50 protein-coding genes (1 of these 50 running past the window's edge) are annotated in these 57,163 nt (G+C 68.9%); 28 read left to right on the top strand and 22 right to left on the bottom strand.

The features are described from left to right. The 8 genes from ACK4SG_RS04150 to ACK4SG_RS04115 all read right to left on the bottom strand — a co-directional run. A protein-coding gene (locus ACK4SG_RS04150) for a TraB/GumN family protein (RefSeq protein WP_409600026.1) crosses the window boundary here: on the bottom strand, positions 1-808 show its 5' portion. Its footprint begins 107 nt before the window's first position; only the first 808 of its 915 coding nucleotides appear in the window; its start codon is at positions 806-808; its stop codon lies beyond the left edge, outside the window. Beyond that, positions 808-1,758 carry a DUF1684 domain-containing protein gene (locus ACK4SG_RS04145; RefSeq protein WP_409600024.1) on the bottom strand — a complete coding sequence of 317 codons (951 nt, stop codon included), beginning with the start codon at positions 1,756-1,758 and terminating at the stop codon, positions 808-810. The genes ACK4SG_RS04150 and ACK4SG_RS04145 overlap by 1 nt, the downstream gene beginning before the upstream one ends. After that, positions 1,737-3,524, bottom strand: coding sequence for a DNA mismatch repair endonuclease MutL (gene mutL / locus ACK4SG_RS04140; RefSeq protein WP_409600022.1), 1,788 nt, complete (start codon positions 3,522-3,524; stop codon positions 1,737-1,739). Before mutL ends, ACK4SG_RS04145 begins: the two co-directional genes overlap by 22 nt. After that, positions 3,521-3,709 (bottom strand): hypothetical protein, encoded by a 189-nt coding sequence (locus ACK4SG_RS04135; RefSeq protein WP_409600020.1) that lies wholly within the window; start codon positions 3,707-3,709, stop codon positions 3,521-3,523. Before ACK4SG_RS04135 ends, mutL begins: the two co-directional genes overlap by 4 nt. After that, complete coding sequence (locus tag ACK4SG_RS04130; protein WP_409600018.1) at positions 3,706-3,894, bottom strand: hypothetical protein; 189 nt, start codon at positions 3,892-3,894, stop codon at positions 3,706-3,708. Before ACK4SG_RS04130 ends, ACK4SG_RS04135 begins: the two co-directional genes overlap by 4 nt. A gap of 76 nt (positions 3,895-3,970) precedes the next feature. Next, on the bottom strand, positions 3,971-5,419 hold the full coding sequence (locus ACK4SG_RS04125; protein ID WP_409600695.1) for an N-acetylmuramoyl-L-alanine amidase: 1,449 nt from the start codon (positions 5,417-5,419) through the stop codon (positions 3,971-3,973). 138 nt (positions 5,420-5,557) lie between these two features. Continuing rightward, positions 5,558-6,013 (bottom strand): tRNA (adenosine(37)-N6)-threonylcarbamoyltransferase complex ATPase subunit type 1 TsaE, encoded by a 456-nt coding sequence (tsaE, locus tag ACK4SG_RS04120; RefSeq protein ID WP_409600016.1) that lies wholly within the window; start codon positions 6,011-6,013, stop codon positions 5,558-5,560. A 4-nt stretch (positions 6,014-6,017) separates the two neighbouring features. After that, positions 6,018-7,490 (bottom strand): NAD(P)H-hydrate dehydratase, encoded by a 1,473-nt coding sequence (locus tag ACK4SG_RS04115; protein WP_409600014.1) that lies wholly within the window; start codon positions 7,488-7,490, stop codon positions 6,018-6,020. A gap of 59 nt (positions 7,491-7,549) precedes the next feature. Here ACK4SG_RS04115 and queG point away from each other — a divergent pair, with 59 nt between their 5' ends. From queG to ACK4SG_RS04075, 8 genes are all read left to right on the top strand, one after another. Further along, positions 7,550-8,614: a tRNA epoxyqueuosine(34) reductase QueG gene (queG, locus tag ACK4SG_RS04110; protein WP_409600012.1), complete on the top strand. Its 1,065-nt coding sequence runs from the start codon at positions 7,550-7,552 to the stop codon at positions 8,612-8,614. A 9-nt stretch (positions 8,615-8,623) separates the two neighbouring features. Next, on the top strand, positions 8,624-10,873 hold the full coding sequence (gene parC, locus ACK4SG_RS04105; protein ID WP_409600010.1) for a DNA topoisomerase IV subunit A: 2,250 nt from the start codon (positions 8,624-8,626) through the stop codon (positions 10,871-10,873). A gap of 100 nt (positions 10,874-10,973) precedes the next feature. Beyond that, positions 10,974-11,627, top strand: coding sequence for a thiopurine S-methyltransferase (locus tag ACK4SG_RS04100; RefSeq protein WP_409600008.1), 654 nt, complete (start codon positions 10,974-10,976; stop codon positions 11,625-11,627). 64 nt (positions 11,628-11,691) lie between these two features. Further along, positions 11,692-13,092: an oxygen-independent coproporphyrinogen III oxidase gene (hemN, locus tag ACK4SG_RS04095; protein WP_409600006.1), complete on the top strand. Its 1,401-nt coding sequence runs from the start codon at positions 11,692-11,694 to the stop codon at positions 13,090-13,092. 64 nt (positions 13,093-13,156) lie between these two features. Next, positions 13,157-13,909 (top strand): helix-turn-helix domain-containing protein, encoded by a 753-nt coding sequence (locus ACK4SG_RS04090; RefSeq protein WP_409600004.1) that lies wholly within the window; start codon positions 13,157-13,159, stop codon positions 13,907-13,909. Between the two features lie 138 nt (positions 13,910-14,047). After that, positions 14,048-16,297 (top strand): nitric-oxide reductase large subunit, encoded by a 2,250-nt coding sequence (locus tag ACK4SG_RS04085; protein ID WP_409600002.1) that lies wholly within the window; start codon positions 14,048-14,050, stop codon positions 16,295-16,297. 124 nt (positions 16,298-16,421) lie between these two features. Beyond that, positions 16,422-17,672 (top strand): NnrS family protein, encoded by a 1,251-nt coding sequence (locus tag ACK4SG_RS04080; protein WP_409600000.1) that lies wholly within the window; start codon positions 16,422-16,424, stop codon positions 17,670-17,672. A 10-nt stretch (positions 17,673-17,682) separates the two neighbouring features. Continuing rightward, a complete protein-coding gene (locus tag ACK4SG_RS04075; RefSeq protein ID WP_409599998.1) occupies positions 17,683-18,093 on the top strand; it encodes a SirB2 family protein in 411 nt (136 codons plus the stop codon). A 19-nt stretch (positions 18,094-18,112) separates the two neighbouring features. Here the strand turns inward: ACK4SG_RS04075 and ACK4SG_RS04070 are convergent, their stop codons facing one another. After that, the gene (locus tag ACK4SG_RS04070; protein ID WP_409599996.1) at positions 18,113-20,338 is read right to left on the bottom strand and encodes a TonB-dependent hemoglobin/transferrin/lactoferrin family receptor; all 2,226 of its coding nucleotides are present in this window, start codon (positions 20,336-20,338) and stop codon (positions 18,113-18,115) included. Between the two features lie 188 nt (positions 20,339-20,526). On the opposite strand from ACK4SG_RS04070, the gene ACK4SG_RS04065 reads away from it, so the two are divergent. The 4 genes from ACK4SG_RS04065 to ACK4SG_RS04050 all read left to right on the top strand — a co-directional run bounded on the left by ACK4SG_RS04065 (position 20,527) and on the right by ACK4SG_RS04050 (position 27,293). Further along, positions 20,527-22,611, top strand: coding sequence for a cytochrome D1 domain-containing protein (locus ACK4SG_RS04065; RefSeq protein WP_409599994.1), 2,085 nt, complete (start codon positions 20,527-20,529; stop codon positions 22,609-22,611). Between the two features lie 118 nt (positions 22,612-22,729). Continuing rightward, positions 22,730-24,706, top strand: coding sequence for a pyridoxal phosphate-dependent decarboxylase family protein (locus ACK4SG_RS04060; RefSeq protein WP_409599992.1), 1,977 nt, complete (start codon positions 22,730-22,732; stop codon positions 24,704-24,706). Continuing rightward, on the top strand, positions 24,703-25,806 hold the full coding sequence (locus ACK4SG_RS04055) for a PLP-dependent cysteine synthase family protein (protein ID WP_409599990.1): 1,104 nt from the start codon (positions 24,703-24,705) through the stop codon (positions 25,804-25,806). Before ACK4SG_RS04060 ends, ACK4SG_RS04055 begins: the two co-directional genes overlap by 4 nt. Continuing rightward, entirely contained in the window at positions 25,803-27,293 is a 1,491-nt protein-coding gene (locus ACK4SG_RS04050; protein WP_409599988.1) for a UbiD family decarboxylase, read from the top strand. Before ACK4SG_RS04055 ends, ACK4SG_RS04050 begins: the two co-directional genes overlap by 4 nt. A gap of 45 nt (positions 27,294-27,338) precedes the next feature. Here ACK4SG_RS04050 and ACK4SG_RS04045 read toward each other — a convergent pair whose 3' ends face one another. Next, positions 27,339-27,818, bottom strand: a complete 480-nt coding sequence (locus ACK4SG_RS04045; protein WP_409599986.1) for a DnrO protein — start codon at positions 27,816-27,818, stop codon at positions 27,339-27,341. 183 nt (positions 27,819-28,001) lie between these two features. Here ACK4SG_RS04045 and ACK4SG_RS04040 point away from each other — a divergent pair, with 183 nt between their 5' ends. Together ACK4SG_RS04040 and ACK4SG_RS04035 are read left to right on the top strand one after the other, a co-directional pair. Next, positions 28,002-29,000, top strand: a complete 999-nt coding sequence (locus tag ACK4SG_RS04040; RefSeq protein ID WP_409599984.1) for a peptidase U32 family protein — start codon at positions 28,002-28,004, stop codon at positions 28,998-29,000. Positions 29,001-29,010: 10 nt separating this feature from the next. Beyond that, positions 29,011-29,886: a U32 family peptidase gene (locus tag ACK4SG_RS04035; protein ID WP_409599982.1), complete on the top strand. Its 876-nt coding sequence runs from the start codon at positions 29,011-29,013 to the stop codon at positions 29,884-29,886. 142 nt (positions 29,887-30,028) lie between these two features. Here ACK4SG_RS04035 and nadB read toward each other — a convergent pair whose 3' ends face one another. From nadB to ACK4SG_RS04005, 6 genes are all read right to left on the bottom strand, one after another. Beyond that, a complete protein-coding gene (gene nadB, locus ACK4SG_RS04030) occupies positions 30,029-31,507 on the bottom strand; it encodes an L-aspartate oxidase (protein ID WP_409599980.1) in 1,479 nt (492 codons plus the stop codon). Then, a complete protein-coding gene (gene nadA, locus ACK4SG_RS04025; protein WP_409599978.1) occupies positions 31,504-32,532 on the bottom strand; it encodes a quinolinate synthase NadA in 1,029 nt (342 codons plus the stop codon). The genes nadB and nadA overlap by 4 nt, the downstream gene beginning before the upstream one ends. 68 nt (positions 32,533-32,600) lie before the next feature. Further along, positions 32,601-33,413, bottom strand: coding sequence for an SCP2 domain-containing protein (locus ACK4SG_RS04020; RefSeq protein ID WP_409599976.1), 813 nt, complete (start codon positions 33,411-33,413; stop codon positions 32,601-32,603). Positions 33,414-33,502: 89 nt separating this feature from the next. After that, complete coding sequence (locus ACK4SG_RS04015) at positions 33,503-34,756, bottom strand: hypothetical protein (RefSeq protein WP_409599974.1); 1,254 nt, start codon at positions 34,754-34,756, stop codon at positions 33,503-33,505. A 10-nt stretch (positions 34,757-34,766) separates the two neighbouring features. Further along, positions 34,767-34,985: a DUF2249 domain-containing protein gene (locus ACK4SG_RS04010; RefSeq protein ID WP_409599972.1), complete on the bottom strand. Its 219-nt coding sequence runs from the start codon at positions 34,983-34,985 to the stop codon at positions 34,767-34,769. Beyond that, the gene (locus ACK4SG_RS04005; protein ID WP_409599970.1) at positions 34,982-36,166 is read right to left on the bottom strand and encodes an alginate export family protein; all 1,185 of its coding nucleotides are present in this window, start codon (positions 36,164-36,166) and stop codon (positions 34,982-34,984) included. Before ACK4SG_RS04005 ends, ACK4SG_RS04010 begins: the two co-directional genes overlap by 4 nt. Positions 36,167-36,401: 235 nt before the next feature. Between ACK4SG_RS04005 and nirK the strand changes: the two genes are divergently transcribed. From nirK to ACK4SG_RS03990, 3 genes are read left to right on the top strand one after another with little or no spacing between them, the layout of a single operon-like run. Beyond that, entirely contained in the window at positions 36,402-37,928 is a 1,527-nt protein-coding gene (gene nirK / locus ACK4SG_RS04000; RefSeq protein ID WP_409599968.1) for a copper-containing nitrite reductase, read from the top strand. Between the two features lie 3 nt (positions 37,929-37,931). Continuing rightward, the gene (locus tag ACK4SG_RS03995) at positions 37,932-38,714 is read left to right on the top strand and encodes a formylglycine-generating enzyme family protein (protein ID WP_409599966.1); all 783 of its coding nucleotides are present in this window, start codon (positions 37,932-37,934) and stop codon (positions 38,712-38,714) included. Continuing rightward, the gene (locus ACK4SG_RS03990; protein WP_409599964.1) at positions 38,711-39,310 is read left to right on the top strand and encodes an SCO family protein; all 600 of its coding nucleotides are present in this window, start codon (positions 38,711-38,713) and stop codon (positions 39,308-39,310) included. Before ACK4SG_RS03995 ends, ACK4SG_RS03990 begins: the two co-directional genes overlap by 4 nt. 61 nt (positions 39,311-39,371) lie before the next feature. On the opposite strand, the gene ACK4SG_RS03985 is transcribed toward ACK4SG_RS03990, so the two are convergent. Together ACK4SG_RS03985 and ACK4SG_RS03980 are read right to left on the bottom strand one after the other, a co-directional pair. Beyond that, entirely contained in the window at positions 39,372-40,607 is a 1,236-nt protein-coding gene (locus tag ACK4SG_RS03985) for an MgtC/SapB family protein (protein ID WP_409599962.1), read from the bottom strand. A gap of 58 nt (positions 40,608-40,665) precedes the next feature. Beyond that, positions 40,666-41,433 carry a helix-turn-helix domain-containing protein gene (locus tag ACK4SG_RS03980; RefSeq protein ID WP_409599960.1) on the bottom strand — a complete coding sequence of 256 codons (768 nt, stop codon included), beginning with the start codon at positions 41,431-41,433 and terminating at the stop codon, positions 40,666-40,668. A 182-nt stretch (positions 41,434-41,615) separates the two neighbouring features. Here ACK4SG_RS03980 and ccoN point away from each other — a divergent pair, with 182 nt between their 5' ends. The 11 genes from ccoN (at position 41,616) to ACK4SG_RS03925 (ending at position 51,819) form a co-directional block, all read left to right on the top strand. Further along, positions 41,616-43,055: a cytochrome-c oxidase, cbb3-type subunit I gene (ccoN, locus tag ACK4SG_RS03975; RefSeq protein WP_409599958.1), complete on the top strand. Its 1,440-nt coding sequence runs from the start codon at positions 41,616-41,618 to the stop codon at positions 43,053-43,055. Positions 43,056-43,062: 7 nt separating this feature from the next. Further along, on the top strand, positions 43,063-43,689 hold the full coding sequence (gene ccoO / locus ACK4SG_RS03970; protein WP_409599956.1) for a cytochrome-c oxidase, cbb3-type subunit II: 627 nt from the start codon (positions 43,063-43,065) through the stop codon (positions 43,687-43,689). Further along, positions 43,689-43,829 carry a cbb3-type cytochrome oxidase subunit 3 gene (locus ACK4SG_RS03965; RefSeq protein WP_409599954.1) on the top strand — a complete coding sequence of 47 codons (141 nt, stop codon included), beginning with the start codon at positions 43,689-43,691 and terminating at the stop codon, positions 43,827-43,829. Before ccoO ends, ACK4SG_RS03965 begins: the two co-directional genes overlap by 1 nt. Further along, a complete protein-coding gene (gene ccoP, locus ACK4SG_RS03960; protein ID WP_409599952.1) occupies positions 43,826-44,764 on the top strand; it encodes a cytochrome-c oxidase, cbb3-type subunit III in 939 nt (312 codons plus the stop codon). Before ACK4SG_RS03965 ends, ccoP begins: the two co-directional genes overlap by 4 nt. Beyond that, a complete protein-coding gene (locus tag ACK4SG_RS03955) occupies positions 44,761-45,054 on the top strand; it encodes a hypothetical protein (RefSeq protein ID WP_409599950.1) in 294 nt (97 codons plus the stop codon). Before ccoP ends, ACK4SG_RS03955 begins: the two co-directional genes overlap by 4 nt. Before the next feature lie 4 nt (positions 45,055-45,058). Further along, positions 45,059-46,618, top strand: coding sequence for a 4Fe-4S dicluster domain-containing protein (locus ACK4SG_RS03950; RefSeq protein WP_409599948.1), 1,560 nt, complete (start codon positions 45,059-45,061; stop codon positions 46,616-46,618). A 13-nt stretch (positions 46,619-46,631) separates the two neighbouring features. Then, positions 46,632-47,147 (top strand): FixH family protein, encoded by a 516-nt coding sequence (locus tag ACK4SG_RS03945; RefSeq protein ID WP_409599946.1) that lies wholly within the window; start codon positions 46,632-46,634, stop codon positions 47,145-47,147. Between the two features lie 14 nt (positions 47,148-47,161). Further along, positions 47,162-49,525 (top strand): heavy metal translocating P-type ATPase, encoded by a 2,364-nt coding sequence (locus ACK4SG_RS03940; RefSeq protein WP_409599944.1) that lies wholly within the window; start codon positions 47,162-47,164, stop codon positions 49,523-49,525. Next, on the top strand, positions 49,522-49,719 hold the full coding sequence (ccoS, locus tag ACK4SG_RS03935) for a cbb3-type cytochrome oxidase assembly protein CcoS (protein WP_409599942.1): 198 nt from the start codon (positions 49,522-49,524) through the stop codon (positions 49,717-49,719). The genes ACK4SG_RS03940 and ccoS overlap by 4 nt, the downstream gene beginning before the upstream one ends. Further along, positions 49,709-50,431 carry a sulfite exporter TauE/SafE family protein gene (locus ACK4SG_RS03930; protein ID WP_409599940.1) on the top strand — a complete coding sequence of 241 codons (723 nt, stop codon included), beginning with the start codon at positions 49,709-49,711 and terminating at the stop codon, positions 50,429-50,431. Before ccoS ends, ACK4SG_RS03930 begins: the two co-directional genes overlap by 11 nt. 83 nt (positions 50,432-50,514) lie before the next feature. Beyond that, positions 50,515-51,819: a diguanylate cyclase gene (locus ACK4SG_RS03925; RefSeq protein ID WP_409599938.1), complete on the top strand. Its 1,305-nt coding sequence runs from the start codon at positions 50,515-50,517 to the stop codon at positions 51,817-51,819. Here ACK4SG_RS03925 and asnB read toward each other — a convergent pair whose 3' ends face one another. From asnB to ACK4SG_RS03905, 4 genes are all read right to left on the bottom strand, one after another. After that, a complete protein-coding gene (asnB, locus tag ACK4SG_RS03920; RefSeq protein ID WP_409599936.1) occupies positions 51,820-53,517 on the bottom strand; it encodes an asparagine synthase B in 1,698 nt (565 codons plus the stop codon). Positions 53,518-53,742: 225 nt separating this feature from the next. Further along, positions 53,743-54,873: a succinyl-diaminopimelate desuccinylase gene (dapE, locus tag ACK4SG_RS03915; RefSeq protein ID WP_409599934.1), complete on the bottom strand. Its 1,131-nt coding sequence runs from the start codon at positions 54,871-54,873 to the stop codon at positions 53,743-53,745. A 1-nt stretch (position 54,874) separates the two neighbouring features. Continuing rightward, positions 54,875-55,234, bottom strand: a complete 360-nt coding sequence (locus ACK4SG_RS03910) for a Spx/MgsR family RNA polymerase-binding regulatory protein (RefSeq protein WP_409599932.1) — start codon at positions 55,232-55,234, stop codon at positions 54,875-54,877. 1 nt (position 55,235) lies between these two features. Then, positions 55,236-57,125: a CocE/NonD family hydrolase gene (locus ACK4SG_RS03905; RefSeq protein ID WP_409599930.1), complete on the bottom strand. Its 1,890-nt coding sequence runs from the start codon at positions 57,123-57,125 to the stop codon at positions 55,236-55,238. Positions 57,126-57,163: the final 38 nt, after the last annotated feature.

The raw sequence follows: 57,163 nt of genomic DNA, 5'->3' as shown, positions 1-57,163 counted from the left end.
CCAGCGTGTTGTCCTTCCTGGAATCGGTCAGGCGCTTCTCCACCTGCGGCAGCCAGGCCTGGTTGCGGGCCACGTCCAGCAGGCGGTAGCTCTCGGGCGTCTTGCGCGCCATCTCCGCCCGCATCCGGCTATCCAGCCTGGCGACATCGCCTGCGCGCCACCAGGCATGCATGTCGCTCATCTCGCGCACGGCCTTCTGCGGATCGGCCAGGAACTCCTCCAGCTCCTGCGCCTGCTCGGTGTGGGGCACGGTATCCATCGCCTTCATCTGGTCGTCCACGGTCTCGAGGCCGGCGGTCGGCTTGCCGGCGGCAGCGGCGCGCGCCATCAGGGTGCGGTCCAGCCCCAGTTCCGGCCGGAACCCCATCGCCCGGGTGACGCCCAGCACCAGCCCCAGATTCACCGCCCACGGCTCGCTGTGCTCCAGCGCCTGCACGCTGCCGCCGCCGGCCGAGACCAGCGTGGACAGCCGCGCCAGCGTCGCCTTGGGCAGCACCGTACTCAGGGTTTCCCCATTGTCGTAGGCCATGTACTTCTGCATCACCGCCACCGACTCCGGCGCCGTCATCGCGGCAGGATCGATCTCGAACAGCAGCGATGCACTGTCATCGAAGGCCCGGTCCACTTCCGCAGGCAGCGGATAGTCCTCCTCCCTGAGCAGGTGGAACGACCCCAGCAGATACACGGCGTTGTCGGCGTCGGACACCTTCCACAGCAGCGGCCGCTTGGCGTCCGTAGCGGGCTGGTCGGCATGGGCGGCGGGCAGCAGCAGCGCGCACAGCGCGAGGGCGAACAGGCGGGATTTCATCAGGCGTCCTTGGTGGAAGCGGCGGGTTTGCGGTACGCCTTCTCGCCCGCTTCGACGCGCAGGTCCAGCCGGTTCTCCGGCGGCGGCAGCGGGCAGGTGGCGAACGGGGTGAACGCGCACGGCGGGTTGTAGGCGCGGTTGAAGTCGAGCACCAGCCGGCCTTGGGCGTCCGGCATCGGCGCATCGAGGAACCGCCCGGCGCCGTAGCTGCCGTGGCCACTGGTGCGGTCTGCGAACACCAGGAACAGCGTGCCCTCTCCTTCGTCCAGCGCTTCCAGCCGGTACGGCGTGCCGTTGCGGCTGAATTCGACCACGCCCGGATTCGGTATCTCGTCGGTGGTGCCGATGATGTTGGTGATCGGCAGCGTCTTGCCAGGCGGATGCGGCAGGAAGCGCGCCTGCACCCGCCACTGCGGACCACCGGGCCAGTACTCCAGCCCGCCGAAGTGCGTGCGGCTGTCGGCGTCGGCGTGCTTGACCCGCAGCGCCAGCCGGCCACCGCGCGCGATCACCGTTGCCAGGCCTTTGCCGTCGTCGAAGGCGATGACGCTGGGGCCACCGGCGTCGGCGTCGCTGCGCAGCGTGCCGCCCTTGCTGGGCGCGCCATCGACGGTCACCGCCGCGTCCGCGACGAAGCGCGCCTTGCCATCGCGCACGCTGAATACGCCCAGGTGTGCCGGGCCCAGCAGCAGCCGGATGCCGTTGTCGGCGGCGCTGCCGACGCGGTGCGTGCCGGGGTCCAGCCAGTGCAGGCCGACCAGGCTGGTCCAGCCATCGGGCCGGGTCAGCTCGGCCCGGCGCTGGTCGCGCCAGGCCTGCTCGCTGGCGGCAAACTCGGCCGCGGCCTTCGCCTTGGCGGCCAGCTGTGCCGCACTGGGCTCGGCGGATCGATTGCAGGCGGCCAGTAGCAGCGCCGCGACCAGGAGCGTCAGCGTCCGCGCAGGAACCATTTGTCCATCTCCGCCAGCGTGAAGCGCGTCCAGGTGGGACGGCCGTGGTTGCATTGCCCAGAGCGCTCTGTGGCTTCCATCTCGCGTAGCAGGGCATTCATTTCGGGAATCGTGAGCCTGCGGTTGGCGCGCACCGCACCGTGGCAGGCCATGGTGGCCAACAGTGCGTCGCGGGTCTCGGCGATGCGGCGCGTCGCGCCGTGTTCGCGCAGATCGGCAAGTACGTCGCGCAGCAGCGCTTCCACGTCGCCGTGCGCCAGCAGCGCCGGCACGCTGCGCAGCAGCAGCGACTGCGGGCCGCTGCGTTGCACCTCGAAACCCAGCTGCGCCAGCGTGTCGGCCTCGCGTTCGGCCACGTCGGCTTCGCGCTCGGACACGGCAAGGCTGCTGGGCACCAGCAGCGGCTGCGTGCGCAGGCCGGCGCCGTCGTGCGCGGCCTTCAGCTTTTCGTAGCCGATGCGCTCGTGCGCGGCGTGCATGTCGACCACGATCAGGCCATCGGCGTTCTCGGCCAGGATGTAGATGCCGTGCAGCTGGGCCACGGCAAAGCCGAGCGGCGGCATGCCGCCCGGCGCGTTGTCCGGCATCGGCATCGCGGGTGCCATCGGCATCGGCGATGCGTCGTTGCGGGGCGCATACAGCGCGGCGTAGGCCGCGGGCGCATCGGCCACGCGCAGGCCCATCGCCTGCTGCTGCGGCGCCTGCGGCATCGCCCAGCGCGGGGCATCGACGGAACCTTGAGCCGGCGACGTGGGTGCCACGGTACTGCCGGCGCGGGTGTCGGCCAGCGCGGCGTGCAGGGTGCGGTAGACGAAATCGTGCACGAGGCGCGATTCGCGGAAGCGCACCTCGTGCTTGGCCGGATGCACGTTGACGTCCACCCCACGCGGGTCGAGCTCGAGGAACAGCACATAGGCCGGGTGGCGGCCATGGAAAAGCACGTCGCTGTAGGCCTGCCGCACCGCGTGGGCGACATTGCGGTCGCGCACGCTTCGGCCATTGACATAGAGGTACTGCTGGTCGGCGCTGGCGCGGTTGTAGGCCGGCTGCGCAATCCAGCCGTGCAGGCGCATGCCGGCGCCGGTGTGGTCCACGCGCAGCGCGTTGCGGGCGAACTCCTCGCCCAGCGCCTCGTGCAGGCGCACGTCGCTGAGCAGATGCCCCTCGCCCTTCCAGCGCCGCGACGGCTTGCCGTTGTGGCTGACCCGGATCTCCACGTCGGGCCGCGCCAGCGCCAGCGTGCGCAGCCAGTCCTCGATGTGCGACAGCTCGGTGCGCTCGGCGCGCAGGAACTTGCGCCGCGCCGGCACGTTGAAGAACAGGTCGCGCACTTCCACCGTGGTGCCGGGCGGATGCGCCTGCGGCACCACGTCGCCGAGGCGGCCGCCGTCGATGCGCAGCTCGGCGCCGTGGTCGGCGTCCGGCCGGCGGGACACCAGCCGGAAGCGGCTGACCGAGGCGACCGACGGCAGCGCCTCGCCGCGGAAGCCCAGCGTGGCCACCGCTTCCAGGTCGTCGATGGAAGCGATCTTGCTGGTGGCGTGGCGGCTCACCGCCAGCGGCAGCTCCTCGGGCGCGATGCCGCCGCCATCGTCGCGGATGCGGATCAGGCGGATGCCGCCTTCCTCCAGGTCGATATCGATGCGCTTGGCGCCCGCGTCGAGCGCGTTCTCGACCAGCTCCTTGACGACGGACGCGGGGCGTTCGACCACTTCGCCGGCGGCGATCTGGTTGATGAGGGTGTCAGGGAGTTGGCGGATCGTCATTGCAACTCCCCCAGGTTTCCAGACTCGATCATCCTGATCTCGCCAGGAAACACGGCCCTGCGCATCCTGCTTCGGGCGTTCGCCAACGCGCGAAGTGACGTTAAGTCACTTCGCAAGCGCGTCGGCTCACCTTCGCCGGCGGCGATCTGGTTGATGAGGGTGTCAGGGAGTTGGCGGATCGTCATTGCAACTCCCCCAGGTTTCCAGGCTCGATCATCCTGATCTCGCCAGGAAACACGGCCCTGCGCATCCTGCTTCGGGCGTTCGCCAACGCGCGAAGTGACGTCAAGTCACTTCGCAAGCGCGTCGGCTCACCTTCGCCGGCGGCGATCTGGTTGATGAGGGTGTCAGGGAGTTGGTGGATGCTCACCCGGGGATTCTAGCCGGCCGCGGCTGTCGGATCGGAGACGCGACGCAAGGCGGCGGAGCCACCCACCCGTCCGGTGTCAGGGGCTGCCGCCCGCACCGGCCGCGGCGAATTCCATCGCCCGCTCGGGCACCGAGGCTTGCGCCGACTGCTTGGCCTGCGCGCGCGCCGCGTAAAGCGTGCCCGGCGGCGGCTGGCGGGAGAAGTAGCGGTCGATGCCATCCAGGATGGCGCTGGCCAGGGTGCGCTGGAACGCAGGATCGGCCAACCGCTTTTCTTCGTCGGGATTGGAGATGAAGGCGGTTTCCACCAGCATCGCCGGCATCTTGTCGGAGGTGCGCAGCACCGCGAAGTTGGCGCGTTCGACGTCCGGCTTGTGGTTGTTACCTACCCGCTTGAGGCCACCCAGCACGTGTTCGGCAGCATCCTCGGAGGCCTTCATGTTGCCGCTCTGGGTGAGATCCAGCAGCACCGAAGTGAGGGTGTTGTCGGCCACGCGCACGCGCTCGCCGCCGATGATGTCGGCCGCGTTTTCCTTGTCGGCCAGCCAGCGCGCGCGCTGCGAGGACGCGCCGCGGGTGGACAGCACGTACACCGACGACCCGCGCGCGCCGCGGTTCTCGGCGGCGTCGGCGTGGATCGACAGGAAGATATCGGCCTGGTTGGCGCTGGCGCGGCGGGCCCGCAGGTTCAGCGGGATGTAGACGTCGCTGTCACGGGTCAGGAACGCCTTCAACCCGGGCGTGGCATTGACCTGCCGCGCCAGCTCGCGGGCGATGGCCAGGGTGACGTCCTTCTCGCGGGTGCCGTTGGGCCCGTGGGCGCCGGGGTCCTGGCCGCCGTGGCCGGCGTCGATGGCAACCACCAGCGGGCGCATCCCGGGGCGCAGCGCCGGCCGAACCGGCGCGGGCGTTTCATCGTCCGAGGATGGCGTCTGGGCGGCTGCCGTAGCCGGCGACGGGGCGACGCTGGCGGATGCCGGCGCGGCTGCGGACGGCGACGGCGTGACCGTCGACGAGGCCGGCGGGGTGGTGATGGGCCGGCCGGCAAACGCGGCGATCGGATCCGCGGGTGCAGCCGCTGGACCGGCCGGAGCCGGCCCCGGCGGCGTGCCAGTGGCAGCAGGTGGCGCGGCGGCCGTGGCGGCAACCGACGCACCATCGCCCGGCCATTCCAGCACCAGCATGGCGCCGGTCGCGGCGGTATCAAGCGTGGTCGGGATGGCCTTGACCTTGCCGGCCAGGTCGAACACCACCCGCACCGTGCCGGGCACGGGCTGGCCGGTGCGGACGGCCTTCACCATCCCGGCGGCCGGCGGCAGAACCAGCCCGCGGGCCAGATGGCTGCCGGGAAAATCCACCGCCAGCCGCTCCGGGTTGGACAGCGGGATCAGGCGGTATTCACCGGCCTTGTCGAGATGCAGCTCGGCGCGCGTGCCGGTGGCCCCGACCTCAATGCGCAACTGCTTGATTTCAGAGGCATTCGCTGAGCCACAGGCGAACGCGGCCAGCAGCACGGCGGCCGGCACGACGCGATCGCGAAGGTTCCCCAACAGGCGCATGACCGGGAGTTAAGCACCGGTTAGGCCGTGACGCAAGCATTTTTCCCTGAATAATCCGCAACCTGCGCTACTTTTCTCGATGGGCGCGCAGATTGGCGACGCAAGTCAGTCCAGATCGAGCCGGTCCAGCCACGCCGCGCCCACCGCAGTCCGCGACAGCAGCTGGCAGCGACGCCCGGCGCCGTCCACCGCCAGCCGTATCTCGAGGTCCACCGGCGGCAGCGCCCCTTCGCCCCGCGCTGGCCACTCCACCAGCCACAGCCGCGCCTCGACCGGATCCAGGCCGAGGAACTCCAGCTCGCCGGGGTCGCCGATGCGGTACAGATCCAGGTGCAGCGCGGTGCCGCCGGCCGGCAGCAGGTACTGCTCGACCAGGGTGTAGGTGGGGCTGCGGATGGTGCCGGTGACGCCCAGCGCACGCAGCAGCGCCCGCGCCAGCGAGGACTTGCCGGCGCCCAGGTCGCCGTGGAGGTGGACCACGGCCCGCGCGGGCAACGCCTGCGCCAGCCGGGCGCCGAGGGCGTCGGTGGCCGCGGCGTCGGGAAGGAAGAGCTCGGACATCTGCCTATCGTCGCATCGGATTGGCCAGCCGGCGCAGCCACGGCAGCAGGTCGGAGGGCAGCAGCCCGCGCTCGCCGTCCTCGCGTGCGGCCGCATCGCCGGCTGCCGCATGCAGCAGGGTGCCGGCCACCGCCGCATCGCCAGCCGCCATTCCCTGCCCGCGCAGGGCGGCCACCACCCCGGTCAGCAGATCGCCCATGCCGCCGGTGGCCATGCCTGGATTGCCGGCGCAGATCACCGCAGGCGGCGCCTGGAAGCGTTGCACCAGGGTGCCGGCACCCTTGAGCACGACCGCGCAGCCCAGCCGGGCCTGCAGCGCTGCCGCGGCGGCGAAGCGGTCGCGCTGGACCTCGGCGGCGGTAGTGCCCAGCAGCCGGGCCGCCTCGCCGGAATGCGGCGTGACCACGTCAACAGGCCGCAGCTTCGCGCCCGCTGCCGCCAGCAGCGACAGCGCCTCGGCATCGAACACGCGCGGCTTGTCACAGGCCAACACGCGCTCGAACAATGCCCGCCCCCACGCGCCCTGCCCCAGCCCGGGGCCGATGGCCACGACATCGGCGCGCGCCAGCAGGGCATCCAGCTGGGCGACCTCCTCGACCGCGTGGGCCATCGCTTCCGGGCAGCGCGCCAGCAGCGCCGGCACGTGCTGCGTGCGGGTGGCCACACTGACCAGGCCGGCGCCACTGCGCAATGCGGCCTGGGCCGCCAGCAGGATCGCGCCGCCGCTGCCGGCCTCGCCGCCGATGCACAGCACGTGGCCGTTGCGGCCCTTGTGGGTATCCCGCGGTCGCAGCGGGAAAAAGCCCGCCAGCGCATCGGTGCGGTAGCCCAGCGCAGCGGGGGCGAGGCCCTCGAACACATCCGCCGGCAGGTCCAGCGTCGCCAGTTCCAGTTCGCCGCAGTGGTCCAGCGCCACGCCGGTGCGCAGGCCGCGGTGGCGGGCGAGGAACTGCAGCGTGCAGTCGGCCTGGACCGCCGCGCCCGGTGCGCTGCCGGTCGCCGCGTCGATGCCACTGGGCACATCCAGCGCCAGCACCGGCGCGCAGTGCGCGTTGACGGCCTCGATCAGCGTCGCCGTCGCCGCGTCCGGCGCGCGCGACAGGCCGATGCCGAACAGCGCGTCTACGATCAGATCGGCCTCACCCAGTGCATCCGCGATTGCGCCGCCTGCCGCCCGATACTCAGCACAGGCGCGCTGCGCGAGCGGGCTGGCCGGTTCGGCGACACGCAGCACGTGCACCTCGCGCCCGGCCTCGCGGGCATGGCGCGCCAGCACGTAGCCGTCGCCGCCGTTGTTGCCCGGCCCACAGGCCACTAGGATCCGCTGTGCCTGCGGCCAGTGCTTCAGCACGCAGCGCCAGGCCGCCTGGCCGGCGCGCGCCATCAGCGCGAAGGCGTCGCCGTCCAGACGCGCGGTGCCGCGCGCCTCGAGTGCGCGCAGGGCGTCGGGGGCGAACAGCGGCAACGGTGCGGGCATGCGGCGCTCCGGTGGGCAAGGGACGGGGCATCGTACCCCCGCGCCTATACTGCGCGCCGATGGACACGCCCCCCCCCGCCGCCCTGGCCGATCGCATCCGCACACTGGCGCGGGCCGCCGGCTTCCAGCGGGTGGGGATTTCCGGCATCGAGTTGGGCGATGACGAGGCCCACCTGCGCGACTGGCTGGCGCAGGGGCTGTACGGCTCGATGGACTGGATGGCCCGCCACGGCACCCTGCGGGCGCGGCCGGCCGAGCTGGTGCCGGGCACGATCCGGGTGATTTCGGTGGGGCTGGACTACGGCCAGGACCAGGACGCGGCCTGGCAGACCTTGAACGACGGCGAGCGCGCCTACGTGGCCCGCTACGCCCTTGGGCGCGATTACCACAAGCTGCTGCGCAACCGGCTGCAGAAACTGGCAGAACAGGTGCAGGCGGAAATCGGCCCGTTCGGCTACCGCGCCTTCACCGACTCGGCACCGGTGCTGGAGCGCGCGCTGGCGCGCAATGCCGGGCTGGGTTGGATCGGCAAGCACACCTGCCTCATCGACCGCGACGGCGGCAGCTGGTTCTTCCTCGGCGAGCTGTTCGTGGACATTCCGCTGCCCATCGACCCGCCTGCCAGTGCCCACTGCGGCACCTGCACGCGCTGCATCGACATCTGCCCGACGCGCGCCATCACCGCCCCGTACCGGCTGGACGCACGCCGCTGCATTTCCTACCTGACCATCGAGCATGATGGCAGCATCGACGAGGCACTCCGCCCGCTGATCGGCAACCGCATCTTCGGCTGCGACGACTGCCAGCTGGTCTGCCCGTGGAACAAATTCGCCCGCCGCACCGACGAGCCCGACTTCCGCGCCCGCAACGGGCTGGACCGGGCCACGCTGGCGGAGCTGTTCGCCTGGGACGAAGACGAGTTCCTGCGCCGCACCGAGGGCAGCGCAATCCGCCGCAGCGGGCACGAGCGCTGGCTGCGCAACATCGCCGTCGCGCTGGGCAACGCACCGACCACGCCCGAGGTCCTGGCCGCGCTGGCCAGCCGCCGCGACCACCCCTCGCCGATGGTGCGCGAACACGTGGCGTGGGCGCTGGCGCGGCACGGGGCACGGCAGTCCCCGTAAAATGCGGGGATGACCGACGACCTGCCCCGCCCCAGTTTCCACGGCTTCGAACAGATCCCCCTGCGGGAATACGCCGAGCGCGCCTATCTCGATTACTCGATGTACGTGGTGCTCGACCGCGCCCTGCCCTTCCTTGGCGACGGGCTGAAGCCGGTCCAGCGCCGCATCATCTACGCCATGAGCGAGCTGGGCCTGGCCGCCTCGGCCAAGCCCAAGAAATCCGCGCGCACCGTGGGCGACGTGATCGGCAAGTTCCACCCGCATGGCGACTCGGCCTGCTACGAGGCGCTGGTGCTGATGGCGCAGCCGTTCTCGTACCGCTACCCGCTGATCGAAGGCCAGGGCAACTTCGGCTCCAGCGACGACCCGAAGTCGTTCGCGGCGATGCGCTACACCGAGTCCAAGCTCTCGCCGATCGCCGAAGTGCTGCTGGGCGAGCTGGGCCAGGGCACCGCCGACTGGACGCCGAACTTCGACGGCACGCTGGAGGAACCCACCTGGCTGCCGGCGCGGCTGCCGCACCTGCTGCTGAACGGCACCACGGGGATCGCGGTCGGCATGGCCACCGACGTGCCGCCGCACAACCTCAACGAGATCGTCAGCGCCTGCGTGCGCCTGCTGGACGATCCCGACGCCAGCGTCCGCGACCTGTGCGAGCACGTGCGCGGCCCCGACTACCCCACTGCGGCGGAGATCATCACCCCGGCCGCCGATCTGCAGGCGCTATACGAGACCGGCAGCGGCTCGCTGCGCGCGCGCAGCGTGTATGTGCGCGAGCAGGGCAACATCGTCATCACCGAACTGCCCTACCAGGTCAGCCCCAGCAAGGTGATCGAGCAGATCGCCCAGCAGATGCGGGCCAAGAAGCTGCCGTGGCTGGAGGACATCCGCGACGAGTCCGACCACGCCAACCCCACCCGCATCGTGCTGGTGCCGCGCAGCAACCGCGTGGACGCCGAGCAATTGATGGGGCACCTGTTCGCCACCACCGACCTGGAAAAGAGCTACCGGGTCAACATGAACGTGATCGGGCTGGACGGGCGGCCGCAGGTGAAGAACCTGAAGATGCTGCTGACGGAGTGGCTGGCGTTCCGCCAGGACACCGTGACCCGCCGCCTCAAGCACCGCCTGGACAAGGTCGAGCGCCGTTTGCACCTGCTGGAAGGCCTGCTGGTGGCGTTCCTCAACCTCGACGAGGTGATCCGCATCATCCGCACCGAGGACGAGCCCAAGGCGGTGCTGATGGCGCGCTTCGGGCTGTCCGAAGACCAGGCCGACTACATCCTCGACACCAAACTCAAGCAGCTGGCGCGGCTGGAGGAAATGAAGATCCGCGGCGAGCAGGACGAGCTGGCCGCCGAGCGCGTCAAGCTGCAGGCCCTCCTTGAGAGCAAGGCCAAGCTGAAGAAGCTGATCAAGGACGAGCTGCTGGCCGATGCCAGGAAATTCGGCGACGCACGCCGCAGCCCGCTGGTGGCGCGCCAGGCCGCGCAGGCGCTGGATGAGACCGAGCTGGTGGCCAGCGAGCCGATGACCGTGGTGCTGAGCGAAAAGGGCTGGGTGCGCGCCGCCAAGGGCCACGATATCGATGCCGCCGCGCTGTCCTATCGCGAAGGCGATGGCCTGCTGGCGGCGGTGCGCACGCGCAGCAACCAGCAGGTGGCCTTCCTCGATTCCGCCGGGCGCAGCTACTCCACGGCGGTGCACACCCTGCCGTCGGCGCGCGGCAACGGCGAGCCGCTGACCGGCCGCTTCACCCCGGCACCGGGCGCGGTCTTCCAGGCGTTGGCCAGCGGCGGCAACGATGACCGCCTGGTCATCGCCTCCAGCCACGGCTACGGCTTCGTGACCCGCTTCGAGAACCTGACCAGCCGCAACAAGGCGGGCAAGGCGCTGCTGTCGCTGTCCGAGGGCGGGCAGGTGCTGCAGCCGGCGCCGGTGGCGGACCCCGCGACCGACCGCATCGTCGCGGTGACCAGCGCCGGCCACGTGCTGGCGTTCCCGGTGGCGGAGCTGCCCGAGCTGGACAAGGGCAAGGGTAACAAGCTGATCGAGATTCCAAAGGCCAAGCGCGGCACCGAGCAGGTGGTCGCGGTCGCCGTGGTGCCGCCCACCGGCAAGCTGCAGGTGAAGTCCGGCGCACGCACGATGACGCTCTCGTTCAAGGAGCTGGACACCTACCTCGGCGCGCGCGGCGCGCGCGGCGGGCTGCTGCCGCGCGGCTGGCAGAAGGTGGACGGGCTGGTGGTGGAACCGTGATTCATCGCTCGACGACGCCTACCGCCGGGCGTTTCGCTCCGCGGCTGGAAATGCCGCTGCGCGAATCACTCGACGGTCTCGCCGTCGATGGGAGTGCATCGTGAACCCTGAGTTCTGGCAACAGCGCTGGGCCGAACAGCAGATCGGCTTCCACCAGGCCACACCGACGCCGCTGCTGCTCAAGCACTGGCCGGCGCTGCGTGTGCCTGCGGGCGCCACCGTGTTCGTGCCGCTGGCCGGCAAGTCGCTGGACATGGCGTGGCTGGCCGGCCAGGGCTACCGCGTGTTGGGCGTGGAGCTGTCGCAGATCGCGGTGGACGCCTTCTTCGCCGAGCACGGGCTGGTGCCCGAGATCGAGGACACCCGCTACGGCCGGCACCACCGCGCCGGCGGCATCGAGCTGATCCGTGGGGATGCCTTCGGGCTGGATGCCGACCTGCTGGCGCCGTGCGCGGCGGTGTTCGACCGCGCCGCGCTGATTGCGCTGCCGCCGGACCTGCGCCGCCGCTACGCGGGCGAGCTGTACGCGCACCTGCCAGCCGGCTGCCGCGGCCTGCTGGTGACGCTGGAGTATCCCCAGGCCGAGCGCGACGGCCCGCCGTTCTCGGTGCCGGAGGCGGAGGTCCACGCTCTGTACGGGGCCGGCTGGACGATCGACCTGCTGGAGCGCCGCCCCATCCCGCCCGGCCATCCGGGCCACCTCGCCAGCGTGTCGCGGCTGGATACGGCGGTGTTCGCCCTCCAGCGCCACTGAACGGCGTGGCGACGGGTTGACCAGGATCAAGTCGCCACCGCCCGTCTCTGCCTAAGCTGCGCCCATGCACTCCCAGACCATCGCCTTCGATGCCGGCCTGCTGCGCCGCTACGACCGGCCCGGCCCCCGGTACACCTCGTACCCGACCGCGCCGCAGTTCACCGCGGACTTCGGCGAGGCCCAGCTGCGCGAGGTCGTGCAGGCCAGCAACGACGAGCCGATCCCGCGCCGGCTGTCGCTGTACGTGCACGTGCCGTTCTGCTTCAGTCCCTGCTTCTACTGCGGCTGCAACCGCATCATCACCCGCGACCTGGCGCGCGGCGATGCGTATCTGGCGCGACTGCACCGCGAGATCGCGCTGGTCGCGCCGCTGTTCGACCGCGACCGCGAGGTGATCCAGCTGCACTTCGGTGGCGGCACCCCGAATTTCCTCTCGCCCGCACAGCTGGGCGACGTGGTGGACGCGCTGCGCCGGCAGTTCCATTTCGCCGACAGTGGCGACCGCGACATCTCCATCGAGATCGACCCGCGCTTCTGCCAGCCCGACTGGCTGCCGGCGCTGGCGAAGATCGGCTTCAACCGCATCAGCCTGGGCGTGCAGGATTTCGACCCCAAGGTGCAGGAAGCGGTCAACCGCGTGCAGAGCATCGAGGAGACCCGCGCGGTGGTGGAGGCCAGCCGCAACGCCGGCCTGCGTTCGGTCAACATCGACCTGATCTACGGCCTGCCCGGGCAGAACCTGGAAGGCTTCGGCAAGACGCTCGACATCGTCACCGAGATCCGCCCGGATCGCATCGCGGTGTACAGCTACGCGCACATGCCGCACCTGTTCAAGCCGCAGAAGCAGATCGACGAAACCCTGCTGCTGGACGGCGAGGCCAAGCTGGCGCTGCTGCAGCTGGCGGTGGAGAAGCTGACCGCGGCGGGCTACATCTACATCGGCATGGACCATTTCGCCCTGCCCGACGACGACCTGGCCCGCGCCCAGCAGCGCGGCGGCCTGCACCGCAATTTCATGGGCTATACCACCCATGCCGACAGCGACCTGGTGGGCCTGGGCGTGTCGTCGATCAGCCACATCGGCAACAGCTACAGCCAGAACCCGCGCGACCTGCCCTCGTGGGAGGCCGCGATCGATGCCGGCCGCCTGCCGGTCTTCCGCGGCATGCGCATGAGCGAGGATGACGAACTGCGCGCCGATCTGATCCAGTCGCTGATGTGCCAGGGCGAAATCCCGGTGGCGGCGCTGGAACGCCGCTACGGCATCGACTTCCAGGCCTACTTCGCCGACGCGCTGGAGCGCCTCCGGCCGCTGGCGGAGGACGGGCTGGTGCGGATGCTGCCGGGCCGCATCGAAGCCACCTCGCAAGGCCGCCTGCTATTGCGTAACATCGCGATGTGCTTCGACCGCTACCTCGCCCCGCCCGATCCCGACGCCCGGCCGCGCTTCTCGCGCGCGATCTGAGCCGTCGCAGCGCCGTGCGCGTCCTGCGGGCAACAAATCCGCACGTATCCCTCTAGTGTCCGCGATGACCTCGATACCGTTTCCGCGGCTGACACCCGAAATCCTGGCCGACGACGGCAACGAGCTGCGCTTCTGCAGCACCTGCGCGTTCTCGCACGCCTGCCTGTCGCAGGGCATGGACAAGAGCGCGCTGATGGACCTGCACGTGCTGGTGGAGCACGTCGGCCCGTTCCACGCCGGTGACATCCTGTTCCGCGAGGGCGATCCGTTCGAGGCGATCGCCGCGGTGCGCGCCGGCTGCGTGAAGACCTGCGTCACCGACCGCGACGGCCACGAGCACGTGCTGGGCTTCCACTTCCCGGGCGAGGTGATCGGCCTCAACGCCATCGACGGCCACCGCTATCCGTGCGACGCCGTCGCGCTGGACACGGTGATGCTGTGCCGGTTCTCGTTCCCCAAGATCTCCGTGCTGGCCACACGCGTGCCGGGCATCCAGCGCGAGCTGTTCCGCCTGCTCAGCCGCGACATCGGCCGCGCCGCCCTGCTGGCCGGCGACTGGAGCGCCGACCAGCGCGTCGCCGCATTCCTGGTCGGCATGTCGCGCCGGCTGTCCGCGCGCGGGTTCTCCGCGACCCGCTTCCAGCTGACCATGGCGCGCACCGACATCGCCAACTACCTGCGGCTGGCTCCGGAAACAGTCAGCCGCGTGCTGCGCCGCATGCAGGACGACGGCGTGCTGGCCGTGGACCGCCGCGAGATCGAGCTGCTTGATCCCGCGCGGCTGGAAGCCTTGGCTGCGCCAATCCTGCGCGAGTAGCGGCAGCGCCGGCGCGCATCCCGAACCGCTCCGTCGGCACCATCCTCGATCCAGTTGACGCAAGTCATGGAGCGGCACGCACCGACGGCCGACGATGCCGGCGAGTTCAATCCGTGCGTTCAATTCGGGAGAGACGCAATGTCCATCACCAAACGGCTATGGCTGGGCCTCGGTGCCCTGCTGGCCATCAGTTTCGCCGTCATGTTGTGGCTGGGCGTGGAGCTCGTCCACACCGCCCCCCCAATCCCGCAGCGCGTGGTCGCCGCCAACGGCCAGGTGCTTTACACCAAAGCCGATATCGAGCGCGGCCGCCAGGTCTGGCAGAGCATCGGTGGCCAGCAGCTGGGCTCGATCTGGGGCCACGGCGCGCTGGTCGCACCCGACTGGTCGGCCGACTGGCTGCACCGCGAAACCGAAGCCATGCTGGAGCTGCAGGCACGCGCCGACACCGGCCAGTCCTACGCCAGCATGGACGCGGGCGAGAAGGCGAAGGTGCAGGCCAGCGTGAAGCCGCTGATGCGCGCCAACACCTATGACCCGGTGAAAGACGAACTGGTGGTGAGCCCCATGCGGGCGCAGGCCATCAGCATGGTCGCCGCCCACTACGAGAGCGTGTTCTCGAACGACCCGGCCACCCACGCGCTGCGCGAAGCCTATGCGATGCGCGAGGACACGGTGCCGGACGCCGACCACCGCCGCGCGATGACCGCGTTCTTCTTCTGGACCGCGTGGGCCGCGGGCACCGACCGCCCCGGCGAGTCCAGCCGCACCTACACCAACAACTGGCCGTACGAGCCGCTCATCGGCAACCAGCCGACTGCAGGCACCTTCATCTGGTCGGTGTTCTCGCTGCTGTTCCTGATCGGCGGCATCGGCCTGCTGGCCTGGCACTACGCGGCCTACCACGGCAAGGAGGCGTTGCCGACGCCGCCGGCACAGGACCCGTTGCGGGGCCTGACCATCACGCCGTCGATGAAGGCCACCGCCAAGTACTTCTGGGTGGTGGTGGCGCTGTTCCTGGTGCAGATCCTGCTGGGGGCCACCACCGCGCACTATCAGGTGGAAGGCCAGGAAGCCTACGGCTTCAAGATCGCGGAGATCCTGCCCTATTCGCTGACCCGCAGCTGGCACACGCAGCTGGCGGTGCTGTGGATCGCCACCGCATGGCTGGCCACCGGCCTGTACATCGGCCCGGCGATTTCCGGGCATGAGCCGAAATACCAGCGCGCCGGCGTCAACTTCCTGTTCGTCTGCCTGCTGGTCATCGTGGTGGGCGCTTTTGCCGGCCAGTGGTTCGCGGTGATGCAGAAGATGGGCCTGCAGTACAACTTCTGGTTCGGCCACCAGGGCTGGGAGTACGTGGATATCGGCCGCTTCTGGCAGGCGTTTTTGTTCATCGGTCTGCTGCTGTGGCTGATCCTGGTGGGCCGCGCGCTGTGGCCGGCACTGAAGCGCAAGGACGAAATGTCCTCCATCGTCGGCCTGCTGTTCCTGTCCACCATCGCCATCGGCCTGTTCTACGGCGCCGGCCTGATGTGGGGCGAGCACAGCCATATCTCGGTGGTCGAGTACTGGCGCTGGTGGGTTGTGCACCTGTGGGTGGAGGGTTTCTTCGAAGTGTTCGCCGTGGCGGTGATCAGCTTCCTGTTCGTGAAGCTGGGCCTGCTGCGCGGCAAGTCGGCCACCATCAACGTGCTGTTCGCCACCATCGTCTATCTGACCGGCGGCGTGCTGGGCATGTTCCACCACCTGTACTTCGCCGGCACCACCACCGCGGCGGTCGCGCTGGGCGCCTGCTTCTCGGCGCTGGAAGTGGTGCCGCTGGCGCTGATCGGCCTGGAGGCCCATGAAACCTGGAGCCACAGCCGCGCCACGCCATGGATGGAGCGTTACCGCTGGCCGATCATGTTCTTCCTGGCCGTGAGCTTCTGGAACCTGGTGGGCGCCGGCCTGTTCGGCTTCCTGATCAACACGCCGATCGCGCTGTACTACATGCAGGGGCTCAACCTGACTCCGCTGCATGGCCATACCGCGCTGTTCGGCGTGTACGGGATGCTTGGCATCGGCCTGATGCTGTTCTGCCTGCGCGGCTTGCGCCCGCAGGTGGAGTGGCCAACCGGACTGCTGCGCGGGGCATTCTGGAGCATGAACATCGGCCTGGGGCTGATGGCGCTGCTGACCCTGCTGCCGATGGGCGTGCTGCAGCTCAACGCGGCGCTGGAGCACGGCTACTGGTTCGCCCGCTCGGCCGAGTTCATGAACCGCCCGATCATCGACATGCTGGTGTGGATGCGCATGCCGGGCGACCTGGTGTTCTCCGCGGGTGCGCTGCTGCTGGCCCTGTTCGTGCTGCGTAACTGGTTGAAACCGAAGCTCGAAGCACGCTGATCCACAGCGAAAGCCGCAGTGTCACGGGGACGGCCCAACGCCGTCCCCGTTTTTTTGATGACTGCCCTTTCGCGACTGACTTGCATCAAGGCGGCCGCTGCCGGCAAGCGCGACACTCGCGGCCATGGACAGACACCTGCATTCCGGGCCCGGCACGGGCCTGTCACCCGCATTGCTGGCGGAAGCCCCGCACCGGCTGCTGTTTTTCGTAGGCGCGGTCAACGTGCTGCTGGCGATGAGCTGGTGGCTGCTGTGGCTGGTGGACGCACGTTGGGGCGCCATCGGCCTGCCCGCCGGGACGCCGTTCGGAGGCTGGATGCACGCCTTTGTCATGCAGTACCAGCTGCTGCCACCGTTCATGTTCGGCTTCCTGATGACCACCTTCCCACGCTGGACGGGCACGGCCGACCTGTCGCGCTGGCACTACGTGCCGGTGGGGCTGGGCCTGCTGGGCGGCCAGCTGGCGGTGGTGGGCGGCATGCTGCTGGGCCAGCCGGCCATGGTGCACATCGGCGTGGTGATGGCGCTGGTCGGCTGGGCGTATGGGCTGTCGCAGCTGCTGCGCGTGCTGCTGGCCGAGCGCCACGCCGGCAAGGGCCCGACCTGGCACGCCTGGTCGTGCTTCGCGGCGTTGGCGATCGGCCTGCTCGGCCTGGTGCTGATGGCCGCCTACCTGCACGGCGCGGGATCGTGGGCGGTGACGGTGTCGATCAAGCTGGGCACATTCGGCCTGCTGCTGCCGGTGTACGCCACGGTGGCGCACCGGATGTTTCCGTTCTTCGCCGGGAACGTGGTGCCGGGCTACCGCGCCTGGCGGCCGCTGGGCCTGCTGGTTGCGCTGTGGGCGCTGCTGCTGGCCCATCTGGCGCTGGAGCTGGCGCACGCGACTGCGTGGCTGTGGCCGATCGACACGGCGCTGGCACTCGGCGGCGCATGGACGCTGTGGCGCTGGTGGCCGCGCGGCAAGGCGCCCGGCATCCTGTGGGTGCTGTTCCTCGGGTTCGCGTGGCTGCCGGTCGCGTTCGCACTGTACGCCGCGCAGAGCGCGATCCTGGCCGCGGGCGGTGAGTTCATGCTCGGCCGCGGCCCGGCCCACGCGCTGTTCATCGGCTTCTTCGGCAGCCTGCTGGTGGCGATGGTGACGCGGGTGACGCAGGGCCACTCCGGGCGGCCGATGGCGATGCCGGCGGTCGGCTGGTTCGCGTTCGCCCTGCTGCAGCTGGTGGCGCTGACCCGGATCGCCGCCGAACTCGTGCCCGACGGTTATCTCTGGCAGGTCGTGGCCGCCGCGGGCTGGCTGCTGGCCTTCCTGCCATGGGTGCTGCGCTCGCTGTCGATCTACCTGCATCCGCGCGCCGACGGGCGGCCGGGCTGAGGATCTGCACATGTCCCCGATGATGGAGTTCTACCCGCAGGTCAAGTGGACCCACGTCCACGCGGTGATGTGCAGCGGCGCGTTCTTCGCGCTGCGTGGCGGCGCCTCCCTGCTGGGCGCGCGCTGGCCGCGCCACTGGCTACCGAGGTACGCCAGCTACACCATCGACACCGTCCTGCTCACCTCGGCCACCATGCTGTTCTCGATGTTGCCCGGCGCGATGTTCGCCAACGGCTGGCTGGCCATGAAACTGGTGTTGCTGCTGGCCTATATCGGGCTTGGCATCCTGGCCATGCGCCCGACTCGCCCGCTGCGTCAACGCAGCGGCTTTTACCTTGCCGCCCTCGCCGTGTTCGGGTGCATCTACGGCATCGCCCGCAATCACCACCCGCTGGGTTGGCTTGCAGGTTGGATGGGCTGAAAACCGGTTACGCCGGCGATCACCAGTCGAATACCAGGGTGGCCGCAACGCTGCGGCCGGGGCTGGTGTAGAAATCCAGCGGCGGGCTGGCATTGGCGGGATTCACGTTGCGGGTTGCGTTCCAATCCCAGTAGCGACGATTGGCCAGATTGCGCGCCGCCAACTGCAGGCGCAGGCCGGGTGCCAGTCGCCACCAGGCATAGGCATCCAGCACCGCATGGCCCGGCGCATGAAACAAGGGGCCGGCTGACTCATCCAGCGCGCCCTGGCGGGCGACCACTGTTGCCATCACTTCCAGCCCGACGCTATCCGACACGGGCTCCCAGGATGCGCCAAACACCACCTTGCCAGGCGCCACCGAATTCAACGGGCGGTCGCGCGCCTCGTCGCGCCCGCGCGCCCAAGCCGCTGAAGCACTGAGACGCCATTCCCCCCGCATATCCGGCACCCAGTCCAGTTGCGTTTCGATGCCGCGGATGCTGGCGCGCGCGCGGTTCACCGACTGGAACACCAAGGCGCCGCTTGCGGGATCGACACCCTGATTCGCGCGCGACTCGATCAGGTCGCGGTAGTCGTTGCGATAAGCCGAGATGCTGGCCTGCAGGCGTTCACTCTGCCAGCGCCAGCCCGCCTCCAGGCCATGGCTGGTCTCCGGCTTCAGACCGGGGTTGGGGCGGACCTCATAGTTGAGCAATTGCAACGAAAGCCCGATGTTGACATCGCCGAACGGCGGCGCACGGAACCCGCGCGCATATTGTATGAACCATGTCGCATGATCACCCGGCGTCCAGCGCAACCCAAACTTCGGCGTCCATGCCGCCTGTGTGATGTCGTAGACCTGCACCGTCGGGTAATCCTCACGGAACAGCACGTCGGCGGCATCGGCATTCAACTGGTAGCGTTCCCAGCGTACGCCGGGAACGACGGCGAAGGTATCGCCGATCCTGATCTCGTCCTGCCAGAACAGGCCAAGCGTACTGCTGCGGCTGGGCGGGAAATCGCGGACCGGGAAATGCTCGCCAAGCACGACATTGCTGGAGGCGCCGGTGGTGAGGTTGATTTCACGACCGTCGCGGAGGCCTGTATAGCGTTGCACCGCATATTCAACGCCAAACACATGCCAATGGCGAAGGCGCCCGCCATCCTGCCGCAACTGCCCCATCCATTTGATACCGCTGCCGTCCTGGTCGAGTTCGAAGCGGCGCTCGCGCAAGGAAGGGAAGCGCGTGGTGCGATCAGCAAGGCGCTCCTGCGCAGTGTCCTGGCGAGTGTGATTGCGCTGCACGTAGAGCAGGAGTTGCGAGGCGTCCAGCCACCCGCCCGCGCCCCAGTCGCCCTGGAGGCTGAGCCGGTCGCGAAGGAAATGGTCATCGCCCAGCAATGACGTGGTGGTGTTGAAGCGCCCGGGCCCGAAGCGCAACGAGCGCACGTCGGTCCGTACCTGCCCGCCTGCATGGTCGAAGGTCGCGGTCCAGCGGGCCGCCGCGGCCTCGTCCAGGACCAGCTTCGCCAGAATGCCGTCGCGCCGGTACGCGACGGGATTGGCGGGCATACTGGCGGACAGGTTGCCAGCCTCGTTACCTTCGCGCCGAGAGACTTGCAGCAAGCCCTGCAGGCGCGTCCCACCGGCGACTGCCAGGGAAGCCAGACGACCGTTGTCCTGGCTGTTCCAGCCAACCCGCCCACCCACGTAGCGTTTCGCGTCCACGCGATCCAGCAGATCCTGCGGGTCGCGCGTGTGGAACACCACCACGCCCGCCAGCGCATCGCTGCCATACAGGGTGGACGCCGGCCCGCGCAGGATCTCGACGCGCTGCAGGGCATCGACCTCCAGCAGGTCGCGCCCCGCTGCGGCGAACTGACCTACCGAGAACGCATCGGCAACCGGCACACCATCGATTTCCATGCCAACCCGGTTGCCGTCCAGGCCCCGGATTGACAGCCCCTGCGGGCCGAAGCGCGCAGCATCGACTGGAACATCCACCCCGGGCTGGTAGCGCACCAGCTGCGGCAGATCCTGCACCTGTCGGCGCTCGATCTCGGCGCGATCGACAACCCCCACGGTAGCGGCGACCTGGCGAAGCGGCTCCGCGACTTTGCTGGCCACCACGACGATGCGATCCAGGTCATGTGGCGCCGCAGCCGGACCATCCGGGCGCTGCTGGGCCAGCGCGAATGCAGGCCATGCGCAGGCCATCGCAAGCACGAGAGGACGGACAGCAGGAATCGGGGCGGACTTGGGCATCGTTGGGTTTACACGAAGAGCGTAAAACCATTCTAGGTGCGTCCCATTCGCGAAGGCATCGCCCGTTGCAGCGATTTGCAGCGCGCTTGACCTAAGTCATCCGCATGCGTGCAACCCGGATCGAGAATCCCCGCATGGCCACCGGCCAACCCTTCCGAAGCACGCCTTCGATCACGGAGAGTCACAGCATGAAACGCAACTACGCACTCACCGGCCTGGTGCTGGCGCTGTTTGGCGGGATGTCCGCCTATGCCGCTGGCCAGATCACCAACGAACGCCCCCCCAAGGGCACCATGGAAGCCGGTGAGGCCAGCTTCCTGGCCAACTGCGCGGCCTGCCACCAGCCCAACGGCAAGGGTTTGCCAGGGGCCTTCCCGCCCCTGGCCGATTCGGACTACATCCGTAACCTGCCGCGCGACAAGCTGATCGGCGTGGTGCTGCACGGCTTTTCGGGCAAGGTCAAGGTCAACGGAGTGGACTATGACGGCGTGATGCCGTCGCTCAGCCATTTGAGCGACACCGACATCGCCAACACGCTCAGCTACGTTCTCAATGCATGGGGCAACAACGGCGGCACGGTGAGCCCTGCGGAAGTGGCCAACGCACGCGGAACCCGCACCCAGGAGGCCGCCAAGGCTGGTACCAGTACGCCGGAGGCGAAGTACCAGGGCGCACCAAGTGCGGTCACGGTCGCCGACACCCAGGCATCGGCGGCGGGCGCCCTGCCGCCGCTCACCGCCGATGAACGCAAGCGTTCCGCACAGATATTCTTCGAACGCTGCGCCGGATGCCACGGCGTGCTGCGCAAGGGCGCAACCGGCAAGCCGCTGACGCCAGACATCACCCGTGCGAAGGGCACCGACTACCTCAAGGCACTGATCACCTTCGGATCGCCGGCGGGCATGCCCAACTGGGGTACGTCGGGTGAACTCACCGCGGATGAGATCGACATGATGGCCCGCTTCCTCCAGCACGACCCGCCGGCGCCCCCGGAATGGGGCATGAAGGAGATGAAAGAGAGCATGCAGATCTTCGTGCCGGTGGAGAAGCGGCCGAAGAAGAAGATGAACTCGCTCAACACCGACAACATCTTCGCTGTCACCCTGCGCGACAGCGGTGAAGTCGCGCTTATCGACGGCGACACCAAGAAAATCATCAACATCATCAAGACCGGCTACGCCGTGCACATCTCGCGCACCTCGCACTCCGGGCGCTATCTCTACACCATCGGCCGTGACGCGCGCATCGACCTGATCGACCTTTGGATGCCCGTCCCCGACAAGGTCGCAGAGATCAAGATCGGCCTGGAAGCACGCTCGGTCGAGACCTCCAAATACAAGGGCTACGAGGACAAGTACGCGATCGCCGGCGCCTACTGGCCGCCGCAGTACGTGATCATGAACGGCGAGACGCTCGAGCCCCTGAAGATCGTCGCCACCCGCGGCATGACCGTCGACGCGCAGGAATACCATCCCGAACCGCGCGTGGCCGCGATCGTCGCCTCGCACGAGCACCCAGAGTTCATCGTCAACGTCAAGGAGACCGGGCAGATATTGCTGGTCAACTACGAGGACATCAACAATCTCAAGGTGACGACGATCGGCGCCGCCCGCTTCCTGCACGATGGCGGCTGGGATTCGACAAAGCGCTATTTCCTCACTGCCGCGAACCAGTCGAACAAGATCGCGGTCGTGGACTCGCGTGACCAGAAACTGACAGCGCTGATCGACGTGGACAAGATCCCGCATCCCGGCCGCGGCGCGAACTTCGTGCATCCGACCTGCGGACCGGTATGGGCGACCTCGGCGCTGGGCAATGAGAAAATCACCATGATCGGCACCGATCCGGTTGGGCACAAGGCCCATGCCTGGAAGGTCTGCGAAGTGCTCAGCGGACAGGGCGGCGGCTCATTGTTCATCAAGACCCATCCCAAATCCCACAATCTCTGGGTCGATACCCCGCTGAATCCGGATGCGAAGATCAGCCAGTCTGTTGCCGTGTTCGACATCGGCAACCTCAGCGCCGGCTACAAGGTGCTGCCGATCGCCGAATGGGCGAACCTGGGCGAAGGACCGAAGCGCGTGGTGCAGCCCGAGTACAACGCCACCGGCGACGAAGTCTGGTTCTCGGTATGGAACGCCAAGAACCAGCGTTCCGCGATCGTGGTGGTGGACGACAAGACCCGCAAGTTGAAGGCGGTGATCGACGACAAGCGGATCATCACGCCCACCGGCAAGTTCAACGTGCACAACACCGTGGGCGACGTGTACTGACAGACCTGTCGACCCCGCCGGCATCGCCGGCGGGGTCTGCCGCCCGACTCTGACCTCGATCAAGGCACGACCATGCGGCAGTCGCCAGACTGCCGCTTCCCGATCAGCGGTCATCGCCATGACTCCAACACCCGCCAGCCGCGGCATGCTCGACGCCTGCTTCCTCGGCCCTTACGGCGAGAATGACACCCTGCTGGAAAAGCTCGTGGTCGAGTTCCTGCGCGACCACGTGTACTGGCGGCGCAATTTCCATCCCGAAGATCCGCCGGCGATCTCCACCGCAGCAGCGGCGCAGCCCGACTACCAGGCCTTCGAGGCACGCATGCGCCGCGAACTGCACCAGCTGTCGGCGGCGCTGAAGAAATCGGTACCCTTCCACAGCCCGCGCTACATCGGCCACATGGCTTCCGACCTGTTGCTGCCGGGGCTGGCCGCGCAAATTCTCACCCTGCCCTTCAACCCCAACAACGTTTCAGAGGATGCCGCACCCGTCACCGTGGACCTGGAGGTCCAGGTGGGCCTGCAGTTGGCCGGCATGCTGGGCTATACCAACGACCCGCAGCAGCCCGGTTGCGCGTTCGGCCATCTCACCTCCGGCGGCACCGTGGCCAACTACCAGGCACTGCGACTGGCGCTGGCGCAGAAGGCGTTCCCGGTGGCGCTGGTGGCGGCCGGCGTGCCCGACCTCGCGCTGCCCGAGGACGCCTGGCAGGCCTTCAACCTGCATCCGCACGCGGCCACCGCGCTGCTCGCCGGGTGGCAGGCCTGGCTGGCGCAGGCCAGCCCCGGCGATCGCCGCCGCTGGCAGGCGCGGGTGCAGGGGGAACGCATCGAGCAGCGCGGGCTGATCGGCTTCTTCGCCGCCCATCCCACCCTGAAGGTGCCGAAGGTGCTGGCGCCGATCACCGCGCATTACTCCTGGAGCAAGGGCTGCAAGCTGCTGGGCCTGGGCCGTGCCCAACTGGAACTGCTGCCCGAGCGCGGCATGCGCATCGACGTCGAGGCGCTGGACGCGACGCTGGAACGCTGCCTGCGCGAACGCCAGCCCGTGCTGGCCGCGGTGGCCGTCATGGGCACCACGGAATACGGCACGATCGACCCCATCGACGCGGTGGTGGCGGCGCGCGAGCGCTTCGCTGCGCGCGGCCTCGGTTTCCCGGTGCACGTGGACGCCGCCTGGGGCGGCTACCTCGCCACCCTGTTCCGCGAGGTGGATGGCAGCCTGCGGCCGCGCGACGCCATCGCCGCCGAGTTCGCCGCGTTCCCGTCGCCCGGCGTGTATGCCGCTCTCGCGGCGCTGGGCAACACCGACTCGGTCACCGTCGATCCGCACAAGCTGGGCTACCTGCCCTACGGCGCCGGCGCCTTCGTCTGCCGCGACCACCGCGCGATGGCGCTGCTGGCGGAGGAGGCCGACTACGTCTTCCACGGCGACGCGCCACAGGATTACCTGGGCCGCTACCGCAGCCTGGGGCAGTTCATCCCGGAAGGCTCCAAGTCCGGCGCGGCGGTCGCGGGCGTTTACGTGACCCACAAGGTGCTGCCGCTTGACCACGCGCAGTTCGGCCGGCTGCCAGCGCAGACGATCCGCGCCGCCGAAGCCTGCCACGCGCGTGCGCTGCGGTTCGCGGACGAGATGGCCGGCGTGGTGCGTGCGGTGGTGCCGTTCGCACCCGACAGCAACCTGGTCTGCTTCGCGCTGAACCCGGTCGGCAACCGCCGCGTGGCCGCTGCCAACGCCTTCGTGCGGCGCCTGCATGACGAATTGCGCATCGACCCGCGCCGCCCCCTTCAAGACAAGCATTTCTTCGGCTCCGTCACCACGCTGCGACCCGAGACGCTGGGCGAAAAAGAGACGCGCCGCATCCTCGACGCACTCGGCCTGGATCCCGCGACGCTCGCCGAAGAGGGTGGCGACCGGCTGGTGATCCTGCGCCACACCCTGATGAATCCCTACCTGCTCGACCACGAGAACGGCATCAGCTACGTCGACCGCTACTTCGACTACCTGGCCGGGCGCGTGCGGGCGCTGGCCGACGAGGCCGGCGCGTATGCCTCGGACGCACGCGGAACTCCGGGAGCCGCGCGCACATGAGCACAACACCATGCACCGATGGCACCCGCGCCTGGGTGCACAACGCCATTGCGCTGCTGGAGCAGGAGGCTACACGCTCCGCCGACACCCACCTGCTGCGGCTGGATTTCCCGGGCTTCCCGGGCATCGCCTTCTACTTCAAGGACGAGGCCAGCCACCCCAGCGGCAGCCTCAAGCACCGGCTTGCGCGCTCGCTTTTCCTGTACGCGCTGTGCAACGGGCGGCTGCGCCCAGGCCAGGCCGTGGTGGACGCCTCATCCGGCAGCACCGCGATCTCCGAGGCGTGGTTCGCGCGGTTGCTGGGCGTGCCGTTCGTCGCGGTGATGCCGGCCTGCACCGCGCCGCAGAAGATCCGCGACGTGCAGGCGCTGGGCGGCAAGTGCGACCTGGTGGAGGATCCCGCGCAGGTGCACGCCCGCGCCGCCGAGCACGCCGCCAACGGCGCCTGCCACCTCGATCAGTTCGGGTTGGCCGAACGCGCCACCGACTGGCGCGGCAACAACAACAACATCGCCGAATCCATCCTCGGCCAGCTGCGCCGCGAACCGCAGCCCGAGCCTACCTGGATCGTCTGCGGCGCCGGCACCGGCGGCACCTCCGCCACCATCGGCCGCTACCTGCGCTACCGCCGCCTCGCCACCCGCCTGTGCGTCGCCGAACCTGCAGGCAGTGGCTACGTACACGGTTGGCGCACCCGCGACCGCGACGCGGTGGCGAGCAAGCCCACGCGGATTGAAGGCATCGGCCGCCCGTGGGTGGAGCCCGGCTTCATCTTCGACGTGGTGGACGACGTGGTGGAAGTAGAGGACGCTGCCTCCATCGCCGCCGCGCTGCTGCTGGAAGACCTGATCGGCACGCGTTATGGCGGCTCCTCCGGCACCAACTTCGCCGCCTGTCTGCAGCTGGCCTCGGACATGCGCGCGCGCGGCGAACGCGGCAGCCTGGTGACCCTGCTCTGCGACCGCGGCAGACGCTACCAGCAGACCCTGTTCGATCCCGGCTGGCGCGACGCGCACGGCCTCGACATCGCGCCTTGGCAGCAAGCGCTGGCCACTGCGCTGGCCACTGGAACATTTACGACCCTTGGTGGTTCTTCATGAGCTTCCACGATCTGCGCGCCTTCATGGAAGCGCTCGAACGCCAGGGACGCCTGCAGCGCATCGGCGCGCCGGTCGATCCCGAACTCGAAACCACCTCGCTCAGCCTGCGCGCCCTGCGCGAAGGCGGGCCCGCGCTGCTGATGGAACATCCCGTCGGCAGCAACCACGCCTACCTGGGCAATCTCTACGGCCACCGCGACCGCATCGAGGCGGCGCTGGCCGGACGGCCACTGGCCTCGCTGCGCGAACTCGGCGAACTGCTGGCGGCGATCCGCGAGCCGCGCTGGCCATCCAGCCTGCGCGACGCATTGGGCAGCTGGCCGGAACTGGCGCAACTCGCCCACGTCGCACCGCAGAAGGTGCGCGAGGCCGCGTTCCAGTATGAGGCGCTGGAAGGCGACGACGTCGACCTGTCGCGCCTACCGATCCAGCGCTGCTGGCCGGAGGATGCGGCCAAGCTCATCACCCTTGGCCTGGTGGTCACCCGCGGCACCCGCAAGCCGCGCCAGAACGTGGCGATCTACCGCCAGCAGGTGATCGGCAGGAATCGCATCATCATGCGCTGGCTGCCGCACCGCGGCGGCGCGCTGGACTTTGCCGACTGGAAGGCCACCCATCCTGGCAAACCCTTCCCGGTGCTGGTGGCGATCGGCGCCGACCCGGCCACCCTGCTGGCGGCGGTGGCGCCGATTCCCGATACCCTGTCCGAATACGAATTCGCCGGCCTGCTGCGCGGCCAGCGCACCCGCGTCTGGCCCAGCGCACTGACCGCGCTGGATGCGCCGGCCGGCTGCGAGATTCTGCTGGAGGGCTTCATCGATCCGTTGGAAACCGCGCTGGAAGGGCCGTTCGGCGACCACACGGGCTACTACAACGCGCAGGATCACTTCCCGGTGATGACCGTCCAGCGCATGCACCTGCGCCGGGACGCGATCTACCAGGGCAGCTACATGGGCCGCGCGCCGTTCGACGAGCCCTCGGTGCTGGCCATGGCACTCAATGACGTGTTCGTGCCGCTGCTGCGCAAGGTGTTCCCGGAGATCGTGGATTTCTACCTGCCACCGGAAGCATGTTCGTACCGCATCGCGGTGGTGTCGATCCACAAGCAGTACCCGGGCCACGCGCGCCGGATCATGATGGGCATCTGGTCCTACCTGCGCCAGTTCACCTACACCAAGTTCGTGATCGTCACCGACGAGGACATCGACGTGCGCGACTGGTCGCAGGTGATCTGGGCGATCTCCACCCGCGTCGATCCGGTGCGCGACAGCGTCCTGATCGACAAAACACCGATCGACTACCTCGACTTCTCCAGCCCCACGCCGAACCTCGGTTCCAAACTGGGGTTGGACGCGACCAACAAGTGGCCCGCCGAAACCAGCCGGACCTGGAGCAAGCCTATCCAGCTGGATGCCGGGGTGGAAAAGCGCGTGGATGCGTTGTGGCGCGGCGTGCTGGCCACGCGGAAAGTGCCCGCGCAACTGTAGCCACGCGCAGGACGGATACCGGCGCGGGCCTGTGGAACGGGCGGCTCAGTGGGCCACTTCGCTCCAGTCGTGGTCGTCGAACATCCGGGGATACTGCGTCAGCGCTTCCTGCATCGGCGCCAGTTCGGCCTTGCTGAACGTGCCGGCGCGTGCGGCGTTGGCGCCGGCGATGAACCTCACCAGCAGTCCGTGCAGGGCGGCGTCGGCTTCCGGTTTGAGCTTGCAGTGGGCGACCATGTCCTGGATCGCGGCATCGATCTTCGCCACCGCGTTGTCGCGCTGCACATCATCCAGATGGCCCATCTCGTAATGGTTGAGCGTCTCGGTCGCCTCGCGCAGGTTGCGCATGCCGGCGCGCAGCGGTGCATCGGTGGCCCAGCGCTGCGCTGGCACCTGCAGCGAGGCGTCGTGGCCGGCATGCGCGGCAGGGTCGCGGTGGGTAGCGGACTGCGCGGCGGTAGGGGCCGCGAACAGCGCGCCGGCCAGCGCCAGCACGGACACCGAAAGGATCGTCCTGGACAGCATGATGTTCTCCGATGGCGCAAGCCGGTGCCCGCGTTCGATACCACCATGGCATCCGCCCTTGCGGCACGCCCTGATCCATGTCAACCCCCGCATCGACCGCACGGCCCGGCACGGTTGACTCAAGTCAATGACGCTAGGGCAAGCACGCCAGACCATGCACGCTTACAAAGATGGAGTCCGCGTATGCAACTGGTCTGTCCCGCCGGCAACCTGCCAGCACTGCAGGCGGCAGTGGATGCCGGCGCCAATGCGGTTTACGCCGGCTTCCGCGACCAGACCAACGCGCGCGCGTTCCCCGGACTGAACTTCAGCGACGACGAGCTGCGCGCCGGCATCCGCTATGCACATGCCAACAACGTCAAGGTCTACCTGGCGCTGAACACCTATCCCGACAGCGCGCGTTTGAAGGACTGGCACGCAGCCGTGGACAAGGCCGCCGCGCTGGGCGCCGACGCCATCATCGCCGCCGAACTGGCGGTGCTGGACTACGCCGCCCGTACCCACCCCAACCTGCCTCGCCATCTGTCCGTGCAGGGCAGCGCCACCACCGCGCCAGCGCTGCGCTACGCGTTCGAGCGCTTCGGCATCAGCCGCGCTGTACTGCCGCGGGTGTTGTCGCTGCAGCAGGTCGAGCGACTTTGCGAGAAGTCACCGGTGGCGCTGGAGGTGTTCGCCTTCGGCAGCCTGTGCATCATGGTGGAAGGCCGCTGCCAACTCTCGAGTTACGTCACTGGCGCCTCGCCCAACCGCCACGGCGTGTGCTCGCCGGCGAAGTTCGTGCGCTGGGACGAGCAGGACGACGGCAGCCGCAGTGTGCGCCTGAACGACGTGCTGATCGATGAATTCAAGCCGGAAGAACCCGCCGGCTATCCCACCGTCTGCAAGGGTCGCTTCAACGTCGGTAACGAGGTCTTCCACGCACTGGAAGAACCGACCAGCCTCAACACGCTGGAACTGCTGCCGCGGCTCAAGAAGATCGGCGTGGCCGCGCTGAAGATCGAGGGCCGCCAGCGCGGCGTGGCCTACGTCAGCTCGGTCACGCGGACGTGGCGCAAGGCGATCGACCAGGTCATCGCCGACGCGTCGCGCTGGCAGGCCCGGCCCGAATGGCAGGCGGAACTGTCGCGCCACGCCGAAGGCCACCAGACCACGCTGGGCCCATACCACCGCGCCTGGCACTGAAGGAATCCCGATGAAACTGAGCCTGGGCCCGCTGCAGTATTTCTGGCCGCGTGAACGCACGCTGGCGTTCTACCGCGAAGCCATCGACTGGCCGGTCGACATCGTCTATCTCGGCGAAACCGTATGCAGCAAGCGCCGCGAGCTGCGCACTGCCGACTGGTTGGCGCTGGCGGAAGAGCTGGCCGCCTCCGGCAAGCAAATCGTGCTGTCCACGCTGGCGCTGATTGAAGCCGAATCCGAACTCAGCGTGCTGGACCGGCAGATTTCCCACGGCGGCTTCTGGATCGAGGCCAACGACCTGTCCGCGGTGCAGCTGTGCAAGGAAAAAGGCCGCCCGTTCGTGGCCGGCCCCATCCTCAACGTCTACAACCACCGCGCATTGGCGATGCTGGGCGAAGACGGCCTGCGCCGCTGGGTGCCCGGCGTCGAACAGGGCCGCACCCTGATCGGCGAGTTGAAGGATGGCGTGCTGGCAGACGGCGGCGTCATGCCGGAGTTGGAGGTGATCGCCTGGGGCCGGCTGCCGCTGTCGTTCTCGGCGCGCTGCTTCACCGCGCGTGCGCTCGACGTGCCGAAGGACCAGTGCGGCTTCCGCTGCATCGACTATCCCGACGGCATGCCGCTGGCCACCCGCGAAGGCCGTCCGTTCCTGCGCATCAACGGCATCTCGGTGCAAGGCGAGGAGATCACTGACCTCGGCCCGGAACTGCCGGAGCTGCGCGCGTTGGGCGTGGACATCCTGCGCCTGTATCCGCAGGCCGAGGGGATGGAGGCGGTGGTGCGGCATTTCGACGCCGCCCGCAGCGCCAGCGAAGCGCCGGTGCGAATCGGTGAACGCAATGGCTACTGGCACGGCGAGCCGGGGATGCGGATGCCGGCGGCCTGAGCCGAAGCGGATTTCCGGGCACAGGGACGTGCCCGTTTTCCACGGCGGCGCCTGCGCGGATCCCGATGCCGTTGCAGGCGCGCATTGCAGGGCGCGAACGCGCGCAGGATCACGCAAAGGGCATCGCGTCCCTGTGGAGCGCCTACCAAGCCGGCGACGGACTGGATCCCTGAGCGAGGACGTCGGACTCGCGATCCATGCGGAAGTGCGCTCCTAGGCTTTCCCCGCGGCGCAACGCGGCTTCCACCAGTGCACGGGCCAGCTCGCCCTGCCAGCCGGACGCGGCCAGTTCCGTGCAATCGTCCAGCGCCGCGCGCAGGGTGTCACCGCTGCGCATCGGCCCCATCGCCTGCATCATCAGCGCGCGTAGATAATCGAGTTGTGCGGCGTCCAGCGACGGCTTGCGCCGCACCATCCGGGAACTGCCGCGCGGCTGTCCGCCATCGGGCAGGGTGCGCAGCAGCGCGCCCAGGCGGCGGCCGAACACCACGCCTTCCAACAGCGAATTACTGGCCAACCGGTTGGCGCCGTGCACACCATTGCAGGCCACCTCGCCCACCGCATACAGACCCGGCAGCGAACTGCGCCCATCGGCGTCCACCGCAATGCCGCCCATGTGGAAATGCGCCGCTGGAGTCACCGGGATCGGCTGCACGCGCGGATCGAGGCCGTGGTTCATGCAGGCCTGGAACACGGTGGGAAAGCGCTGCGGAAAGGCGGTGCCGAGCTTGTGCGCATCCAACCACGCGCCGCCATTGCGGCAGGCCTGCCAGACCCGACGCGCCACGATGTCCCGTGGCGCCAAGTCGGCCAGCGGATGCATGCCGTCCATCAGCGATGCGCCGTCCGCGTCGAGCAGGCGCCCGCCGGCCCCACGCAGCGCTTCGGTGACCAGCGGCAGGCTATGCAGGCCCGGCAGCGCCAGCGCGGTGGGATGGAACTGCACAAACTCGAGGTCTCGCGGCTGCGCGCCTGCGGCCAGCGCCAAAGCCAGCCCGTTGCCATCGGCGTCGGCCGGGTTGCTGGTCTGCGCGAACAGCCCACCGAGGCCGCCGGTCGCCAGCACCACCACGCGCCCGTGCAGCACCTCGCCGGTGCCGTCGGGATTGCTGACGCAGACGCCGCAGACATGGCCGTCACGCAGCACCAGCCCATCCACGTCCACATCGGCGCGGCGCTCGATATGCGTTGCCGCACGCGCTGCGGCGACCAATGCCTCCATCACCTTCGCGCCGGTAGCGTCGCCGCCGGCGTGGACGATGCGCGCGCGGTCGTGGCCGCCCTCGCGGCAGAACTGCAGGCTGCCGTCCGGTTCGCGGTCGAAGGCCACGCCGATGGCCTGCAACCAGCGCACCGCATCGGCGGCGTTGGCCGTCAGCAGATCAACGATGCCAGGATCGTTGTGGAAGCAGCCCGCCACGCAGGTATCGCGAGCATGCGCCTGCGGGCTGTCGCCGGGGGCAATGGCGGCCGCAATACCACCCTGCGCGAGCGCGCTGGCGGCGCCACGGCTGCCGGAGGCGCGCGCCAGCAGCAGCACCGGCGCAGGCGCGGCGGCCAGCGCCGCCGACAGCCCGGCAATGCCGCCGCCGACGATGATGACGGGCGCGGGCGCGCTCACACGCGGTCGCGACGCCCCACCGCCAGCATCCGCGCCAGCGCGCGCCGCGCGGCAATGGCCACATCCTCGGGCACGGTCACCTCGTGCTTCAAGTCGCGCAGGCAGGCATGGATGTTGGGAAGGGTGATCCGCTTCATGTGCGGACACAGGTTGCAGGGCTTGATGAACTCCACCTGCGGGAACTGGTTGCGCAGGTTGTCGGCCATCGAGCACTCCGTGATCATCGCCACCCGCGCCGGCCTCTCCTTCGCCAACCATTGCCCCATCGCACTGGTGGAGCCGACAAAATCGGCTTCGGCCAACACCTCCGGCGCGCATTCCGGGTGCACCACGATCCTGGCGTCGAAACGCTCGCGGGTGTGCCGCGCTTCCATCGCGGTGAACTTCTCGTGCACTTCGCACACGCCGTTCCACAGCACCAGCTCGATGCCGGTCTGCTGCGCCACCCACGCACCCAGGTAGCGGTCTGGCAGGAAGATCACCTTGTCCACGCCGAATTCGGCGGCGATGGCATCCACCACCTGTACCGCATTGGCAGAGGTACAGCAGGCGTCTGATTCGGCTTTAACCGCCGCGCTGGTGTTGATGTAGCTGACCACCGGCGAGCGCGGGTGCTGCGCACGCAGCGCGCGCACATCGGCGGCGGTGATCGAGGACGCCAGCGAGCAACCGGCATCCGGATCGGGGATCAGCACGGTTTTCCCCGGCGCCAGGATCTTGGCACTCTCGGCCATGAAATGGACGCCGCACAGCACGATCAACCTGCTGTCACACTCGGCGGCGGCCTGCGCCAGCGCCAGCGAGTCACCGGTGACATCGGCCACTCCGTGAAAGATCTCCGGAGACTGGTAGCTGTGCGCCATGATCACCGCGCCTCGCTGGCGCTTGAGCTCCAGGATGGCGTCGATCCACGGCAGGTGCAGCGGCACCTCCATGCACGGGATCAGGTGCTCGAGCTTCTCGACCAGCGGCGCGTGGCGCGCTTCGAGTGCAGGATGCCAGGACGGCGTGGCGGATGCGTTCATGGGCGCTTCGGATCGGGGACGGGCAACGCCCACGCGGCCACCGCGCAGGCATGGAGTGAAGGCGGCACTCAGGTCTTTGCGCGATAGGCACCACGCGCGGCGCGGGCGAAGCGGGCGCCGCGGTTGAGGACGATGCGCAGGCCCAGCGGCACCTGCTCCCACGGCAACCGGTCCAGCAGGTTGCGCGCGGTCAGGCCCAGTTCGACGTCGCCGGTGAGGACGAGGCGGCGCTGGAAGAACAGGGTGTCGGCATCTTCCAGCCGCCCTGCCAGCAACAGCAGATCGGTGGCAGTACCGCGCACCGTGGCCTCGGCAGGCGCATTGACCACCACCAGCCGCCCTCCTTCGAGGGTCACCACCCAGCGCACCCCCAGATCGCTGACCTCGATCCCCAGCCGACGGCCGGCCATGAAGTCGAGGGTGCCATCGGCCATCGGGGCGGCCAGCACCTTCGCCATCGCGCGTTCGAGCAGGCGTTTCTGCGTGAACGGCGGCAACACGCGCAGCAGGGGGGCGATGCGGCGCGGCGGCGGCACGAGGCGCAGCAGCGGATGCGGTGCGGGGTCGGAAGGCGTCTGCATGGTGGCCGGGATGATGCCGGTGCCGGCGCCCGCCATACCTTGATCCAAGTCAGACGGCAGGCCCTGCGCGCGGCAGGCGGCGTTGATGGCCAGCGCCAGCAGGTGCCCCGCGGCGTCCGGCGTGACGCCGACGCGTACGGCGAGGCGCTCCGCGCGCCGCCGCACGCGCGCCTCGCGGCCGGCATCGCGCATCGCCAGGCCGGCATCGGCCTTGAGCCGACCGGCCAGTCGCGCCAGCCGAAGCCGGACGGCCAGCAGCAGGACCAGGCCATCGTCCACGCCATCGATGGCCCGCCGCACGCCCGCCAGGACCACAGGGCCGGCGGTGTGCGGCAACGCCCCGGTCGCGCCGGCCCGCGTCGATGGCCACGGATCCGCCGCTCCCGGCGTCATCGCCCTGCCCCCGATCCCGCTTGGAAGCGGCGCGCGCGCCAATCGATTCCGAACAGCGCGGCCAAAGTGGCCGCATGGGCCAGCGCCACGGCACAGCCGGCAACCGCAGCCAGCGTCGGGCGCCGCAGCGCGCTGCCCAGTGCCAGCGCGGCCAGCAGATGCAGCGCGAGCACGCCGGATTTGTCGCGTGCAGGCAGCAGCAGCTGCACGCCCGGCAGGTGCACGCCGCGACCGCAGCGGCGCTGCAGGTCAATCCAGCCGAGGAAGGCGGCGATCTCCAGGTGCATACCGGTCACCAGCAGCGTCAGGCCGACGCCCAACCCCAGCGCCCCGGCGCGCAACCCATTCATCTCCCCGCCGGTCAGCAGCAGGCCCGCCGCGAGGACCAAGACCGCGAAGCCCGCCGTCCAGAACGCCGTCAGCGGCGTCCTGCGCAGCGCTTCAGCGCTTCCTTGCAGCCACAGTCCCGCCAGCCCGAACGCCAGCACCAGCAGCCCCCCACTGATGCGCAGCCCCGGCAGCGCGATGCCGCGCAGGGCCAGGCCCAGTGCCACCAGCAGCAGGACGAGCACCCCTGCCAGCCACGCCACCTGCGCACGTGCAGGCAGCACTGCCGTGCCCTGGAACATCGGCATCACAACCCGCGCCACCGCGGCTAGTAGACCCAGCACCCAGCCCAGCAGGCCCCAGCTGGCATGGGCATCGGTCAACGGCGCCAGCGGCAGCGTCGCGCGTCCCGACAGCGCCAACGCCAGTAACAGGCCCAGCGTCGCCGCGACCACTCCCGCCGCGATTGCGCCCCCGATCCCCCTGCGCAGGAAACGCTGGCCAGCCGCGGCACGCAGGCCCGGCAGTACCAGCACTGCCAGCACCACGAACGCCGTCGCCGCCAGCAAGCCGCCCCACTGCGGCGACAGCCGCATCGGCCAACGAAACGCCGCGACCAGCAACAGCGCGCCGATGTTCAACAACCCATGCACCGCCAGTGCCGCGCGGTGCCCGCCGCGCACCGGCACGCCGGCGGCCACCGGGAGGAACTGCAGCAGACTGCCGATCATCACATTGCCGAGGACGCCCAGCGTCAGCGCATGCACCAGCGCCAGCGTGCTTCCGCTCCAGCGCGACACGAGCGCCGCATCGCCATCGATCGCCAGCAGGCCACCGGCGACGAGGCCCCAGACCGGAGCCGAACGCAGGAACCGCCGCGGCACCGCCGGCGCCGGCCCCTGCGATATCGCCAGCTTCGCCATGCGTCGCGCCTCAGGCAACGGGCCGCAGGATCGCCACCCACGTGCCGCGATCGGCGCAGGGCTGGCTACGCCAGTGCAGTCCGCGTGCTTCCAGGGCCTCCAGCAACGGCAATGGCAGCAGCGGCGTCAGCACTTCCAGCGCCTGTCCCGGCTGCAGCGCGTCCACCGCCGCCAGCGCCCGCTGCAGGGGCTCGGGCGCCGGCAGGTCGCGCAGGTCGAGCCGGTTCACGGTGACAGCGTCCGCGCGCCGCGCCACTCCACTTGCATCCAGATCTTGGTGTTGTCGCGGGCAAATGCATCGGCGCGGTAATCGGCCAGCTTCACAAGACCGGTCAGCCCACCCGGCAGCGGGAACCCCAGCGAGGCATTCCATTCGCTGCCGTAATGCAGCCCGCCGGTATCGGACCGGTAGTCGTGCCAGGTCAGCGCCCAGTTCAGTTTGCCTGCCAGCGTGCCGGCCCCGAACTTGCCACTGGCGCCCAGATAGTGATCCTCCAACCCCTTGGCCGGGGTCACCAGGAACTGGTCGTCCCACCCGCTGAACGCATGCAGCGTCGCCAGCGGGGTCTGCACGGCGGTAAGGCCGTCGCCGCCCAGATGTTCCCAGCCGGCACGCGCGGTGATGCCGCGCTGCGTCCAGGTTGGCTCCAGCAGCCAGTAAGTGTGATCGAAATGGGCGGGATTGCGCGCATAGTCGGACTGCCGGGCGACTTCGGCGGTCCAGCCCAAGCCGCGCACCTCATGCAGGAGGCTGCCGGTCCAGCGCAGCCCATAGGTTGCGGTGGACGCGCTGGCCACGTCGCGATCGTCGTGCAGGTAGGCGTAGCCGACCCAATGCTGCGCGCCTCGCGTCCAGGCGATATTGAGCAGGTGGGTATCGAGATTCCGCTCGCGCGCCAATGGGTTCAGGGCGCGATCACTGGCCACACGATGCACCTTGTCCAGCCAGTCGTAACGCACGGCCAGGTTGGCAGTGGGACGCCAACGCAGCTCGACGGCATCGAACGTCTGCTCGTTCTGTCGCCAGCCGACATTGCCGACCCAGCGCTGGTTGTCCAACATGATGCGCTGCCGGCCCACGGTGACCCCGGCCTGCGCACCGGACCAGCCGATCCAGGCCTGGTTGAGCTCGGCGCTGGTCGGATCGAGCACCGTCGGATAAGCCGTCTTGCCGTTGGCGCCACTGTTGTAATGGCCGCTGCCGGCCACGCCCTCGCCTTCCAGCAGCGCACTCCAGCCGGGTGCCAGGGCCAGACGCACGCCCGCACGCAGGCGCGCCGTGGTAGCTTGGGCATCGCGGGCAAAGGCGGCATCGTCCACGGCTTCGTGGCGCAGGCGCAGATCCCATTCCAGCGAGGCCTTCGGTGGATCGGCAGCCTGTACGGGCGCCGCTGCGGCGGCAAGCAGCAATACAAGTACGGAACACGTTGATGTCGAATCAGACATGGGAAGCACCCGTCGTGGAAGATGGACGCAAGGTTCTGCGCTTGATCCACTCCGCACGATGATCCAAGTCAAGCGGAGGCCAGGCCACCGGCACGCCGGCGGCGCGGTTTGACCTGGATCAACGCGCAATGCCCGAGCGACGGCGGATGCTTGCTGCCGATCACGCACATCCACCTTCACCAGCTAGGGGAACCTCACCATGAAACCCGCAGTCCGGTATGCCACCTTGGCCCTGGCCGTCGCGGCCACCCTGGGCCTGTCCGCCTGCCGCCTCGAGCAGCCGAACCCGGCCGCCAGCAGCACGACCCACCAGGACGAGACCGGCGGTTCCGCCAAGGGCGACTTCGGCCCGCCGCAGGGCGAACCGGTCCAGGCGATCCTGACCTCGCCGCCGAACGTGCCGCCGCCGACCGGCCGCAGCGCGCCGGCCAAGGTGATCGTGACGCTCGACGTTGTCGAGAAGGAAATGCCGATCTCCGAGGGCGTGACCTACACGTTCTGGACCTTCGGCGGCACCGTGCCGGGCAGCTTCATCCGCGTGCGCCAGGGCGACACGGTGGAGTTCCACCTGCGCAACATGCCGGACAGCAAGATGCCCCACAACATCGACCTGCACGGCGTCACCGGCCCCGGCGGCGGCGCGGCATCCAGCTTCACCGCGCCCGGGCACGAATCGCAGTTCACCTTCAAGGCGCTCAACGCCGGCCTGTTCGTGTACCACTGCGCCACCGCACCGGTGGGCATGCACATCGCCAACGGCATGTACGGCCTGATCCTGGTCGAACCGCCGGAAGGGTTGCCCAAGGTGGACCGCGAGTACTACGTGATGCAGGGCGACTTCTACACATCCGGCAAGTACCGCGAGAAAGGCCACCAGGGCTTCGACATGGAGAAGGCCATCGACGAGCACCCGACCTACGTGCTGTTCAACGGCATGGAAGGCGCGCTGACAGGCGACAAGGCCCTGACCGCCAAGACCGGCGAGAAGGTGCGCCTGTACGTGGGTAACGGCGGCCCGAACCTGGTGTCCAGCTTCCACGTCATCGGTGAGATCTTCGACAAGGTCTGGTTCGAGGGCGGCACCCGCTTCCAGGAGAACGTGCAGACCACGCTAATCCCGGCGGGTGGCGCGGCGATGATGGAGTTCCACATGGAAGTGCCGGGCAGCTACGTGCTGGTCGACCACAGCATCTTCCGCGCGTTCAACAAGGGTGCGCTGGCGATCCTCAAGGCCGAGGGCAAGGACCGCAAGGACATCTACTCGGGCAAGGAAGTCGATGCCATGTACCTGGGCGACCAGGCCGCCGGCACCAACCGCGCGCCGGTGGCCGCCGCGGCCGCCTCCGCCAAGGCCGGCAACCTGACCCGCGAGGAGCAGATCGCCGCCGGCAAGGTACTGTTCGCCGGCACCTGCTCCACTTGCCACCAGCCGGACGGCAAGGGCATGGAAGGCGTGTTCCCGCCGCTGGCCGGCTCGTCCTTCATCAAGGCCAACCCCAACCGGCTGCCCGAGATCATCACCCACGGCCTGGTGGGCCCGGTGACGGTGAACGGCAAGGAGTACAACTCCAACATGCCGCCGATGAGCCAGCTCACCGACGACGAAGTGGCCAACATCGCCACCTACGTGCTCAACAGCTGGGGCAACCCGGGCGGGCAGATCAGCAAGGAACAGGCGGCCGCCGCGCGCGCCGCCAAGCCCGCCAACGCCTCGGCTGGCCACTGAGCCATGCGCAAGTCGCTGGCCGCACTGCTCCTCGTCGTCCTGCCACTCGCCGGCCTCGCGGCCGGCGCAGTGGCGGGGCGCTACGCCGGGATCCCGGGCGGCCGGTTCAAGTCGGTGCTCGGCTACGAGGACGCGAAGAGCGGCGTCGACATACGCACCTTCGCGCTGATGCGTGAACCCGTCACCAACGGCGAATTTCTGGCTTTCGTGAAGCGCCATCCCGAGTGGCGGCGCGACAAGGTGACGCCGGTGTTCGCCGAAGGGCGCTACCTGTCGCATTGGGCCGGCGCTGATACGCTGGGCCCGAACGCCCTGCCGGACCGTCCGGTGGTATGGGTGAGCTGGTTCGCGGCCGAGGCCTACTGCAAGTCGCTGGGCGCGCGGTTGCCGACCTGGAACGAGTGGGAATACGCCGCGGCGGCCGATGAAACCCGCTTTGACGCCCGCAGCGACCCGGCCTGGCGCGAGCGCATCCTGCGCTGGTACGCGCGCTCGTCCAAGGACGCGCTGCCGCGGGTCGGCCTGCAGGCGCCGAACGTCTATGGCGTGCAGGATCTGCACGGGCTGGTGTGGGAATGGACCGAAGACGCGTCTTCGCTGCTGGTGGACGGCGACAACCGCACCCAGGGAGATGCCGACAAGGGCAAGTTCTGCGGCGCCGGCGCGCTGTCGATGGACGACCGCGAGAACTACGCGGTACTGATGCGCGTGGCCATGCTGTCCTCGCTCGAGGGCCGCGACACCACTGCCAACCTGGGCTTCCGCTGCGCGAGGAGCGCGCCATGAACATGACATCGATCCAACGCCTGCTGCGCGGGCTCGCCACCATCGCCCTGCTGGGGATCGCTACCACTGCGGGCGCTGCCCAGCCGGCCACTGCCCTGCCGGGCGATTCGATCTACCAACTGCCGCTGCCGCTCACCGACAGCCAGGGCCAGACCCGCGACTGGCGCGCGCTGCGCGGCAAGCCGCGCCTTGTTGCGATGTTCTACACCTCGTGCCAGTACATCTGCCCGCTCATCGTGGAATCGGGCAAGGCGGTGGAGCGCCAGCTCACGCCTGCCCAGCAGAAGCGCCTCGGCGTGGTGCTGATCAGCATGGATCCGGCCCGCGACGATCCGGCCGCGCTGCGCAAGGTCATCGACCAGCGCAAGCTGGACGCCACGCGCTGGACGCTGGCCTCGCCGCGCGCCGACGACGTGCGCGCGGTGGCCGGCGTGCTGGGCGTCCGCTACCGCCAGCTGGCCGACGGCAGCTTCAACCACAGCAGTGCGTTGATCCTGGTGGATGCCGAGGGCCGCATCGTCGCACGCACCGAGAAGATCGGCAGCCAGCCCGATCCGGAATTCGTCGCCATTGTCCGCAAGACGCTCGGCGACTGAGATCCCGCCCAGCTTGGCGCCCCTCCTAGTCGGGGCGCGGTCCGCCAGACTACGGGCCGCGTCAAAGCAGCCAGAGCGCCAGCACGAAGGCCACCAGCATCGCCACCACGCCTGGCAGCAGGCGCAGCGCATAGGCGCGGCCGCCGCTGGCCCAGGCCACGCCCAGCTTGACGGCGGAATTGGTGGCGAACGCCAGCGCAATGCCGGTCAGCGCGGCCTGCGGCGCCACCCGCCCCGCCACCACCAACTGGGCCGCCGAGGCCGCCGCCGCATGGACATCCGCCAACCCGGACAGGGCCAGCGTCACGCCCAGTCCAGCCTTCCCCAACCACGCCTGCGCAGCGGCGGAAGCCACCATCACCACCGCCAGGATCGCGACGAACAGCAGCGCCTGCCGCGGCTCGAAGGGTCGACCCACCGGTGCCGCCAGGTCCGCGGGTACCGACCGGGCCGCCCGCGCCGCGACCAGGGCGAAGCCCACCACAACACTCCCTGTGACAAGCAGCGCGGGCCAAAGGTGTGCCAGCAATGGCGGCGACAGCAGACCCACCACCACGCCCAACTGCACTACGGTACTGACGTTGGAGATCACCCCGCCACCCGCGCAGGCCATGGCCAGCGACGGGTCGCGGCGTGCGCGGGCGCCCATGCTGGCGATGGTGGCGGTACTCGATGCAAAACCTCCGGCAAACCCCGCCAACAGCAGCCCGTCGCGGGCACCGAACGCGCGCCTTGCGATATGGCCGACCGCGCTGATCGCCATCACGATGACTCCCAGCAGCCACAGCTTGCGGGGGTTGAGCACGCGCCACGGATCAATGGGATGGTCTGGCAGCAGCGGCAGCACCACGGTCGCGGCGGCAGCCAGCAGCAGTGCGTCGTGCAGTTCCTGGTCGGTCAGCACGCCGCGCACGAAGTGATGCGCGCGCGTCTTCGACGCCAGCAACAGCGTCACCGCCACGCCCAGGCCAGCAGCCAGTGCCTGTTCGCGCATGGACAGCACGCCGAGCAGGAACACCACCAGCATCGCCACTTCGGTGGTCAACCCCGGGTCGCGCACCCGGCTGCCGCGGTAGCTGGCCAGCGCGGCCAGCACCACGAACGCGCCGCCGACGGAGATACCGATACCGCCCACTCGCTCGGCCAACGCACCGGCCAACCCGATCAGACCAAACGTCCGCACCCCGGCTACGCCGTAGCCATCCTCGTCGCGCCGCCGCTCGCGCTCCACGCCCACCAGCAGACCGACGCCCAGCGCCACCGCCATGCCTTGCAAGATGCCAGGGTCGAAGTCCATGCCGACAGCATCCCGGAAGCCCGCCCGGCCGGCAAGCGACCGGACGGCGCACGCCGGATCAGGCGCGGTCGCGCTTGCGCGGCTGCGGCGTGAAGCCATCGCCGCCGTTGGCGGCCCGGCTCAACGCCTCTTCGTCCAGAATCCGCACGCGGCGGCCGCGCACTTCGATGATGCCGTCTTCGTGCAGCCGGCTGAAGCCGCGGCTGACCGTCTCCAGCACCAGCCCCAGGTAGCGCGCGATCTCGTCGCGGCTCATCGGCAGCTGGAAGTCGTCCGCCGGGCGGCCGATGCGGCGGAACCGCTCGCTCAGGCTGTGCACGAACAGGGCCACGCGCTCACCGGCCTGGCGACGGGAGAGCACATCGACGTGGTCGTGGTCGCGGTCGGCGCTCTGGCCGATGACCCGCAGCAGCTGGCGCTGCAGGCTGGGCAGCTTGGTGGCGATGTCCGACAACTGGGCAAAGGGCAGCTCGCAGACGCGCGCATCGCTCAGTGCCACCGCCTCGCAGCGGTGCTGGCCGGTCCCCACCGCGTCCAGCCCGAACAGCTCACCAGGCAGGTGGAAGCCCAGCACGTGCTCCTCACCTGCCGGGTTGATGACCACCGTCTTGAAGCTGCCCTCGCTGGCAACGAAGACGCCTCGCAGGGGGTCGCCGATGCGGTACAGGCTGTCCCCCTTGGCCAGCGGCTTGCGGCGCTGGACCACCGATTCCAGCCGCCCGAGATCGTCGGCATCGACGCCGGCGGGCAGGCAGAGCATCTGCAGGGAGCAGTCGGCGCAGGAGCGACGCAGGCGGACGAGATCCAGCGGAATGGGGTCGCTCATCTGCTGCCTGTGCCCTGCATGACGGAATTCATCATTTATTATCGCCCCAAAAAGGGGATACACGCTTGACACAGGGTTGGCAAGGCAGCCGGGGGCCGCAGCCCGTCAGCACAATTTGATCGGGATCAAGCCGCCCTTTGCGCGGCTTGACTAGCATAGCCACGTTCACTTGGGAGTCCCACATGCAAGCCATCACTGGCACCTATAACGACAAGGTGGTGCGCCAGTTCGCCGTCACCACGGTGCTCTGGGGCATCGTTGGCATGCTGGTCGGCGTCCTGATCGCCGCCCAGCTTTACTGGCCCACCCTGGGCGAAGGCATTCCGTGGCTCAGTTACGGCCGCCTGCGCCCGCTGCACACCAACGCCGTGATCTTCGCCTTCGGCGGCTCGGCCCTGTTCGCCACCAGCCTGCACGTGGTGCAGCGCACCTGCCACGTGCGGCTGCTGTCCGACAAGCTGGCCGCGTTCGTGTTCTGGGGCTGGCAGGCGGTCATCGTGGCCGCGGCCATCTCGCTGCCGCTGGGCTACACCCAAGGCAAGGAGTACGCCGAGCTGGAATGGCCCATCGACATCCTGATCACGGTGGTCTGGGTGGCGTACGCGGTGCTGTTCTTCGGCACCATCGCCAAGCGCCGGGTCAAGCACATCTACGTGGCCAACTGGTTCTACGGCGCCTACATCATCGCGGTGGCGCTGCTGCACGTGGTCAACAACCTCGCCATCCCGGCCGGCGCCATGAAGTCCTACCCGGTCTATTCCGGCGCGGTGGATGCGATGGTGCAGTGGTGGTACGGCCACAACGCAGTGGGCTTCTTCCTGACCGCCGGCTTCCTGGGGATGATGTACTACTTCGTCCCCAAGCAGGCGCAGCGCCCGATCTACTCCTACCGGCTGTCGATCGTGCACTTCTGGGCGCTGATCGCGGTGTACATGTGGGCCGGCCCGCACCACCTGCACTACACCGCCCTGCCCGACTGGGCGCAGTCGGTGGGCATGGTGTTCTCGCTGATCCTGCTGGCCCCCAGCTGGGGCGGCGCGATCAACGGCATCATGACCCTGTCGGGCGTGTGGCATAAGCTGCGCACCGACCCGATCCTGAAGTTCCTCATCGTCTCGCTCAGCTTCTACATGATGAGCACGTTCGAGGGACCGATGATGTCGATCAAGACGGTCAACTCGCTGTCCCACTACACCGACTGGACGGTGGGCCACGTGCACTCCGGCGCGCTGGGCTGGGTGGCGATGATCTCGATCGGCTCGATCTACGCGCTGCTGCCCGCCCTGCTGGGCCGCAAGCAGATGTTCTCGACCAAGCTGATCGACACCCACTTCTGGCTGCATACCCTGGGCGTGGTGTTCTACATCGCCTCGATGTGGATCGCCGGCGTGATGCAGGGCCTGATGTGGCGCGCCACCAACGCCGACGGCACGCTGACCTACACCTTCGTCGAGTCGCTCAACGCCACCTATCCCTACTACCTGGGCCGTCTGTTCGGTGGCCTGCTGGTCCTGTCGGGCATGCTGCTGATGGCCTGGAACGTCTGGCAGACCTACCGCTCCGCCGACAAGCCAGTGGACCAGCCGCTGCTCCAGCCGGATGCCTCCGAAGCGATCGCCTGAGGACCCCATGAGCCAACAAGCACACAATCCGCACGAAAAACTCGAGAAGAACGTCGGCCTGCTGGCAGTGGCGATCGCCTTGGCCGTCTCCTTCGGCGGCCTGGCCGAGATCGTCCCGCTGATGTTCCAGGCCGAAGCCGTCAAACCGCTGGAGGGTGTCAAGCCCTACCCCGCGCTGGAACTGGCCGGCCGCGATATCTATATCCGCGAAGGCTGCTACAACTGCCATTCGCAGATGGTGCGCACCCTGCGCTTCGAGACCGAGCGCTACGGCCACTACTCACTGGCCGGCGAGTCCGTCTACGACCGTCCGTTCCAGTGGGGCAGCAAGCGCACCGGTCCCGATCTGGCCCGCGTGGGCGGCCGCTACTCGGATGACTGGCACCGCGTGCACCTGAACAACCCGCGCGACGTGGTGCCCGAGTCCAACATGCCCAGCTTCTCGTGGCTGAACAAGAACCTGGTGGACGGCGCCACGGTGCAAGCCCACATGCAGGCTCTCAAGCACCTGGGCGACCCCTACAGCGAGGCCGACATCAAGGCAGCGCCGGCGGCAGTCGAGGGCAAGACGGAAATGGATGCCCTGGTGGCCTATCTGCAGGGCCTGGGCCGGCACGCGCCGAGGGGGCAGTGATGCTGTCGGGAATCATCACCACCGTACTGATGTTCTTGTTCCTGGCAGGCTGGGCCTGGGCCTGGAGTCCGCGCCGCAAACATGATTTCGACGAGGCGGCGCACCTGCCGCTGGAATCCGACGAGGAGAGTGCACGATGACCGCGGGATGGTCGTGGTACGTGATCGCGCTGGTCACGCTGAACATCGGTGGTTGCGCCTGGCTGCTGTGGTGGAGCTCCCGCCGCCGCCCGGGCGACCCCAAGCCGGAGGAAACCAGCCACGTCTGGGACGGCGACCTCACCGAATACAACAAGCCCCTGCCGAAGTGGTGGATCAACCTGTTCTATCTGACCATCATCTTCAGCATCGGCTACCTGGTCTGGTACCCGGGCTTCGGCAATTTCACCGGCTACGGCAAGTGGACATCGCAGTCGGAACATGATCGGGACGCCGCACTTGCCAATGCGCAGCTGGAGAAGACCTTCGCCCCCTACAAGGGGCAGGCCGTCGACGTGCTGGCGCACAACCCGCAGGCGCTGAAGCTGGGCAAGGCGATCTTCGGCAACAACTGCGCGGTCTGCCACGGGTCCGCCGGCAAGGGGGCAACCGGCTACCCCAACCTCACCGATGCCATCTGGCATTGGGGTGGCAGCCCGGACCAGATCCTGCACTCGGTGCTGGAAGGCCGCGAGGGCGTGATGCCGGCCTGGGGCAAGGTGCTGGAAGGCATGGGTGGCCCGGACGCAGTCGACTACGTCATCGCGTACGTGCACCAGTTGGGCGATCCTGACGGCGGCAACCGCAGCGACTACGCGGCGGCGCGCGGCAAGGCGCTGTACGAGGGCGTGTGCGTGGCCTGTCATGGCAAGGAAGGCAAGGGCGACCAGAATATCGGCGCACCCAATCTGACCGACAGCTACTGGTTGTACGGCGACAGCCGCGAGGCGCTGCGCGAGACCATCGGCAACGGCCGCCACGGCGTGATGCCAGCCTGGGGTACAGTCCTCGGCGACACCCGTTCCCGCCTGGTCGCGGCCTACGTCTGGTCGCTGTCCCATCCGGCGCAGGCTACCGTGCAGGCATCGCAACCATGACCCACGCCCATTCCCCGGACTTCGACCACCCGCCGCGCCCCATGGCGCAGCGGGTTGGGGCCATCCTCTGGCCCAGCTTCTTCGCAGCCGGGGTGGCCACCATGGTGTTCTTCGCCTTCGTCGACCCACTGGCGCTGCGCGACATGACCTTCCCGCAGCTGCAGATCAGCCGCGGGTTGGGCTATACCCTCGGGTTCTTCGCCTTCTGGCTGGCGACCGCTTCCTCCAGCCTGTTCACCTGGATCCTGCTGCGGCCGGCCAGCCGTTTCAACCGCTCCCTGCCGCGCTGAGCCCATGACCAACAAGCAAATCCCCCTGGAAGTGCTGGATACGGGCGGCAGCGCCTACGTCAGCGAGCGCAAGGTCTATCCACGCGACGTCTCCGGGCTGTTCACCCGGCTGCGCACCGCCGCCGTGTTCTGGCTGCTGGGCATGTACTACGTGTTCCCGTGGTTGAACTGGGACGGCCACCAGGCGGTGCTGTTCGATCTGCCCGCCCGCAAGTTCTTGGTGTTCGGGCTGACCTTCTGGCCGCAGGATTTCATCTTCCTGGCCATGCTGCTGATGATCGCGGCGCTGGCCCTGTTCTTCTTCACGGCGCTGGCGGGCCGCCTGTGGTGCGGCTATGCCTGCCCGCAGACGGTGTGGACCGAGGTCTTCCTCTGGATGGAGAGCGCCATCGAAGGCGACCGACCCAAGCGGATGAAGCTGGATGCCGGCCCGTGGACGCGCGAAAAGCTCCTGCGCAAGACCGCCAAGCACACGGCCTGGCTGCTGTTCGCGCTGTGGACCGGGTTCACCTTTGTCGGCTTCTTCACACCGATCCGCGACCTGGCCGCTCGCACACCGTTCCTGGGCGTGCCCGGCTGGGGCTGGAGCGGCTGGGAAACCTTCTGGGTGTTCTTCTACGCTCTGGCCACCTGGGGCAACGCCGGCTTCCTGCGCGAGCAGGTCTGCAAGTACATGTGCCCGTATGCGCGCTTCCAGAGCGCGATGTTCGACCGCAACACCTTGATTATCGCCTACGACCCCATGCGCGGCGAACCGCGCGGGCCGCGCAAGCGCGGGCTGGCCAGCGTGCTGGAGCGCGGGCGCGGCCTGCTCGATATCCGCACCGCCACCGACTATGTGTTCCGCGCCAGCAAGCACCCCTCGGCAGCCACCCAGGCGGCGCATGCCAAGGGCACCATCACCTGGGACGGCGACCGCGCCGAGATAGAGCCGCTGCCAAAATTCCAGCCCGAAGAGCTGGGCGACTGCATCGACTGCACGATCTGCGTGCAGGTCTGCCCCACCGGCATCGACATCCGCAACGGCCTGCAATACGAGTGCATCGCCTGCGGCGCCTGCATCGACGCCTGCGACGAGGTGATGGCGAAGGTCGGCTACCCGAAGGGCCTGATCCGCTATTCCACCCAGAACGCCATCGATGGCGCCCCGACCCGCGTGCTGCGCCCGCGCATCGTGGTGTACGGGCTGATCCTGCTGGGGCTGATGACGGCCTGGGGCTGGGGCGTGATGCACCGCAGCCCACTGATCGCCGAGGTGCTGCGCGATCGCAATGCCTTGTATCGCGAAACCGCAGCGGGCATCGAGAACGGCTACACGCTGAAACTGGTCAACAAAACGGACCAGCCCCAGCAATACCAGGTCACCCTGCGCTCCGACCTCGCCGGCCTGCGCCTGCGCGAAGCGTCCACAATCCCCGTCGCGGCCGGCTCGGTGGCATCGCTGCCGCTGACGTTGTCCGCGCCCGCCGGCACCCATGGCCGCCACGGGGTGACCTTCGTGGTCCGCAGTACCGACGGCCAGGCCGAGCGGACCGTGGACAGCAGCTTCTTCGGCCCGATGTAAGCAAGGACCCGGCATGCAATCCCAATCGCGCTCGCCCTGGCGGCAGCCCATCGTCTGGCTGATGTTGGCCCTGGTCGGCGCCGCCGTGGTCGGCAGCCTGCTGCTGGTCAAGGTGGCCACCAACGGGGACAGCGTGGACGCCGTGCCGGACGAGGTGCAGCGCACCGGGCAGGCGCAGCAGGCCGACCTGGGCCCGGACGCGGCGGCGGCCCGCCGCAAGCTGTCCGCGATCGTCCGCATCGACGACGAACACGGCTTCGTCGAGGTGCTGCCGGTCAGCGGCGAATTCGACCGTGCCGCGCCGCTCACCCTGCGCCTGCATCACCCGACCCGCGCCGAACTGGACCAGACGCTGGCGCTGACCGCCACCGACACCGGCTGGCGCGCAGCAGCCGTCCCTGCCGTGGATCACGATTGGCTTGCGCAGCTCACCCCTGCCGACGGCAAGGCCTGGCGCCTGCGCGGCCGCATCCCGCACGGCCAGCGCGCCGCACAGCTGCGTCCGGCGCTGGACGACACCCAGCCCTAGCGCGGGTGGATGCCATGCCCGCGGCCTGCCACCACTGCGGCGAACCGCTGCCGCAAGCGCCGGTGCGCCTGCCCCTCGATGGCGTTGAACAGGCGTTCTGCTGCGATGGCTGCGCGGCCGCGGCGCGCTGGATCCGCGACGCCGACCTGGACGACTACTACCGCCTGCGCAGCGCACCCGGCGGCCGCGTGGACGCCGACGCGCCGGCGCTGGCCGCCTGGGACCGCGAGGAACTGCTGGCCGGCCACGCCCGCGCCATCGAAGGCGGGCGCGAGATCACCGTACTCACCGACGGCATGCGCTGCGCTGCCTGCGCCTGGCTGATCGACCGCGCGCTGGCCCGCGAGGACGGCGTGCTGGACACGTCCGCCAATGCCATCACCGGCCGCATCCGCATCGCCTGGGATCCCGCACGCGCCCGGCTGTCGCAGCTGCTGGCGCGGCTGGCCGCGCTTGGCTATCGGCCGTATCTGGCGACCGGTGAGGCGCGCGAGCGTGCCCGCCGCGCCGCCCGCAACCGCGACCTGCTGCGCATCGGCCTGGCCGGGCTGGGCGCGATGCAGGCGATGATGTTTGCCGAAGCGTTGTACCTCGATACCCGCGGGGAAATGCCGCTGCCCACCCGCGATTTCTTCCGCTGGATCACCTTCCTGGTGTCCACGCCGGTGGTGTTCTGGGCGGGCTGGCCCTTCCTGGTGGGCGCCTGGCATGAACTCCGCGGCCGCCGGCTGGGCATGGACACGCTGGTCGCCGGCTCCACCTTGCTGGCGTGGGCCGCCAGCACCTGGGAAACCGTCCGCGGCGGCGTCCACGTCTGGTTTGATGCGGCAGTGATGTTCGTGTTCCTGCTGCTGGTCGCGCGCCAGCTGGAGCAGCGTGCCCGCAGCATCGCCTCCGCACAGGTGGATGCGCTGGCGCGTGCGCGGCCGGCCTTCGCCACCCGGGAGCGCCAGGATGGCAGCCGCGAGTCGGTGCCCGTCGATGCGCTGGCGGTGGGCGATGTCGTGCGGATTGCCGTGGGCGAACCGGTCCCCGCCGACGGCGTGCTGCTGGAGGGCGAAGCCCGGTTTGAAGAGTCCCTGCTCACCGGCGAGTCCACCCCGGTTGCCAAACGCGCGGGTGATCCGGTGTATGCCGGCACTGCCTGCCGCGAAAGCGCCGCCAGGATGCGCATCACCGGAGTGGGCACCGGCACCCGGCTGGCCGAGCTGGTGCGGCTGGTGGAAACCGCGCAGGCACATCGCCCAGCACTGGCGCGCAGCACCGAGCGCATTGCGGGCTGGTTCGTCGCCGGCCTGCTGGTGGTTGCAACGGCGGTCTATGCCTGGTGGCGCGTGCATGACCCGGCGCGGGCATTCGAAGTCGTGCTGTCTCTGCTGGTGATCAGCTGCCCCTGCGCGCTGTCGCTGGCGGTGCCCGCCGCACTTGCGGCCGCGCACGGTGCGCTGGCGAAGATCGGCGTGCTGGCGGTACGCCCCGATGCGCTGGAACGGCTGGCACGCGTTACCGACGTGGTGTTCGACAAGACCGGCACCCTGGGGGACGGCAAGCCGCACCTGCAGGGCATCGACAGCTGTATGGGCATCGATGCCGATGCCGCACTGCGCATTGCTGCGGCGCTGGAGCGCGACAGCAACCATCCGCTGGCGGCGGCATTTGCCGGCATTGCCGATCCACCTGCCGCGGGCGACCTCCGCGCGGTGGCAGGCCAAGGCCTGGAAGGCACCATCGACGGTATCCGCTGGCGCATCGGCACGGCGCCGTTTGCGGTCGGCGGCGAGGATGACGGCGCGGTCTGGCTGGGCAATGCCGAGGGCGCGCGCGCGCGCTTCCTGATTGCCGAGCAGGAGCGCCCGGACGCCGCCCGCGCGGTGGCGCGCCTGCGGGCGCAGGGATTGGCCCTGCACTTGGCCAGTGGTGACGCCGCCACGCCGGTGGCCCGCCTTGCCAAGGCGATGGGGATCGCGGACGCGCATGCGCGGCAGTCCCCGCAAGACAAGCTGGCACGGGTGCGGGCCTTGCAGGACGCGGGCCGCATCGTAGCCATGGTCGGCGATGGCCTCAACGACGCCCCGGTACTGGCCGGTGCCGACGTGTCGCTGGCCATTGGCGACGGCGCCGCGCTGGCGCAGCGCTCGGCCGACCTGGTGCTGTCCGGCCGTTCGCTGGGCAACGTGCCGGCGGCGATCGATATCGCCCGGCGCACCCGCCGCATCGTGCGGGAAAACCTGGCATGGGCAATCGGCTACAACCTGCTGGCATTGCCGCTGGCGGCCACAGGCAGGGTCACGCCCTGGCTTGCCGCCCTGGGCATGGCGCTATCCTCGCTGCTGGTCACCGCCAACGCCTTGCGGTTGATCCGGAGGCCCGCTACATGAACATCCTGCTGTTCCTGATCCCCATCAGCCTGGTCATGGTGGGCATCGCCGCGCTGGTCTTCGTATGGGCTGTGCGACACGGCCAGTTCGAGGATCTGGACACTCCGGCACTGGACATCCTGCGCGACGAGCCGCCGACCGCATCCACGCAGGCCAACACCGCGCCGGAGGAGACGCCGCACGATGCCGGTTGACCTGCTGGTCCTCGGCGCGGCGCTGCTGACCGGCCTGCTGGGCGGCGTGCACTGCGCCGCCATGTGCGGCGGCATCGCGACCGGATTTTCCGTGCATGCGCGGGGATGGCTGGCCGCGCTGCAACCCAACCTGGGGCGCGTGGCCGGCTACGCCATCGCCGGCGCGCTGGTGGGCGGGCTGGGCGGCGGCCTGCTGGGCGTCGCGCGCCTGCCGGCACTGGGCCCTGCCATGCGCGCACTGGCGGGCCTGGTGCTGGTAGTCGCAGGGCTGCGCATGCTGGACCGCAAGGGCCGCCTGCCGCGCTTCTCCGGCGGCCCCGGCAACCGGCTGTGGCGCGCGCTGCAGCCGCTGCAACGGCGGCTGGTCCCGGCCGACACGGCGGGCAAGCGGATCGCGCTGGGGATGCTATGGGGCTGGATGCCCTGCGGCCTGTCCACCACCCTGCTGGCCACGGCGTGGCTGTCCGCCAGCGCGCTGCATGGTGCGCTGACCATGGCTGCATTCGGGTTGGGAACCTTGCCGGTGATGACCTCGCTGACCTGGGCCGGCGCCCGCATCGGCCAGCGCCTGCAGCGCGGCGCGCTGCGCGAGGTCGCCGGGCTACTGGTGATCGCCGCCGGCTTGCTCACCCTGGCCGCGCCTTGGCTCATGCGCCTGCCGGCCATGCACGGCGCGCTGGCCGCATTAGGGTGCCGCAGCCTGCCTGGCTGAGGGCCGCACGAGGCCCGCGCAGCTGCTGCATAATCAAACCAGCCCACACCTTTCCACACCGGCACTTCCCAGGAAATCACCCGATGCAGGCCGGATTCGCCTTGGCCACGCCCCGCCAACCCATCGCCGCCCTGCCCCAGCGCATCCTGCTGCTGGAGAATTCGCGCGCCTATACCTCGATGCTGCGCGAAGCGCTTGACCAGCGGGTACAGCTTCCCATCAGTATCGCCAGCACCCTAGCGGAAGCACGCGAGTTGCTGGATCGCGAATCCGACTGGTTCCTGGCGCTGACCGGGCTGGTGCTGGCCGACGGCGACCGCGACGAGGTGATCGACTTCTTCGTCGAGCGCCGCCTGCCCACCATCGTGGTCAGCGGCGTCTATGACGAGGCACTGCGCGAGCGCGCGCTGCAGCAGCAGATCATCGACTTCGTGCTGAAGAGCACGCCGGACAGCATCGATTACCTCGTCTGGCTGGTGCAGCGGCTGGAGCGCAACCGCCGCATCAGCGCGCTGGTGGTGGACGATTCCCTGTCCGCGCGCTCGTTCATCGCCTCGCTGCTGGCGATGCAGGGCTACCAGGTCTCCCACGTGGCAGATGGCCAGTCGGCGCTGCGCATGATCGAGGCCGATCCCGGCATCCGCCTGGTCATCGTCGACCAGGAAATGCCGGGCATGGACGGCATCGAGCTGACCCGCCGTCTGCGCCAGCTGCGCGCGCGCGACCGGATGGCGGTGATCGGCGTGTCCGGCAGCACCGACACCAGCCTGATCCCGCGCTTCCTCAAGAACGGCGCCAACGACTTCCTGCGGAAACCCTTTTCGCGCGAGGAGTTCTTCTGTCGCGTCTCGCAGAACATCGACCAGCTGGAACTGATCGGCACCCTGCAGGACCTGGCCACCCGCGACTTCCTGACCGGGCTGCCCAACCGCCGCAGCTTCCTCGAGAACAGCGAAAAGCGGGTGTCGCACAGGGCCACCGGGGACGTCACTGTGGCGATGATCGACATCGACCACTTCAAGCACATCAACGACAGCTACGGTCACGAGGCCGGCGATCGCGCCCTGCGCGCGATGGCCAGCGTGCTCAGCGTTCATACCCGGCCGGAGGACCATTGCGGCCGCTTCGGTGGCGAGGAGTTCTGCATGCTGATCGATGGCCTCGACGTGGACAAGAGCCTGCGCCACCTCGAGGCGTTGCGACAGGCGGTCTCCGAACTGGAACTGGATATCGATGGCCGCCCCCTGCGGATGACCATCAGCATCGGGGCAAGCCGCCGTTCACCGCAGTTCGACACCCTGCACAAACTGCTGGGCGAAGCCGACCGCCACCTGTACCTGGCCAAGGCCGGCGGCCGCAACCAGGTCCGCGGGCTCGACGCCGGCTGATCAGCCGGCGCCCAGCGCGTCGCGGTGCACGCCCGCCACGGCGCGGCCCGACGGGTCGGCCATGCGGGCGAAGCTGGCATCCCAGGCGATCGCCGCCGGCGACGAGCAGGCGATCGACTTTCCACCCGGCACCGTTTCCGCAGCGGCGCGGCTGGGATAGAACTGCTCGAACAGATGCCGGTACCAGTACGCTTCCTTGGTCGTCGGTGGGTTCACCGGGAAGCGCTTGTCGGCGGCAGCCAGCACGCGGTCGGACACCTGCGCCTCCGCATGCGCCTTCAGGCCGTCGATCCAGCCGTAGCCGACGCCGTCGCTGAACTGTTCCTTCTGCCGCCACAGGATCTCATCCGGCAGGTACCCCTCGAACGCCGCACGCAGCACGCCTTTCTCCATCCGCTGCGGTCCGGCATCGCCCTTGCGCACCATCTTGCAGGCGGCGTCCATCCGCATCGCCACGTCCAGGAATTCGCGGTCGAGGAACGGCACCCGCGGTTCCACGCCCCAGGCCATCATCGACTTGTTGGCGCGCAGGCAGTCGTAGTGGTGCAGCGCGTCCAGCTTGCGCACCAGCTCTTCGTGGAATTCACGCGCGTTGGGCGCCTTGTGGAAGTACAGATAGCCGCCGAACACCTCGTCGCTGCCTTCGCCCGACAGCACCATCTTCACGCCCATCGCCTTGATCCGGCGCGCCAGCAGGAACATCGGGGTGGACGCACGGATGGTGGTGACATCGTAGGTTTCGATGTGCCGGATCACCTCCGGCAGCGCATCCAGCCCTTCCTCGAAGGTGTACTCGAAGCCGTGGTGGACGGTGCCCAGCGCCTTCGCGGCGACTTCGGCGGCGGCCAGGTCCGGCGAGCCTTTCAGGCCGATGGCGAAACTGTGCAGCCGCGGCCACCACGCCTCCGACCGGCCACCGTCCTCCACGCGGTGGCGCGCATAGCGCGCGGCCACCGCCGCCACCAGCGAGGAGTCCAGCCCGCCCGACAGCAGCACGCCGTACGGCACGTCGGTCATCAGCTGGCGATGCACGGCAGCTTCGAACGCCCCGCGCAATTCGGCCAGCGCCACCTCCACGCCCTCCACCGCCTCGTAATGGCGCCAAGGCCGCGCGTAGTACTGCACCAGCGCGCCGGTCGCGCTGTCGTACCAGTGTCCCGGCGGAAACGGGGCCACGTCGGCACAGTCGTCGGCCAAGGCCTTCATCTCCGACGCCACGCGCAGCCGCCCTTCCGCATCATGGCCCCAGTACAGCGGCACGACCCCGATGGGATCGCGGGCGATGAGGGCGCGCCCGTTCGCACTGTCCCACAGCGCGAACGCGAAAATGCCGTTGAGGCGGTTCAGGAACGCCGTCGGCTCCTCCTCGCGGTACAACGCGTTGATGACCTCGCAATCGGAGGCGGTCTGGAACGCATACGGCTGGCGCAGGGCGTCTTTCAGCGTGGCGTGGTTGTAGATTTCGCCGTTGACCGCCAGCACCAGGTCGCCGTCTTCGGACAGCAGCGGCTGGGCGCCGCCGGCCGGATCGACGATCGCCAGGCGCTCGTGCACGAGGATGGCGCCTTCGTCGACGTGGACGCCGCTCCAGTCGGGCCCGCGGTGGCGCTGGCGACGTGAACGATCGAGTGCTTCCCGCCGCAGGGCGTGGAGGTCGTCGCCGGGCTGCAGCCCGAAGATTCCGAAGATGGCGCACATGGGCGGTGATCCTTGTCGATGGAATGAAGCGCAACGAAAAAGCCCGCATCTTGCGATGCGGGCTTTGGAGGGGTTCGGCTTGCTGTTGCTTCGCCTAGGCGCGGGCCCGCAGCCGCGCACGAGGATTCGTGCCGCGATTATTGCGGTTGCGATTGTTGGCAGCGGCGAAGCAGGCGTGCATGGACCGACTATTGCACGGCCTTGGCGGCGGATGCAAGCGGCAGGTCAAGCCGCCAGCAGGCGGGCCATCAGCGCCTCGTACAGCGCGGGCAGGCGCTCCAGGTCGGCCACCCGCACGTGCTCATTCACCTGGTGTATGCTGGCATTGACCGGGCCGATCTCGATGCACTGCGCGCCCAGCGGTGCGATAAAGCGGGCATCCGACGTGCCGCCGCCGGTGCTTTCCTCCGGGGCACGGCCGCACACCTGCGCCAACACGTCCCGTGCGGTGGCGCGCAACCGCCCTTCCGGGGTGTAGAACGGCTCGCCGCCGCGATGCCAGTGGATGGCGTAGTCCAGCCCATGTCCACGCAGGATCGCCTCGCATTCGGCTTCCAGCTGTTCGGCGCGCCAGTGCGGGTTGTAGCGCAGGTTGAACAGCACCTGCAGCTCACCCGGAATGACGTTGTTGGCGCCGGTGCCGGCGTGGATATTGCTGATTTGCAACGAGGTGGGCGGGAAACGCTCGTAGCCTTCGTCCCAGCGGCGCCCGGCCAGCGCGACCAACGCCGGCAGCGCCTGGTGGATCGGGTTACGCGCTTTCTCCGGATAGGCCACATGCCCCTGGATGCCGCGCACGGTCAGTGTGGCCGACAGCGTGCCGCGCCGGCCGACGCGAAGCAGGTCGCCCAGGATTTCCTTCGACGACGGTTCGCCGGTGATGCACCAGTCGATGCGCTGGCCGCGTTCGCGCAACACCTCCGCCACCTTGCGCACGCCGTCGATGGCATCGCCTTCTTCATCCGAAGTCAGCAGCAGCGCCACCGTGCCCGGATGCTCCGGATGCGCGGCGACGAAACGCTCCAGCGCCACCACGAATGCCGCCACGCTGCCCTTCATATCGGCGGCGCCACGGCCATACAGCAAGCCATCGCGGATCTCCGGCACGAACGGGTCGCTGGCCCAGGCCGTGCGCGGCCCAGGCGGCACCACATCGGTATGCCCCAGCAGCAGCAACACCGGGCCGCCGCTGCCGTGGCTGGCCCAAAGGTTGTCCACGGCACCAAAGCGCAGGTGTTCGGTGGCAAACCCCGCCGCCTGCAGCCGCGCCGCGATCAGGCGCTGGCAACCGGCGTCGTCCGGCGTCACCGACGGCCGGGCGATGAGGTCGCAGGCCAGCGCGAGGACGTTGCGCATCTCACCCCACTCCGAACATTTTTTTGAAGCCGTTGTCGGAAAAACCCTGTGACAAGGTGCCATCGTCCAACACCACCACCGGGCGGCGGATCAGCTGCGGGTACTCCTTCAGTAGCAGCTTCCATTCGGCGTCGCTGCCGGGCGTCTTGCGCTGCGGCGGCAGCTGGCGCCAGGTGGTCGAAGATTTGTTGATGAGCGCGTCCCAGCCGCCCACCGCGTCCTTCCACGCCAGCAGCGTCTCCGGCGACTGCCGCACGTCGCGATAGTCCACGAACACATGGTCGATGCCGAAGCGCTTCAACCAGTTGAGCGCCTTCTTGCAGGTGTCGCAGTTCTTCAATCCGTACAGGGTCGCGGCCATGTCAGCGTTTCACCACCGGCAGTTCGAGGTAGCTGGGATGCGCGGCCGAGTGGTGCACGGCGTTGTCCGCCACCACCGCCTCGCGTTCGGTTTCGTTCGGCCCGCCGGTATTGAGGTTGCGGGCGAACTTGGGGAAGTTGGAGCTGGTGATCTCCACCCGGATGCGATGGCCCTTGCCGAACTGGATGGAGGTGGTGATCGGGGTGGGCTTGAGCACATACACCGTCCCCGGCTGCATCAGCGTCGGTTTGACGTAGCTGTCGCGGTAGCGCGCACGCAGGATGGTGTCGCCGATGATCCAGGCCGTGCCATCGGGCGCGACGTCCACCAGCTTCACTGCGAAGTCGGTGTCCTTCGCACTGGACGACACGCTCAGCACCGCATTGACGAAGCCGGTGACCTCCAGCGGCGCCTCCAACGGCGCGCTGGTATAGACCAGCACGTCCTGTCGCACTTCCACTGGGCGCTGGTCGAACGCGCCGGGCACCACCAGGCCGCCGTTGCAGCAATCGCCACCGCCGACGGTGGGCACCGGGTTGGCCGGATCGTAGCGGTAAGTGTCGCTCAGCTCGTCTTGTCCGGGCGGATCAAACGACAGCACGCCATCACCATACAGTGCGTTGGCGTGCCCTTGCGAATGCAGGTATATGCGCACCGGCTGCGCGGCCTTCGGCGGCCACTGCGCATCGGCCTGCCAGTGGTTGGCGCCCATCGTGAAATAGCGCACATGCGGCGTGTTGTCCGGGAACGCCTTGGGGTTGCCCTTCAGCCAGCGGTCGAAGAACGCCCAGATCTGCTGGTCGACGGGGAAGCTGGCGTCGCCCATCGCGCGGTCGCCCACCTTGTAGTCCTTGCTTAGACGGGCGAACTGGCAGTGCGGGTTCGGCCCCACCACCACGTATTGATGGGCGCTGGCCTCGGGGTCTGTGTTGACACTGCGGGCGTGGTTGTACAGCGCCATGTTCGGCCCGATGGAGACGTCATACCAACTGTTGAACCACAGCGCCGGTACGCCCCAGCCCATCGAATCGTCATACAGGCCGCCGGTCTTCCAAGCCGGGTCGCCCGGCGTGCGCGCGATCTGTTGTTCGAACGTGCCGGGCGGTTCGCCCAGCGAGGACAGCAGCTCGGCATACGGCAGGTGCCAGATGTGCTTCTTCCAGTCCACCTCGGGCTTCTTGGCGTCCAGATCGTTGTACTGGGCGATGCGCGCACGCAGTGGCCCGGTGACGGTATCGGGGATCTGCGCGCGCAGCGGGTTGTCCACCCCGTACATCCACACTGCGAACAGGGTGCGCGGCACACCGCCAGTGAAGAAATTACCCTGCTCCCAGAACGGGCCAACCTTGCCGATGCCCGCACCGGCAGCCATCGGCACCATCGCCGCATGCGCCGGGTGGTTCATCGCCGCCAGCGCCAGCTGCCATTCCGCCGATGACGAGCACCCCAGCGTGCCCACCTTGCCGTTCGACCACGGCTGCTTGGCGATCCAGCTCAGCATGTCGTAGCCATCGGTCTGCGGGTACCCGAGGATTTCGTATTTGCCCTGGCTGAAGTAGCGGCCGCGCTCGTTCTGCACGATGAAGGCGTAGCCGTTGCGCACCGCCTCGATCGCATAGCGGGCGGTGCTGCCGCGCGGGATGTGTTCGTTGTACGGCGTCTTCCACAGGATGGTCGGCAGCGGACCGGAGGCCCCCTTCGGCCGCCAGATGTTGGTGGACAGACCGACGCCGTCCCGCATCGGCACCAGCACTGCGGTCTGCGCATCGGCGATGGCGGACAGTTCAGCACGCAGCCCTTCGTCGCCGTAGCGCGAGAGATCCTGCGCGGACTGCGCGGAGGTCGCCGTCAACGCGGCGACCAGCAGGGTGACGAGCAACGACGACTTCATGGGGCGACTCCTCCAAGGCAACCTGTCCTGTTTGACAC

Origin of the sequence: Thermomonas sp. (assembly GCF_046293095.1) — a bacterium.
Lineage (GTDB): Bacteria > Pseudomonadota > Gammaproteobacteria > Xanthomonadales > Xanthomonadaceae > Thermomonas.
The sequence above is the reverse complement of the archived record's forward strand: the minus strand, read 5'-3'. Positions and strand labels throughout refer to the sequence as shown.

Coding starts and splice junctions, on each gene's coding strand:
- ACK4SG_RS04145 (WP_409600024.1), bottom strand. CDS start 1,758: ATGGTTCCTGCGCGGACGCTGACGCTCCTGGTCGCGGCGCTGCTACTG.
- mutL (WP_409600022.1), bottom strand. CDS start 3,524: ATGACGATCCGCCAACTCCCTGACACCCTCATCAACCAGATCGCCGCC.
- ACK4SG_RS04135 (WP_409600020.1), bottom strand. CDS start 3,709: ATGACGATCCGCCAACTCCCTGACACCCTCATCAACCAGATCGCCGCC.
- tsaE (WP_409600016.1), bottom strand. CDS start 6,013: ATGTCCGAGCTCTTCCTTCCCGACGCCGCGGCCACCGACGCCCTCGGC.
- ACK4SG_RS04115 (WP_409600014.1), bottom strand. CDS start 7,490: ATGCCCGCACCGTTGCCGCTGTTCGCCCCCGACGCCCTGCGCGCACTC.
- queG (WP_409600012.1), top strand. CDS start 7,550: ATGGACACGCCCCCCCCCGCCGCCCTGGCCGATCGCATCCGCACACTG.
- parC (WP_409600010.1), top strand. CDS start 8,624: ATGACCGACGACCTGCCCCGCCCCAGTTTCCACGGCTTCGAACAGATC.
- hemN (WP_409600006.1), top strand. CDS start 11,692: ATGCACTCCCAGACCATCGCCTTCGATGCCGGCCTGCTGCGCCGCTAC.
- ACK4SG_RS04090 (WP_409600004.1), top strand. CDS start 13,157: ATGACCTCGATACCGTTTCCGCGGCTGACACCCGAAATCCTGGCCGAC.
- ACK4SG_RS04085 (WP_409600002.1), top strand. CDS start 14,048: ATGTCCATCACCAAACGGCTATGGCTGGGCCTCGGTGCCCTGCTGGCC.
- ACK4SG_RS04080 (WP_409600000.1), top strand. CDS start 16,422: ATGGACAGACACCTGCATTCCGGGCCCGGCACGGGCCTGTCACCCGCA.
- ACK4SG_RS04075 (WP_409599998.1), top strand. CDS start 17,683: ATGTCCCCGATGATGGAGTTCTACCCGCAGGTCAAGTGGACCCACGTC.
- ACK4SG_RS04070 (WP_409599996.1), bottom strand. CDS start 20,338: ATGCCCAAGTCCGCCCCGATTCCTGCTGTCCGTCCTCTCGTGCTTGCG.
- ACK4SG_RS04065 (WP_409599994.1), top strand. CDS start 20,527: ATGAAACGCAACTACGCACTCACCGGCCTGGTGCTGGCGCTGTTTGGC.
- ACK4SG_RS04060 (WP_409599992.1), top strand. CDS start 22,730: ATGACTCCAACACCCGCCAGCCGCGGCATGCTCGACGCCTGCTTCCTC.
- ACK4SG_RS04055 (WP_409599990.1), top strand. CDS start 24,703: ATGAGCACAACACCATGCACCGATGGCACCCGCGCCTGGGTGCACAAC.
- ACK4SG_RS04050 (WP_409599988.1), top strand. CDS start 25,803: ATGAGCTTCCACGATCTGCGCGCCTTCATGGAAGCGCTCGAACGCCAG.
- ACK4SG_RS04045 (WP_409599986.1), bottom strand. CDS start 27,818: ATGCTGTCCAGGACGATCCTTTCGGTGTCCGTGCTGGCGCTGGCCGGC.
- ACK4SG_RS04040 (WP_409599984.1), top strand. CDS start 28,002: ATGCAACTGGTCTGTCCCGCCGGCAACCTGCCAGCACTGCAGGCGGCA.
- ACK4SG_RS04035 (WP_409599982.1), top strand. CDS start 29,011: ATGAAACTGAGCCTGGGCCCGCTGCAGTATTTCTGGCCGCGTGAACGC.
- nadA (WP_409599978.1), bottom strand. CDS start 32,532: ATGAACGCATCCGCCACGCCGTCCTGGCATCCTGCACTCGAAGCGCGC.
- ACK4SG_RS04015 (WP_409599974.1), bottom strand. CDS start 34,756: ATGGCGAAGCTGGCGATATCGCAGGGGCCGGCGCCGGCGGTGCCGCGG.
- nirK (WP_409599968.1), top strand. CDS start 36,402: ATGAAACCCGCAGTCCGGTATGCCACCTTGGCCCTGGCCGTCGCGGCC.
- ACK4SG_RS03995 (WP_409599966.1), top strand. CDS start 37,932: ATGCGCAAGTCGCTGGCCGCACTGCTCCTCGTCGTCCTGCCACTCGCC.
- ACK4SG_RS03990 (WP_409599964.1), top strand. CDS start 38,711: ATGAACATGACATCGATCCAACGCCTGCTGCGCGGGCTCGCCACCATC.
- ACK4SG_RS03985 (WP_409599962.1), bottom strand. CDS start 40,607: ATGGACTTCGACCCTGGCATCTTGCAAGGCATGGCGGTGGCGCTGGGC.
- ACK4SG_RS03980 (WP_409599960.1), bottom strand. CDS start 41,433: ATGAGCGACCCCATTCCGCTGGATCTCGTCCGCCTGCGTCGCTCCTGC.
- ccoN (WP_409599958.1), top strand. CDS start 41,616: ATGCAAGCCATCACTGGCACCTATAACGACAAGGTGGTGCGCCAGTTC.
- ccoO (WP_409599956.1), top strand. CDS start 43,063: ATGAGCCAACAAGCACACAATCCGCACGAAAAACTCGAGAAGAACGTC.
- ACK4SG_RS03965 (WP_409599954.1), top strand. CDS start 43,689: ATGCTGTCGGGAATCATCACCACCGTACTGATGTTCTTGTTCCTGGCA.
- ccoP (WP_409599952.1), top strand. CDS start 43,826: ATGACCGCGGGATGGTCGTGGTACGTGATCGCGCTGGTCACGCTGAAC.
- ACK4SG_RS03955 (WP_409599950.1), top strand. CDS start 44,761: ATGACCCACGCCCATTCCCCGGACTTCGACCACCCGCCGCGCCCCATG.
- ACK4SG_RS03950 (WP_409599948.1), top strand. CDS start 45,059: ATGACCAACAAGCAAATCCCCCTGGAAGTGCTGGATACGGGCGGCAGC.
- ACK4SG_RS03945 (WP_409599946.1), top strand. CDS start 46,632: ATGCAATCCCAATCGCGCTCGCCCTGGCGGCAGCCCATCGTCTGGCTG.
- ACK4SG_RS03940 (WP_409599944.1), top strand. CDS start 47,162: ATGCCCGCGGCCTGCCACCACTGCGGCGAACCGCTGCCGCAAGCGCCG.
- ccoS (WP_409599942.1), top strand. CDS start 49,522: ATGAACATCCTGCTGTTCCTGATCCCCATCAGCCTGGTCATGGTGGGC.
- ACK4SG_RS03930 (WP_409599940.1), top strand. CDS start 49,709: ATGCCGGTTGACCTGCTGGTCCTCGGCGCGGCGCTGCTGACCGGCCTG.
- ACK4SG_RS03925 (WP_409599938.1), top strand. CDS start 50,515: ATGCAGGCCGGATTCGCCTTGGCCACGCCCCGCCAACCCATCGCCGCC.
- asnB (WP_409599936.1), bottom strand. CDS start 53,517: ATGTGCGCCATCTTCGGAATCTTCGGGCTGCAGCCCGGCGACGACCTC.
- dapE (WP_409599934.1), bottom strand. CDS start 54,873: ATGCGCAACGTCCTCGCGCTGGCCTGCGACCTCATCGCCCGGCCGTCG.
- ACK4SG_RS03910 (WP_409599932.1), bottom strand. CDS start 55,234: ATGGCCGCGACCCTGTACGGATTGAAGAACTGCGACACCTGCAAGAAG.
- ACK4SG_RS03905 (WP_409599930.1), bottom strand. CDS start 57,125: ATGAAGTCGTCGTTGCTCGTCACCCTGCTGGTCGCCGCGTTGACGGCG.